Annotated in this window: 30 protein-coding genes (2 of these 30 running past the window's edge); 13 read left to right on the top strand and 17 right to left on the bottom strand. The window is 72.3% G+C overall.

Annotation, left to right across the window (positions count from 1 at the left end):
• The 6 genes from HHX37_RS36545 to HHX37_RS10835 form a co-directional block, all read right to left on the bottom strand.
• Positions 1-14687, bottom strand: the 5' portion of a protein-coding gene (locus HHX37_RS36545) for a type I polyketide synthase (protein ID WP_182885305.1). Its footprint begins 6556 nt before the window's first position; only the first 14687 of its 21243 coding nucleotides appear in the window; its start codon is at positions 14685-14687; its stop codon lies off the left edge, out of view.
• Between the two features lie 67 nt (positions 14688-14754).
• Positions 14755-19473 (bottom strand): type I polyketide synthase, encoded by a 4719-nt coding sequence (locus tag HHX37_RS10855; RefSeq protein WP_182885304.1) that lies wholly within the window; start codon positions 19471-19473, stop codon positions 14755-14757.
• A 1-nt stretch (position 19474) separates the two neighbouring features.
• Positions 19475-28051: a type I polyketide synthase gene (locus tag HHX37_RS10850; protein ID WP_182885303.1), complete on the bottom strand. Its 8577-nt coding sequence runs from the start codon at positions 28049-28051 to the stop codon at positions 19475-19477.
• Between the two features lie 18 nt (positions 28052-28069).
• Positions 28070-29482, bottom strand: a complete 1413-nt coding sequence (locus HHX37_RS10845) for an NAD(P)/FAD-dependent oxidoreductase (RefSeq protein ID WP_182885302.1) — start codon at positions 29480-29482, stop codon at positions 28070-28072.
• A 17-nt stretch (positions 29483-29499) separates the two neighbouring features.
• Positions 29500-29931, bottom strand: coding sequence for an SRPBCC family protein (locus tag HHX37_RS10840; RefSeq protein WP_182882208.1), 432 nt, complete (start codon positions 29929-29931; stop codon positions 29500-29502).
• A 950-nt stretch (positions 29932-30881) separates the two neighbouring features.
• Positions 30882-31358 (bottom strand): flavin reductase family protein, encoded by a 477-nt coding sequence (locus tag HHX37_RS10835; RefSeq protein WP_244302290.1) that lies wholly within the window; start codon positions 31356-31358, stop codon positions 30882-30884.
• Between the two features lie 288 nt (positions 31359-31646).
• Here HHX37_RS10835 and HHX37_RS10830 point away from each other — a divergent pair, with 288 nt between their 5' ends.
• The 3 genes from HHX37_RS10830 to HHX37_RS10820 all read left to right on the top strand — a co-directional run bounded on the left by HHX37_RS10830 (position 31647) and on the right by HHX37_RS10820 (position 37133).
• Positions 31647-32327 (top strand): 4'-phosphopantetheinyl transferase family protein, encoded by a 681-nt coding sequence (locus HHX37_RS10830; RefSeq protein WP_182877365.1) that lies wholly within the window; start codon positions 31647-31649, stop codon positions 32325-32327.
• Between the two features lie 633 nt (positions 32328-32960).
• A complete protein-coding gene (locus tag HHX37_RS10825; RefSeq protein ID WP_167521599.1) occupies positions 32961-33737 on the top strand; it encodes a FadR/GntR family transcriptional regulator in 777 nt (258 codons plus the stop codon).
• Positions 33738-34745: 1008 nt separating this feature from the next.
• Positions 34746-37133, top strand: a complete 2388-nt coding sequence (locus HHX37_RS10820) for a ricin-type beta-trefoil lectin domain protein (RefSeq protein WP_182885300.1) — start codon at positions 34746-34748, stop codon at positions 37131-37133.
• A gap of 144 nt (positions 37134-37277) precedes the next feature.
• Here the strand turns inward: HHX37_RS10820 and HHX37_RS10815 are convergent, their stop codons facing one another.
• From HHX37_RS10815 to HHX37_RS10800, 4 genes are all read right to left on the bottom strand, one after another.
• Positions 37278-38993 (bottom strand): amylo-alpha-1,6-glucosidase, encoded by a 1716-nt coding sequence (locus HHX37_RS10815; RefSeq protein ID WP_182885299.1) that lies wholly within the window; start codon positions 38991-38993, stop codon positions 37278-37280.
• A gap of 56 nt (positions 38994-39049) precedes the next feature.
• Positions 39050-39868, bottom strand: a complete 819-nt coding sequence (locus tag HHX37_RS10810; protein WP_182885298.1) for a carbohydrate ABC transporter permease — start codon at positions 39866-39868, stop codon at positions 39050-39052.
• Positions 39868-40821 (bottom strand): sugar ABC transporter permease, encoded by a 954-nt coding sequence (locus HHX37_RS10805; protein WP_310740329.1) that lies wholly within the window; start codon positions 40819-40821, stop codon positions 39868-39870. Before HHX37_RS10805 ends, HHX37_RS10810 begins: the two co-directional genes overlap by 1 nt.
• Positions 40822-40927: 106 nt before the next feature.
• Positions 40928-42217 carry a sugar ABC transporter substrate-binding protein gene (locus HHX37_RS10800; RefSeq protein WP_182885296.1) on the bottom strand — a complete coding sequence of 430 codons (1290 nt, stop codon included), beginning with the start codon at positions 42215-42217 and terminating at the stop codon, positions 40928-40930.
• Positions 42218-42413: 196 nt separating this feature from the next.
• Between HHX37_RS10800 and HHX37_RS10795 the strand changes: the two genes are divergently transcribed.
• From HHX37_RS10795 to HHX37_RS10785, 5 genes are all read left to right on the top strand, one after another.
• Positions 42414-43445 carry a LacI family DNA-binding transcriptional regulator gene (locus HHX37_RS10795; protein ID WP_182882200.1) on the top strand — a complete coding sequence of 344 codons (1032 nt, stop codon included), beginning with the start codon at positions 42414-42416 and terminating at the stop codon, positions 43443-43445.
• Positions 43446-43546: 101 nt separating this feature from the next.
• Positions 43547-43873: a transposase gene (locus HHX37_RS36540; RefSeq protein WP_220499456.1), complete on the top strand. Its 327-nt coding sequence runs from the start codon at positions 43547-43549 to the stop codon at positions 43871-43873.
• Entirely contained in the window at positions 43849-44205 is a 357-nt protein-coding gene (locus tag HHX37_RS38165; protein ID WP_396775373.1) for a transposase, read from the top strand. Before HHX37_RS36540 ends, HHX37_RS38165 begins: the two co-directional genes overlap by 25 nt.
• The gene (locus HHX37_RS35610; protein ID WP_220502759.1) at positions 44181-44318 is read left to right on the top strand and encodes a hypothetical protein; all 138 of its coding nucleotides are present in this window, start codon (positions 44181-44183) and stop codon (positions 44316-44318) included. The genes HHX37_RS38165 and HHX37_RS35610 overlap by 25 nt, the downstream gene beginning before the upstream one ends.
• A gap of 54 nt (positions 44319-44372) precedes the next feature.
• Entirely contained in the window at positions 44373-45863 is a 1491-nt protein-coding gene (locus HHX37_RS10785; protein WP_182885295.1) for an ArnT family glycosyltransferase, read from the top strand.
• 75 nt (positions 45864-45938) lie between these two features.
• Here the strand turns inward: HHX37_RS10785 and HHX37_RS10780 are convergent, their stop codons facing one another.
• Together HHX37_RS10780 and HHX37_RS37685 are read right to left on the bottom strand one after the other, a co-directional pair.
• Positions 45939-46334 carry a peptidase inhibitor family I36 protein gene (locus HHX37_RS10780; RefSeq protein WP_182877358.1) on the bottom strand — a complete coding sequence of 132 codons (396 nt, stop codon included), beginning with the start codon at positions 46332-46334 and terminating at the stop codon, positions 45939-45941.
• Positions 46335-46446: 112 nt separating this feature from the next.
• Entirely contained in the window at positions 46447-47523 is a 1077-nt protein-coding gene (locus tag HHX37_RS37685) for a Gfo/Idh/MocA family protein (RefSeq protein ID WP_182877357.1), read from the bottom strand.
• Positions 47524-47723: 200 nt separating this feature from the next.
• Here HHX37_RS37685 and HHX37_RS10770 point away from each other — a divergent pair, with 200 nt between their 5' ends.
• A complete protein-coding gene (locus HHX37_RS10770; RefSeq protein WP_182877356.1) occupies positions 47724-48746 on the top strand; it encodes a LacI family DNA-binding transcriptional regulator in 1023 nt (340 codons plus the stop codon).
• Between the two features lie 67 nt (positions 48747-48813).
• On the opposite strand, the gene HHX37_RS10765 is transcribed toward HHX37_RS10770, so the two are convergent.
• From HHX37_RS10765 to HHX37_RS10755, 3 genes are all read right to left on the bottom strand, one after another.
• Positions 48814-50034 (bottom strand): RNA polymerase sigma factor, encoded by a 1221-nt coding sequence (locus HHX37_RS10765; RefSeq protein WP_182882196.1) that lies wholly within the window; start codon positions 50032-50034, stop codon positions 48814-48816.
• Positions 50031-50360, bottom strand: coding sequence for a YciI family protein (locus HHX37_RS10760; RefSeq protein WP_117408243.1), 330 nt, complete (start codon positions 50358-50360; stop codon positions 50031-50033). The genes HHX37_RS10765 and HHX37_RS10760 overlap by 4 nt, the downstream gene beginning before the upstream one ends.
• Positions 50361-50579: 219 nt before the next feature.
• Positions 50580-51197: a TetR/AcrR family transcriptional regulator gene (locus HHX37_RS10755; protein WP_182885294.1), complete on the bottom strand. Its 618-nt coding sequence runs from the start codon at positions 51195-51197 to the stop codon at positions 50580-50582.
• A 134-nt stretch (positions 51198-51331) separates the two neighbouring features.
• Between HHX37_RS10755 and HHX37_RS10750 the strand changes: the two genes are divergently transcribed.
• The 3 genes from HHX37_RS10750 (at position 51332) to HHX37_RS10740 (ending at position 54969) form a co-directional block, all read left to right on the top strand.
• Positions 51332-51553, top strand: a complete 222-nt coding sequence (locus tag HHX37_RS10750; RefSeq protein ID WP_182885293.1) for a hypothetical protein — start codon at positions 51332-51334, stop codon at positions 51551-51553.
• 148 nt (positions 51554-51701) lie between these two features.
• Positions 51702-52205 (top strand): hypothetical protein, encoded by a 504-nt coding sequence (locus HHX37_RS10745; protein ID WP_182882192.1) that lies wholly within the window; start codon positions 51702-51704, stop codon positions 52203-52205.
• A 601-nt stretch (positions 52206-52806) separates the two neighbouring features.
• Complete coding sequence (locus HHX37_RS10740) at positions 52807-54969, top strand: vWA domain-containing protein (protein WP_259406385.1); 2163 nt, start codon at positions 52807-52809, stop codon at positions 54967-54969.
• A 175-nt stretch (positions 54970-55144) separates the two neighbouring features.
• On the opposite strand, the gene HHX37_RS10735 is transcribed toward HHX37_RS10740, so the two are convergent.
• Complete coding sequence (locus HHX37_RS10735) at positions 55145-56758, bottom strand: MFS transporter (RefSeq protein WP_182885291.1); 1614 nt, start codon at positions 56756-56758, stop codon at positions 55145-55147.
• 102 nt (positions 56759-56860) lie between these two features.
• Between HHX37_RS10735 and HHX37_RS10730 the strand changes: the two genes are divergently transcribed.
• Complete coding sequence (locus HHX37_RS10730; protein ID WP_182885290.1) at positions 56861-57457, top strand: XRE family transcriptional regulator; 597 nt, start codon at positions 56861-56863, stop codon at positions 57455-57457.
• Positions 57458-57506: 49 nt separating this feature from the next.
• On the opposite strand, the gene HHX37_RS10725 is transcribed toward HHX37_RS10730, so the two are convergent.
• Positions 57507-57671, bottom strand: partial view of an ABC-F family ATP-binding cassette domain-containing protein gene (locus HHX37_RS10725; protein ID WP_182885289.1) — the 3' portion only. It continues 1461 nt past the right edge of the window; 165 of the gene's 1626 nt are visible here — the last part of the coding sequence; the start codon falls outside the window, past its right edge; it ends in the stop codon at positions 57507-57509.

Raw genomic sequence — 57671 nt, 5'->3', positions numbered from 1 at the left:
GTTTCCGGTGTCGTCTCCGGCGCCGAGACCGGGACCCGGACCAGCCGGGGCGCGTACGCGGCGCCGTCGCGGATCGCCACCTGCGGCTCGCCGATGCCCATGACGGCACCGAGGTCCACGCCGGCGTCCACTCCGCTGTCCGCGCTGTCGTCCAGGTCGGCCAGGACGATCCGGTCGGGATGCTCCCGCTGCGCGGTCCGCACCAGCCCCCAGACGGCCGCGCCGGCGAGGTCGGTCACGTCGTCCGCGCCGGGCAGCGGGGCGACCGCCCCCCGGGTGACGACCAGCAGCCTGCTGTCGGCGAAGCGCTCGTCGGCCGTCCACTCCTGCAGTACGGCCAGCACCTGGTGGGTCGCGGCCCTGACCGCCCCGGCCTCGTCCGCGGAAGCCCCGTCCGGGTCGCCGAAGGGCTCCCGGAGCACGATGACGTCCGGCACCGTCGCCGCGGCCGGGTCCAGGGCCGCCCAGTCGGCGTACGTGAGGGAGACGGCCGGGGGCACCGGCACCTTCGTCCAGTCGACCCGGTACAGCGAGTCGTGCAGTTGCGCGGGCTGCAGCTGTTCCGGCGCGACCGGCCGCGACGTGAGCGACCGCACGGCGGCGACCGGTGCTCCCTCGGCGTCCGCGATCTCCAGGGAGAAGGCGTTCTGCCCCGCGGGCGTCAGCCGGACGCGCAGCGCCGTCGCGCCGACGGCGCTCAGCGACACGCCCGCCCAGGAGAACGGCAGCATCGTGGGGCCGTCGTCGGTGTCGTCCCCGCCGAAGTGCAGCGAGTGCAGTGCCGCGTCGAACAGTGCGGGGTGGAGTCCGAAGAGTGCGGCGTCCTGGTGTTCCTGGTCGGGGAGGGCGACTTCGGCGAACAGTTCCTCGCCGCGTCGCCAGGCCGCGCGTAGTCCCTGGAAGGCCGGGCCGTAGCCGTAGCCGCGTTCGTGCAGGATCTGGTAGGCGTCGGTGAGGTCCACCGTGCTGGCCTCGGCCGGAGGCCACTGGCTCAGGTCCGCACCGGCCGGGTTCGCATCTGCCGGGTTGGTGGCCGGGTTGGTGGACAGGGTGCCTTCGGCGTGCAGCGTCCAGGGCAGGTCGGCCGGGGCCTGCGCGCCTCGTGAGTAGATCGCCACCGTACGGCGGCCGTCCTCGTCGGCGGCGCCGACCACGACCTGCACCTGCACCGCGCCCTCACCGGACCCGGCGGCCCCGCCCGGGAGCACCAGCGGCGCGGCCAGCGTCAGCTCCTCCACCTGCGTGCACCCGGTGTGCTCGGCCGCGTGCAGCGCCAGCTCCACCAGACCGGTCCCCGGCAACAGCACACTGCCGAACACCTGGTGATCGGCCAGCCACGGATGACTCCGTACGGAGAGCTGACCGGTGAAGACCACGCCCCCGGACTCGGGCAGCGGGAGGACGGCGCCCAGCAGAGGGTGCTCGACGGCCTCCAGCCCGGCGGAGGACAGGTTGCCGATGTGATCGGCCACCCAGGACTCGGACAGGTAGTCGATCGGGTTGAGCCAGTAGCGCTCGCGCTGGAAGGCGTAGGTGGGCAGGTCGACCCGCGTGGCGCCGGTCTCGGCGTAGAAGGCCTGCCAGTCGACCGGGACGCCGGCGGTGTGCAGCTGACCGAGCGCGGCGACGACCGTGCCCGGTTCGGGACGCTCTGCCCGCATGGTGGCGGTGAAGACGGTGGTGTCGGCCTCGTCGAGGGTCTGCTGGGCCATCGCGGTGAGCACCGCGTCCGGGCCCAGCTCGACGAACCGGGTCACCCCCTGGGCGGCCAGGGTGGTCACCGCGTCGGCGAACCGCACCGCCCCACGCACCTGGTCCACCCAGTACCGCGCGGTGCCCAGCTCCTCGGCGGCGAGGCCGCCGGTGACGGTGGACACGATCGGGATCGACGCCGGAGCGTAGGTCAGCGACTCCGCCACCGTCTGGAAGTCGGCGAGCATCGGCTCCATCAGATGGGAGTGGAAGGCGTGGGAGACCCGCAACCGGCGCGTCTTCCGCCCCTGCTCCGCCAACCGAGCCGCCAGGGCCAGAACGGGGGCTTCCTGCCCGGAGACCACCACGGCGCGGGGGCCGTTGACCGCCGCGATGTCCACCCCGTCAGTGAGCAGCGGCAGCACCTCGTCCTCGGTGGCCTGGATGGCGACCATCGCCCCGCCCGACGGGAGAGCCTGCATCAGCCGGCCCCGCGCCGCCACCAACCGGCACGCGTCGGCGAGCGACAGCATCCCGGCGACGTGCGCGGCGGCCAGCTCACCGACCGAGTGACCGGCCAGGTAGTCCGGCCGCACCCCCCACGAGGAGACCAGGCGAAACAGCGCCACCTCCACCGCGAACAACCCCGCCTGCGCATACGCCGTCTGGTCCACCAGATCGGCGTCGGCGCCCCAGATCACCTCACGCAACGGCCGATCCAGATGCGCATCCAGCTCAGCGACGACCGCGTCGAAGGCCTGGGCGAACACCGGGAACGCCGCGTGCAGTTCGCGGCCCATGCCCAGGCGCTGGGCGCCCTGACCGGTGAACAGCACACCGACCTTCCCACCGGAACGGGCGACACCCTGCACCACCCCGGGTGCGGTGCGGCCCTCCGCCAGCGCCGCCAGCCCCGCCAGCAGCCCGGCCCGATCCCCGCCAGTGATGACCGCCCGACGCTCGAACGACGCCCGCGTCGTCGCCAGCGAGTAGCCGACATCCGCGACACCGAGGGAGGGACGGTCCTGCACGAAGGACAGCACCCGCGCCGCCTGCCCGGCCAGCGCATCCGCCGTCTTGCCCGACACCACCCACGCCACCGGAGCCGCACTCCCGGCCGGGACCAGGGCGGCACCCTGCCCCGCGACGGAGACCGCGTCCTGCCCGGACACCGGCTCAGCGGCGCCGTCGGCGAGCACCACACCCTCGCCGGCCACAGCGGCGGCGCCGGCAGGCTGACCGCTCTCGGCCAGGACCGGCGCGGCACCGTCGGCGGCAGCCGCAATCTCGGCCGTGGCCGTGGAGACGGCTCCGATGAGCAGAGCCGGGGAGGGGGCCTCGGCGAGGAGGACGTCGGCGGCGAGGTCGGCGGGGGCCTGCTCGATGATGACGTGGGCGTTGGTGCCGCTGATGCCGAACGACGACACACCCGCGCGGCGGGGGCGGTCCACCTCCGGCCACGGCATCGCCTCGGTCAGCAACTGGACCTGACCGGCGGACCACTCGATGTGTGGGGACGGCTCGTCGACGTGCAGGGTCTTGGGCAGCACCCCGTGCCGGATCGCCTGCACCATCTTGATGATGCCGCCGACACCGGCCGCCGCCTGCGCGTGACCGATGTTCGACTTCAGCGACCCCAGCCACAGCGGCCGCTCCTCCGGCCGATCCTGACCATAGGTCGCCAGCACCGCCTGCGCCTCGATCGGGTCACCCAGCGTCGTCCCGGTGCCGTGACCCTCCACCGCGTCCACGTCCTGCACCGACAACCTGGCGTTCGCGAGGGCCTGGCGGATCACCCGCTCCTGCGACGGACCGTTCGGCGCCGTCAGACCGTTCGACGCGCCGTCCTGGTTCACCGCCGTACCCCGCACCACCGCGAGCACCCGGTGGCCGAGCCGACGGGCATCCGACAGCCGCTCCACCAGCAGCACACCGCAGCCCTCGGCCCACGCCGTACCGTTCGCGCCGGCCGCGAACGACCGGCACCGGCCGTCCGGTGACAGCCCGCGCTGGCGGGAGAACTCGATGATCGCCTCCGGCGTGGCCATCACCGCCACACCACCCACCAGCGCCAGCGAGCACTCCCCCGACCGCAGCGCCTGCCCGGCCAGGTGCAACGCCACCAGGGAGGAGGAGCAGGCGGTGTCGACCGTGACCGACGGGCCCTCGAACCCGAACACGTACGACACCCGGCCCGAAGCGATCGACCCGGTGTTCGCGTTGGCGGCGTAGTCGTGGTACATCATCCCGGCGAACACCCCGGTCGCCGACCCCCGCAGCGAGCCCGGATCGATCCCCGCCCGCTCCATCGCCTCCCAGGACGTCTCCAGCAGCAACCGCTGCTGCGGATCCATCACCAGAGCCTCGTTCGGCGAGATCCCGAAGAACCCGGCGTCGAACTCCGCCGCCTCGTGCAGGAACCCACCCGACTTCACATAACTGGTGTTCGGCCGCTCCCCACTCGGATCGAACAACCCCTCGACATCCCAGCCACGATCAGCCGGCCAATCCGAAATCGCGTCCACACCATCGGACACCAGCCGCCACAAATCCTCCGGCGAGGACACCCCACCGGGGTAGCGGCACGCCATGCCCACGATCGCCAGCGGCTCGTCGACCGAACCGGCCGTGGCCGCCACCGCCGTACGCCTGGTGTCCGCACCGGCGACCTCGGCCGCGATGTACTCGGCGACGGCGAGCGCGTTGGGGTAGTCGAAGACCAGCGACGCCGGCAGGCGCAGCCCGACCTGGGCGTTCAGCGCGTTGCGGAACTCCACCGCGGACAGCGAGTCGAAGCCCAGCTCACCGAACGCCCGATCGGGCTCGATCGCCTCCGCCCCGGCGTGCCCCAGCACGGTGGCCGCCTGCGTACGCACGATCTCCAGCAGCGCAGCCACGCGGTCCCCTTCGGACAGCGGCGCCAGTCGCTCGGCCAGTTGCGCCGCCGCCGCGGGAACTCCGGCCGCACTTCTGCGGGCCGGTCGCCGGACCAGGCCGCCCAGCAGGGCCGGCGCCTCCGGGCCGGCCGCGGCGAGCGCGGTGAGGTTCAGCCGGATCGGCACCACCGCGGAGGAGTCCGAGGCGCAGGCCGCGTCGAACAGTTCCAGCCCCTGCTCGGCCGACAGCGGTTCCACACCGGTACGGCTCAGCCGCTGCCGCTCGACTGCGGTCAGTTCACCACCCATGCCGCCCTGGGCGTCCCAGAGGCCCCAGGCCAGGGACTGGGCGGTGAGGCCGTTCGCCCGGCGGTGCGCGGCGAGGGCGTCCAGGAAGGCGTTGGCCGCGGCGTAGCTGCCCTGACCCGGCGTCCCGAACACTCCCGACGCCGAGGAGAACAGCACGAACGCCGCCAGCTCACGATCACGCGTCAGCTCGTGCAGGTTCAGCGCCGCGTCCACCTTCGGACGCAGCACCCGATCCACCCGCTCCGGCGTCAACGACCCGATCACACCGTCGTCCAGCACACCCGCCATGTGCACCACGGCCGAGACGTCCACCCCGCCCAGCAGAGCCGCCAACGCGTCCCGATCGGCCACGTCACACGCGACCACCGACACCTCGGCGCCGAGGTCCGCAAGCTCTTCGATCAGGTCGGCGGCGCTCTCGGCCGAGGCGCTCCTGCTGGTGAGCAGCAGGTGACGCACTCCATGCGCCACGACCAGGTGCCGCGCCACCAACCGGCCCAGCATCCCGGTGCCACCCGTGACCAGCACCGTCCCCTCCGCCGGGAACGATGTCACCGGCTCGACCTCGGCGGTTGCGGCGGGCACGCGGACGAGCCGGGCCGCGTACATCACCCCGTCGCGCACCACGACCTGCGGCTCGCCCGACGCCACCACGACCGGCACGTCCACCGAGCCGTCGGTGTCCAGCAGCAGGATCCGGCCCAGGTTCTCCGACTGCGCGGACCGCACCAGGCCCCAGACAGCCGCACCGGCCAGGTCGGTCACGTCCTCACCGGGCAGCCCCACGGCACCCGACGTGACCACCGCCAGCACCGCATCCGCCGGCCGCTCCTCCCCCGGCCACGACTGCAACGCCGACAGCACCGCATGCGTCGCCCCACGCACCGCATCCGCCGACACACCCGGCTCACCGCGGACCACGACCACCTCGGCCGGGTCGGTGGTGGCCGGTGACGCGCCGCCGATCGGCGCCCACGAGAGCCGGAACAGCGGGGCGGCCTGCCGCGAAGCGGCCGCGTCGAGCCCGCCGGCCGGGATCGTCCGTACGGTCAGCGACTCGACCGACGCGACCGGGGCACCGGTGTGGTCGGCGACGGCGATGCTCACCGCGTCCGAGCCGACCGTGGTGACCCGGACGCGCACCGCCTGCGCGCCGGTCGCGTGCAGGGCGACCCCCGCCCACGAGAAGGGCAGCGCCGCCTCCTCGCCGATCACGCTGGTCAGCCCGATGGCGTGCAGGCACGCGTCGAGCAGGGCCGGGTGGATCCCGAACCGATCGGCCTCCTCCTGCACAGACTCGGGCAGCGCCACCTCGGCGAAGACGTCGTCACCGCGGCGCCAGGCGGTCTTCAGTCCCTGAAAGGCAGGGCCGTACGTGATTCCGGCCTCGGCCAGGTCGGCGTACAGGCTGCTGAGATCGACCGGAACGGCACCGGCGGGAGGCCATTCGTGAGCCGCCGCCACCGGCTCGGTCACGCCGGGGGCCAGCAGGCCGGTGGCGTGGCAGACCCACGGCGCGTCGACGTCCTCGCTCCGCGAATGGACGCTGACCGACCGGCGGCCCGTTTCGTCGGCGGCGCCGACGGAGACGCGCACCGCGACGCCGCTTTCTGGCAGCACCAGCGGAGCCTGCAGGGTCAGTTCCTCAAGCACCTCGCAGCCGACCTGGTCACCGGCGCGGATCGCCATCTCGACGAAGCCGGTGCCGGGGAACACCACGTTGCCGAGAACCCGGTGGTCGGCCAGCCAGTCCTGCGTACGTGAGGACAGCCGCCCGGTCAGCACCACGCCGTCCGACTCCGGCGATGTCACGACAGCGCCCAGCAGCGGGTGATCCGCCGAGTCCAGGCCCGCCGACGCGATGTCGGCCGCCCCCGCGAAGGCCCCGGCCCAGGCCTGCCTCCAGTAGTCGAGGGTGTCGAGCCAGTAGGACTCGCGCTGGAAGGCGTAGGTGGGCAGGTCGACGCGGTTGGCGCCGGTCTCGGCGTAGAAGGCCTGCCAGTCGACCGGGACGCCGGCGGTGTGCAACTGGCCGAGCGCGGCGACGACCGTGCCGGGCTCGGGACGCTCGTTCCGCATGGTGGCGGTGAAGACGGCGGTGTCGGCCTCGTCGAGGGTCTGCTGGGCCATCGCGGTCAGCACCGCGTCCGGACCGAGCTCCACGAACCGGGTCACCCCCTGGCCGGCCAGGGTGGTCACCGCGTCGGCGAACCGCACCGCACCCCGCACCTGGTCCACCCAGTACTCGGCGGTGCCGAACCCGTCGTCGGCGAGGCCGCCGGTGACGGTGGACACGATCGGGATCGACGCCGGAGCGTAGGTCAGCGACTCCGCCACGGTGTGGAAGTCGGCGAGCATCGGCTCCATCAGGTGGGAGTGGAAGGCGTGGGAGACCCGCAACCGGCGCGTCTTCCGCCCCTGCTCCGCCAACCGCGCGGCCAGGGCGAGGACCGGGGCTTCCTGCCCGGAGATCACCACCGCGCGGGGGCCGTTGACCGCCGCGATGTCCACCCCCTCGGTCAGCAGCGGCAGCACCTCCTCCTCGGTGGCCTGGACCGCGACCATCGCCCCACCCGACGGCAGGGCCTGCATCAACCGGCCCCGCGCCGCGACCAGGCGGGACGCGTCGGCGAGTGACAGCATCCCGGCGACGTGCGCGGCGGCCAGTTCACCGACCGAGTGCCCGGCCAGGTAGTCCGGCCGCACCCCCCACGAGGAGACTAGGCGGAACAGCGCCACCTCGACGGCGAACAACCCTGCCTGCGCATAAGCGGTCTGGTCCACCAGATCGGCGTCGGTACCCCAGATCACCTCACGCAGCGGCCGATCCAGGTGCGCATCCAGCTCGTCCACGACGGCGTCGAAGGCTTGGGCGAAGGCGGGGAAGGCCGCGTGGAGTTCGCGGCCCATGCCCAGGCGCTGGGCGCCCTGACCGGTGAACAGCACACCGACCTTTCCGGTGGAGCGGGCGACGCCCTGCACCACCCCGGGTGCGGTGCGGCCCTCCGCCAGCGCGGCGAGCCCCGCCAGCAGGGTGTCCCGGTCCCCTCCCGTGATGACCGCCCGCCGCTCGAACGACGCCCGCGTCGTCGCCAGCGACAACCCGACATCCGCCACGCCGAGGGAGGGACGGTCCTGCACGAAGGACAGCACCCGCGCCGCCTGACCGGCCAGCGCATCCGGCGTCTTGCCCGACACCACCCACGCCACCGGAGCCCCGGTCTGGACCTCACCCTCAGCGACGACGGAGGCCACGCCCTCACCGGACACCGACTCACCGGCAGCACCGGCGAGCGCCAGGCCTTCACCCGCCGCTGCGGCGGCCTCGGGCTGCCCGCTCTCGGCCAGGACCTGGGCGCTGCCGGCGAGCAGGGCCGGGGAGGGAGCCTCAGCGAGGAGGACGTCGGCGGCGAGGTCGGCGGGGGCCTGCTCGATGATGACGTGGGCGTTGGTGCCACTGATCCCGAACGACGACACACCCGCACGACGCGGACGGTGCACCTCCGGCCACGGCATCGCCTCGGTCAGCAACTGGACCTGCCCGGCCGACCACTCGATGTGCGGGGACGGCTCGTCCACGTGCAGGGTCTTGGGCAGCACCCCGTGCCGGATCGCCTGCACCATCTTGATGACCCCGCCGACACCGGCCGCCGCCTGCGCGTGACCGATGTTCGACTTCAGCGACCCCAGCCACAGCGGCCGCTCCTCCGGGCGATCCTGACCATAAGTCGCCAGCACCGCCTGCGCCTCGATCGGGTCACCCAGCGTCGTACCGGTGCCGTGACCCTCGACCACGTCCACGTCCTGCACCGACAACCTGGCGTTGGCCAGGGCCTGGCGGATCACCCGCTCCTGCGACGGACCGTTCGGCGCCGTCAGACCATTCGACGCGCCGTCCTGGTTCACCGCCGTACCCCGGACGACGGCCAGCACCCGGTGGCCGAGCCGCCGCGCGTCCGACAGCCGCTCCACCAGCAGCACACCGCAGCCCTCGGCCCACGCCGTACCGTTCGCGCCCGCGCCGTACGCGCGGCAGCGGCCATCGGGGGACAATCCGCGCTGGCGGGAGAACTCGATGAAGGCCTCCGGCGTGGCCATCACCGCCACACCACCGACCAGCGCCAGCGAGCACTCCCCCGACCGCAGCGCCTGCCCGGCCAGATGCAACGCCACCAGCGAGGAAGAGCAGGCGGTGTCGACCGTGACCGACGGGCCCTCGAACCCGAACACGTACGACACCCGGCCCGAGGCGATCGATCCGGTGCTGCTGTTCGCGGCGTAGTCGTGGTACATCATCCCGGCGAACACCCCGGTCGCCGAGCCCCGCAGCGAGCCCGGGTCGATGCCGGCCCGCTCGATCGCCTCCCAGGAGGTCTCCAGCAGCAACCGCTGCTGCGGGTCCATCACCAGAGCCTCGTTCGGAGAGATCCCGAAGAAGGCCGCGTCGAACTCCGCCGCCTCGTGCAGGAACCCACCCCGCTTCACATAACTGGTGCCGGGCCGGGCGCCGTCGGGGTCGAAGAACTCCTCGACGTCCCAGCCACGGTTCACCGGGAACTCGGAGATCGCGTCCACCCCGCCCGCGACCAGCCGCCACAGGTCCTCCGGCGAGGACACCCCGCCCGGATAGCGGCACGCCATGCCCACGATCGCCAGCGGCTCGTCCGTCGCGTCCGTGGCGGACCGTACGGCGGTGATCTTCCGGCCCGTTCCGGTGAGTTCGGCGGCGAGGTGACGGGCGAGCGCGGTCGGGGACGGATAGTCGAAGACCAGCGAGGCGGGCAGCCGCAGGCCGGTCTCGGCGTTCAGCGCGTTGCGGAACTCCACCGCGGACAGCGAGTCGAAGCCGAACTCGCCGAACGCCCGGTCCGGCTCGATCGCGTCGGTCGAGGCGAAGCCCAGCACCTGCGCCACGTGTCCGAGCACGAGCCGCAGCAGCATGGGCTGCCGCTCTTCCTCGGGCAGTTCGGCCAGCCGCCGCGCGAGCGCGCCGTCGGCGGATCCGGCCCCGGCGCTGCGCCGGCGGACCGCGGGGACGACGCCGCGCAGCAGCTGGGGCAGGTTCTCGGCCTGGGCACGCAGGCCGGGGAGGTTCAGGGTCAGCGGCGCCAGCACCGGCTCGGCCGTCGTGAGGGCGGCGTCGAAGGCGGCCAGCCCGGTGTCGGCGTTCAGCGGGACGAAGCCGCCCTGGGAGAAGCGCGACTGCTCCAGGGTGCCGGCCATGCCGGCCGCCCACGGGCCCCAGGCCAGGGACTGGGCGGTGAGGCCGTTCGCCCGGCGGTGCGCGCCGAGGGCGTCCAGGAAGGCGTTGGCCGCGGCGTAGCTGCCCTGACCCGGCGTCCCGAAGACCCCCGACGCCGAGGAGAACAGCACGAACGCCGCCAGCTCACGATCACGCGTCAGCTCGTGCAGGTTCAGCGCCGCGTCCACCTTCGGACGCAGCACCCGATCCACCCGCTCCGGCGTCAGCGACCCGATCACACCGTCGTCCAGCACACCCGCCATGTGCACCACGGCCGAGACGTCCACCCCGGCCAGCAGAGCCGCCAACGCGTCCCGATCGGCCACGTCACACGCGACCACCGACACCTCGGCGCCGAGCCCGGCGATCTCGTCGCGCAGCTCCGCGGCGCCGGGCGCCTCCGGGCCGCGGCGGCTGACCAGCACCAGGCGGCGCACGCCGTGCCGGGCGACCAGGTGCCGGACCACGAGTTCGCCCAGCGCGCCGGTGCCGCCGGTGACCAGGACGGCTCCGTCACCGAACCCGGCGGGCCCGGCCTCCGGAGCGCCGGTCGGCACCCGGACCAGGCGGGCCGCGTACATCACCCCGTCACGCACCACGACCTGCGGCTCGCCCGACGCCACCACGACCGGCACGTCCACCGAGCCGTCGGTGTCCACCAGAACCACCCGGCCGGACAATTCCGACTGCGCCGAACGCACCAGCCCCCACACCGCGGCACCGGCCAGGTCGGTCACGTCCTCACCGGGCAGCCCCACGGCACCCGACGTGACCACCGCCAGCACCGCGTCGGCCGGCCGCTCCTCCTCCGGCCACGACTGCAACGCCGACAGAACCGCATGCGTCGCCCCACGCACCGCATCCGCCGACACACCCGGCTCACCGCGGACCACGACCACCTCGGCGGGCGACGGCTGGGCCGTGCTCACCGGGAGGGGCGACCACTCCACCCGGTACAGGTTCTCCGGCAGGGCCGGCGACGACGCCTGCTCGGCGGAGATCGGGCGCAGCGTCAGCGAGTCGGCGGACAGCACCGGCCGTCCGCTCGTGTCGGCGATGTCCAGCGTCACCGTCCCGGCTCCGGCCGGGGTCAGCCGTACGCGGACGGCGGGAGCGCCGGCGGCGTGCAGGGTGACCCGTGACCACGCGAACGGCACCACGGCCTGCTGCTCGAACAGCCCGGCGAAGGCCGCGGTGTGCAGGCAGGCGTCCAGCAGGGCTGGGTGGATGCCGAAGTCGGCGGCGGCGGACGCCGCCTGCTCGGGCAGCGCGACCTCGGCGAACACCTCGTCGCCCGAGCGCCAGACGGCTCGCAGGCCCTGGAAGACCGGGCCGTAGCCGAGGCCGGCTTCGGCGAGGTCGCCGTACAGGTCGCCGAGTTCGACCGGGACGGCCCCGGGCGGCGGCCACTCGGCCGTCGCGTCCTCGGCGGGGGCCGCCCCGGCGGTCAGCACGCCTTCGGCGTGCAGGGTCCACGGCAGGTCCGTGCCCGGTTCGTCGAGACGGGAGTAGATCGCCACTGTACGCGCGGGGGACGCGGCGTCCTGTGGGCCGAGCACCACCTGGATCCGGACGCCGCGATGGACGGAGTCCGCCTCCGGCAGCGCCAGCGGCGCGTGCAGGGTCAGCTCGTCGAGCACGGCGCAGCCGACCTGGTCACCGGCGCGGATCGCCAGTTCGACGAACGCCGTCCCGGGCACCAGGACCCGGCCCATGACGCGGTGGTCGGCGAGCCACGGCTGCGCGCGGGTGGACAGGCGGCCGGTGAGGACGATCTCCCCGGAGTCGGGCATCTGGACGACCGCGCCCAGCAGCGGATGCCCCGGGGCGTCCAGGCCGGCGGCGGCCACGTCGGCGGTGGGAGCGGCCTCCACCCAGTATCTGCGCCGCTGGAACGCGTACGTCGGGAGGTCCGCCCGCACGGCGCCGCTTCCGGCGAAGACGGCCTGCCAGTCCACGGGAAGCCCGCTCGTGTGCAGCCCGGCGAGGGCGGCGATCATGGCGGCGGGCTCCTGCCGGTCCTTGCGGAGGGTCGGGAGGAGCGCGCCGGTTCCGACGGTCTGCCGGGCCATCGCGGTGAGCACCGCGTCCGGGCCCAGCTCGACAAACCGGGTGACTCCCTGCCCGGCGAGGGTGCTGACGGCGTCGGCGAACCGCACCGCGCCCCGTACCTGGTCCACCCAGTACCGCGCGGTGCCGAAGCCGGAGTCGGCGAAGGCGCCGGTGACGGTGGACACGATCGGGATGGACGGCCGCCCGTACGTCAGCGACTCCGCCACCGTCTGGAAGTCGGCGAGCATCGGCTCCATCAGGTGGGAGTGGAAGGCGTGGGAGACCCGCAACCGGCGCGTCTTCCGCCCCTGCTCCGCCAACTGCGCCGCCAAGGCCAGAACGGGTGCTTCCTGCCCGGAGACGACCACCGCGCGCGGCCCGTTGACCGCCGCGATGTCCACCCCCTCGGTGAGCAGGGGGGTCACCTCGTCCTCGGTCGCCTCGACCGCGACCATCGCCCCACCCAACGGCAGCGCCTGCATCAACCGGCCCCGCGCCGCGACCAGCCGGCACGCGTCGGCGAGCGACAGCATCCCCGCGACGTGCGCGGCGGCCAGCTCACCCACCGAGTGACCGGCCAGGTAGTCCGGCCGCACCCCCCACGACTCCAGGAGGCGGAACAGCGCCACCTCGACGGCGAACAACCCCGCCTGCGCATACGCCGTCTGGTCCACCAGATCGGCGTCCTCGCCCCAGATCACCTCACGCAGAGGCCGATCCAGATGCGCGTCCAGCTCGTCCACGACCGCGTCGAAGGCCTGCGCGAACACCGGGAACGCCGCGTGCAGTTCGCGGCCCATGCCCAGGCGCTGGGCACCCTGACCGGTGAACAGGAAGGCGGTGTCGCTCTCGGCCGCCGTGCCCCGCACGATGGCCGCCGACGGCTCGCCCGCGCTGAGCTCGGCCAGGCCACGCAGGACGGACTCCCGGTCGGTCGCGAGCAGCACCGCCCGGTGCGCGAGCGCGGCCCGGCTCGTCGCCAGGGAGTAGCCGAGGTCGACGACGGACGTGTCCGGCGACCCGTCGAGGTGCTCCAGCAGCCGGGCCGCCTGGGCGCGCAGCGAGTCGGCGTCGCGTGCCGAGACCGGCAGCGGCACGGGCGTCGCGGCCGGCCACACCGGCGCGCTCGCGGGAGTGCTCTGCGTCACCGGCTCGGCGGGGGGCGCCTCCTCCAGCACGACGTGGGCGTTGGTGCCGCTCACGCCGAACGACGAGACGCCCGCCCGGCGAGGCCGGTCACCCGACGGCCACGGCCGCCGCTCGGTCAGCAGCCGGACGTTCCCCGCCGTCCAGTCCACGTGCGAGGACGGCTCGGTGACGTGCAGGGTGCGCGGCAGCACCCCGTGCCGCATGGCCATGACCATCTTGATCACGCCGCTGACCCCGGCGGCGGCCTGCGCGTGGCCGATGTTGGACTTCACGGAGCCCAGCCACAGCGGCTGGTCGGCCGGCCGGTTCTTGCCGTAGGTGGCGAGCAGGGCCTGCGCCTCGATCGGGTCGCCGAGGGTGGTGCCGGTGCCGTGTCCCTCCACCGCGTCGATGTCCGCCGTGGTCAGTTCGGCGCCGGCGAGCGCGTCGCGGATCACCCGCTGCTGCGCCGGGCCGTTCGGCGCGGTGAGGCCGTTGCTGGCGCCGTCGGAGCCGACCGCGGAGCCGCGGATCACGGCCAGCACGTGGTGCCCGTTGCGCTGCGCGTCCGACAGGCGCTCCAGCAGCAGCAGACCGGCGCCCTCGGCCCAGCCGGTGCCGTCGGCGCTGTCGGAGAACGCCTTGCACCGGCCGTCCCGGGCGAGGCCGCTCTGCTTGCTCATCCCGATGAACGGGCCCGGCGTGGACATGACCATCACGCCACCGGCCAGCGCGAGCGCGCACTCCCGGTTGCGCAGCGCCTGCGCCGCCAGGTGCAGCGCCACCAGGGACGACGAGCACGCGGTGTCGACCGTGAGGGTCGGCCCCTCCAGACCAAGGGTGTAGGCCACCCGCCCGGAGATCACCGCGGACGCGGTGGCCGTGCCCAGGTAGGCCTCGGCCACCTCGGGGGCCGCGTCCAGCAGGCCCGCGTAGTCCTGCATGCCGGAACCGACGAACACGCCGACCCGCTCACCGCGTACGGAGTGGGGGTCGAGGCCGGCGCGTTCGAGCGTCTCCCAGGCGACCTCCAGCACCAGGCGCTGCTGCGGGTCCATGGCCAGCGCCTCGCGAGGCGCGATGCCGAAGAAACCGGCGTCGAATCCCGCCACGTCGGCGACGAAGCCGCCCTCCCGTACGTAGCTGCGCTCGGTGTCGAGGTCCCAGCCGCGGTCGACCGGGAACGGGCCGATGGCGTCGACCTCGTCGGCGACGAGCCGCCACAGCTCCTCGGGTGAGGTGACGCCGCCCGGGTAACGGCAGCCCATGGCGACGATCGCGATGGGTTCGGTGGCATCGGCCTCCACCTGGCGCAGCCGCGAGCGGGTCTGGTGCAGGTCCGCCGTGACCTTGCGCAAATATTCAAGGAGCTTCTCGTCGTTGCCCATCAGCGAGTCCCCAGTTAGTCCTCAGTCGGTGCCACGTTGGTGCTGGTCGGTGCCGGTCGGTGCTCGGTCAGTGCTCGGTCATCAGTTCGGAGTCGATGAAGGCGAACAGGTCGTCCGCGGACGCCGTGGCCAGCCGCTCGGCCGTGGTCGCCCCCTCCGGCGCGGACGTCAGGCCGTCGAGCAGGGCCTGTAGCTGCGAGGCCACCCGTGCGCGTTCCTCGGGCGGCAGCGCGCCCGCCTGCGCGCCGATCCGGTTGAGGTCGGCGAGCACGACGTCCGCGGACGGCTCCTCCGGCGCGCACAGCGTGGCGCGGAGGTGCTCCGCGAGTGCCTTCGGCGAGGGGTGGTCGAACACCAGGGTGCTCGGCAGGTTCTCCCCCGTCGCGGTGTTCAGCCTGGTGCGCAGCTCGACCGCCGCGACCGAGTCGAAGCCCATGTCCTCGAACGACCGGCCAGGCTCGACCTCGGTCGCGTCGCCGTAGCCCAGCACCGCCGCCACCTGCGTACGCACCAGGTCGAGCAGCGTGCGCTGCTGTTCGGCCGGGCCCATCTCGCGGAGGCCGGACAGCGCCGGAGACGGCCCGGCCGGCTGGGAGGCGAGGCCGGAGCCGGCCCCGGAACCGGCGCCTGCGTCCGCGCCGGCCGGCGGCAGCGCGTTCAGCAGGGGCCGTGGCCGGGCCAGGGTGTAGGCGGGGATGAAGCGCGGCCAGTCGAAGTCGGCGATCACGACCTCGGTGTCGTCGTGGTCGAGCGCCTGGCCGAGGGCCTTGACGGCCCGCTCGGGCCGCATCGCCGGGGTGCCGATCCGGCGCAGCACCGCGCCGAGCTCGGCGTCGACCATGCCGCTCTCCCAGGGGCCCCAGGCGATGGAGGTGGCCGTCAGGCCGCGGGCCCGCCGGTCGCGCGCGAGCGCGTCCAGGTAGGCGTTGGCGCTGGCGTAGGCCGTCTGCCCGCCGCTGCCCCAGATCGCCGCGCCCGACGAGAACAGCACGAACGCGTCCAGCGGCCGGTCGGCGAGCAGCTCGTCGAGGTGCCGCGCGCCCGCCACCTTGGCCTCGCCGACCTCGGCGAACTCGTCGACGTCGAGGTCGGCCGGCGACGCGATCCGCTGCAGGACCCCGGCGGCGTGCACGACCGCGGTGAGCGGCGGCTCGGCGGGCAGGTTCTCCAGCAGGTCGCGTACGGCGTCCCGCTGGGCGACGTCGCAGGCGACGACGCTCACCCGGGTTCCCCGGGCGGTCAGCTCCTCGGCGAGCTCCGCCGCTCCGGGGGTGGCCGCGCCCCTGCGGCCGGCCAGCACGATGTGCTCGGCGCCGCGGCCCGCGAGCCAGCGCGCCACGTGCGCGCCCAGCCCGCCGGTGCCGCCGGTGATGAGGATGGTGCCGCGCGGCCGCCACGACCGCGCGGGGGCGGTCCCGCCGAGGCCGGCCGGCACCATGCGCCGGCCGAGAATCCGTCCGGACCTGACCGCGACCTGGTCCTCCCCGGTGGTCCCGGACAGGACGGCGGCGAGCCCGTCGAGGGCCGCCTCGTCGATCGTCTCGGGCAGGTCGACCAGGCCGCCCCAGCGCTCGGGGTGGTCGAGGGCGACACCGACGCCGAGGCCCCAGATCGTCGCCTGGTCCGGGCTCGGCGGCGCGTCCGAGGGGCCCGTGCCGACCCCCCGCCGGGTGACGCACCACAGCGGCGCGGTCACTCCGGCGTCGCCGAGCGCCTGCACGAGGGTGAGGGTCGCGGCGGTGCCGGCGGGCAGCGCGTCGTGCCGGGGATGCGGGCGTTCGTCGAAGGCCAGCAGGGACAGCACCCCCGCGAGGGGCGTCCCGCCCGCGAGGGCCCGGCGCACGGCGTCGGCCGTCGCGGCGCGATCGGCGCCGGTCTCCAGCACCTCGACGGTCGCGCCCCGGCCGGCGACTCCGGCCGTCAGCGTCGCGACCGCCTCGCGAGCACCGTCCCCGATCTCTCCGCCGGGCACGGCGACCAGCCACGCGCCGGTCAGCACGGGAGCTCCTGCCGGCGCCTCGTGCCAGTCGATCTTGTAGCGCCACGCGTCCAGGTCGGCGTCCGGCAGGGCCGGGGTCTCCCGCCAGTACTGCTTGCGCTGGAAGGCGTACGTGGGGAGCTCGGTCCGGGTGCCGCCGGTGCCCTCGTAGAACGCCCGCCAGTCGATCGCACGGCCGCGCACGTGCAGGGTGCCCAGCGCCGAGACGACGTCGTGCGCCTCGCCGGCGCTGCGGGAGGACCCGCGCAGCAGCGGCACGTACGCGCGGTCCTCGCCGGGCGCGCCGTCGGCGGCCAGCGCGGTGAGCACGGCGGCGGGACCGAGTTCGAGGAAGGTGGTGACGCCGCCGTCCGCCAGCCACCGCACGGCCTCGTGGAAGCGCACGGTCTGCCGCGCGTTGCGGAGCCAGTAGTCGGCGTTGGCCAGCTCCGCGGCGCCGACCGGCCCGCCGGTGACCGTCGAGACGAGCGGAACCCGCGGCGGGTGGTAGGTCAGTCCCTGCGCCACGGTGCGCAGTTCGGCGAGCATCGGCTCCATCAGCGGCGAGTGGAAGGCGTGGGACACCCGCAGCCGCCGGATCTTGCGGCCCTTGGCCTCGAACCGCGCGGCGAGCTCGCTCACCGCGGCGTCGACGCCGGAGATCACCACGGCGGACGGCCCGTTGATCGCGGCCAGGCCGACCCGGTCGTCGAGCAGCGGCGCGATCTCCTCCTCGCTCGCCTGCACGCTGATCATCGCCCCGCCGTCGGGCAGCGCCTGCATCAACCGCCCGCGCGCCGCCACGAGCTCGGCCGCGTCCGCGACCGACAGCACGCCCGCCGCGTGCGCGGCGGCCAGCTCGCCGACGGAGTGACCGGCCAGGTAGTCGGGCCGCAGTCCCCACGCCTCCAGCAGCCGGAACAGCGCCACCTCGATCGCGAACAGCCCGGCCTGGGTGTAGAGGGTCTGGTCGATCGCCCCGGTGTCGTCGCTCCAGAGCACCTCCCGCAACGGCCGCGCCAGGTGGACGTCCAGTTCGGCGGCGACCTCGTCGAACGCCTCGGCGAACGCGGGGAACGCGGCATGCAGCTCCTGGCCCATCCCCGGCCGCTGCGCCCCCTGGCCGGTGAACAGGAACGCCGTCCCGCCCCGGGGCTGCGCCACGCCGCGCAGCACGTCGGGGCCGTCGGTGCCGTACACCAGGGCGGTCAGGCCGCGCCGCAGGTCCTCGCGGTCGGCCGCGACCAGCACGGCACGGTGCGGCAGCGCCGCCCGCGCGGTCGCCGAGGTGAACCCGATGTCGGGCAGTGACAGCTCCGGCCTGGAGTCCAGGTGGGTCAGCAGCCGCACGGCCTGCGCGGGCAGCGCCGCAGCGGTGTGCGCGGAGAGCAACACCGGCAGGACCGGCACCGTCGAGGCCGGCGGGCGCGAGAAGACCTGCGGGTCCTCCTCGGCCGTCGGCGGCTCCTCGATGATCACGTGCGCGTTGGTGCCGCTGAGCCCGAAGGAGGAGATCCCCGCGCGGCGCGGGCGTCCGGAGGCGGACCAGGGAACCGGCTCGGTGAGCAGCCGGACGGCGCCGGCCGACCAGTCCACGTTGGGCGAGGGCTCGTCGACGTGCAGCGTCTTGGGCAGGACGCCGTGACGCAGCGCCATGACCATCTTGATGATCCCGGCCACCCCAGCCGCCGCCTGGGTGTGGGCGATGTTCGACTTCAGCGACCCCAGCCACAGCGGCCGGCCCGCCGGGCGGTTCCGGCCGTACGTCGCGATGATCGCCTGCGCCTCGATCGGGTCGCCGAGCGTCGTCCCGGTGCCGTGGCCCTCGACCACGTCCACGTCCTGGGCGGACAGCTGGGCGCTGGCCAGCGCCTGCTGGATGAGCCGTTGCTGGGACGGCCCGTTCGGGGCGGTCAGGCCGTTGCTCGCGCCGTCGGAGTTGACCGCGCTGCCGCGTACGACCGCGAGGATCGGGTGGCCGTTGCGCTCCGCGTCCACGAGCCGCTCGACCAGCAGCAGGCCGACGCCCTCGCCCCAGGCCGTGCCGTCCGCCGCCGCCGCGAAGGACTTGCACCGGCCGTCGGCCGCGAGCCCCCGCTCCTGGCTGAACCCGACGAACGAGTCCGGCCCGGCCATGACCGTCGCGCCGCCGACGACGGCCAGCGTGCACTCACCGGCCCGCAGCGCCTGGATCGCCCAGTGCAGCGCGACGAGGGAGGACGAGCAGGCCGTGTCGACGGTGACCGCCGGGCCCTCCAGGCCGAAGCTGTAGGCGATCCGGCCGGACGCCACGCTGGCCAGCCCGCCGGCGCCGCCGCCCGGCGCGTAGTCGTGGTAGACGATGCCGGTGAAGACACCGGTACGGCTGCCGCGCAGTGACGCGGCGTCGATCCCGGCGCGTTCGAACAGCTCCCAGGTGGTCTCCAGCAGCAGCCGCTGCTGCGGGTCGGTCTCCCGCGCCTCCCTCGGGCTGATCTTGAAGAAGTCGGCGTCGAACTGGCCCGCGTCGTGCAGGAAGCCGCCCATGGTGGTGTAGGTCTTGCCGGGCGCGCCGGGTTCCGGGTCGTAGAGCCCGGACACGTCCCAGCCGCGGTTGACGGGGAACGACGAGACCGCGTCGCCCCCGCTGGCGACCAGCTCCCACAGGTCCTCCGGGGAGGAGACGCCGCCCGGGTAGCGGCAGCTCATCGCGACGATCGCGATCGGCTCCCCCTGCCGCGCCTCCATGTCGCGCAGCAGCCGCTTGGTCCGGCTCAGATCGGCGGTCGCCCGCTTCAGGTAGTCCCTGAGTTTGTCGACGTCAATCATGTCAATCTCCACTGGAAGGGACTGTCGGCGAATCGACGCCGAGTTCGCTGTCGATGGCCGCGAACAGTTCCTCGTCGCTGGCGTAGCTGAAGTCGTTGTCCGTCGCGGCGATGCCGCCCATCACCCGGGAGTCCTGCCAGCGGCGCAGCAGCGCCTCCAGGCGGGCGGTGATCCTGCCGGACTCGTCGCCCATCACGTCGCAGTTCTCCAGGGCCGTCTCCAGCGCGTCCAGCTCCGCGAACACCGGCGAGGCCGAGCCTCCCGCGCCGATCTCGCCGTCCAGGTAGGCGGCGATCGCCTGACACGTCGGATAGTCGAAGACCAGGGTGGACGGCAGCGAGAGCCCGGTCATCGCGCTGAGCCGCTTGCGCAGCTCGATCGCGGCCAGCGAGTCGAAGCCGAGCTCCGACAGGGCGCGGTCGGCGTCGACCGGCTCCTGCGAGGAGTGGCCGAGCACCACGGCGACCTGTTCCTGAACCAGGTCGAGCGCCGCCTGCGCCCGCGCGACCCCCGACAGGCCGCCGAGCCGCTGCCGCAGCGCCGCGGCGGCGTCCTCGTCGATCGGGGGCAGGTCGACCGCCATCCTCCCGACGGTCGGCCGGTCCGCGTCGATCCAGTAACGCTGGCGCTGGAAGGCGTAGGTGGGCAGGTCGACCCGGGTGGCGCCGGTCTCGGCGTAGAAGGCGTGCCAGTCGACCGGGACGCCGGCGGTGTGCAGCTGACCGAGCGCGGCGACGACCGTGCCCGGTTCGGGCCGTCCGGCCCGCATGGTGGCGGTGAAGACGGCGGCGTCGGCCTCGTCGAGGGTCTGCTGGGCCATCGCGGTCAGCACCGCGTCCGGACCGAGCTCCACGAACCGGGTCACCCCCTGGCCGGCCAGGGTGGTCACGGCGTCGGCGAACCGCACCGCGCCGCGCACCTGGTCCACCCAGTACCGCGCGGTGCCGAACCCGTCGTCGGCGAGACCGCCGGTGACGGTGGACACGATCGGGATCGACGCCGGAGCGTAGGTCAGGGACTCCGCCACCGTCTGGAAGTCGGCGAGCATCGGCTCCATCAGGTGGGAGTGGAAGGCGTGGGAGACCCGCAACCGGCGCGTCTTCCGCCCCTGCTCCGCCAGCTTCGCCGCCAGGGCCAGGACCGGGGCTTCCTGTCCGGAGATCACCACCGCGCGGGGGCCGTTGACCGCCGCGATGTCCACCCCGTCGGTGAGCAGGGGGGTCACCTCGTCCTCGGTGGCCTGGACCGCGACCATCGCCCCGCCCGACGGCAGGGCCTGCATCAACCGGCCCCGCGCCGCCACCAACCGGCACGCGTCGGCGAGCGACAGCATCCCGGCGACGTGCGCGGCGGCCAGCTCCCCGACCGAGTGCCCGGCCAGGTAGTCCGGCCGCACCCCCCACGAGGAGACCAGGCGGAACAGCGCCACCTCGATCGCGAACAACCCCGCCTGCGCATAAGCGGTCTGATCCACCAGATCGGCGTCGCCGCCCCAGATCACCTCACGCAACGGCCGATCCAGATGCCCATCCAGCTCAGCGACGACCGCGTCGAAGGCCTGCGCGAACACCGGGAACGCCGCGTGCAGTTCGCGGCCCATGCCGAGCCGCTGGGCGCCCTGACCGGTGAACAGCACACCCACCTTCCCACCGGAACGGGCGACACCCTGCACCACCCCGGGTGCGGTGCGGCCCTCCGCCAGTGCCGCCAGCCCCGCCAGCAGCCCGGCCCGATCCCCACCCGTGATGACCGCCCGACGTTCGAACGACGCCCGCGTCGTCGCCAGCGACAACCCGACATCCGCGACACCGAGGGAGGGGTGGTCCTGCACGAAGGACAGCACCCGCGCCGCCTGACCGGCCAGCGCATCCGCCGTCTTGCCCGACACCACCCACGCCACCGGAGCCGCGCTCTCGCTCTCGACCAGGACCTGCGCGGTGCCGTCGGCCACCTCAGGCGAGGCGGGGAGGACGCTGCCGGCGAGCAGGGCCGGGGAGGGAGCCTCGGCAAGGAGGACATCCGCAGGGGCGAGGTCGGCGGGGGCCTGCTCGATGATGACGTGGGCGTTGGTGCCGCTGATCCCGAACGAGGACACACCCGCACGGCGGGGGCGGTCCACCTCCGGCCACGGCATCGCCTCGGTCAGCAACTGGACCTGACCGGCGGACCACTCGATGTGCGGGGAGGGCTCGTCCACGTGCAGGGTCTTGGGCAGCACCCCGTGCCGGATCGCCTGCACCATCTTGATGATGCCGCCGACACCGGCCGCCGCCTGGGCGTGGCCGATGTTCGACTTCAGCGACCCCAGCCACAGCGGCCGCTCCTCCGGACGGTCCTGACCATAGGTCGCCAAAACCGCCTGCGCCTCGATCGGGTCACCCAGCGTCGTCCCGGTGCCGTGACCCTCGACCGCATCGACGTCCTGCACCGACAACCTGGCGTTGGCCAGGGCCTGGCGGATCACCCGCTCCTGCGACGGACCGTTCGGCGCGGTCAGACCGTTCGACGCACCGTCCTGGTTCACCGCCGAGCCCCGCACCACCGCGAGCACCCGGTGCCCGAGCCGACGGGCGTCCGACAACCGCTCCACCAGCAGCACGCCGACGCCTTCACCGAGTGAGGTGCCGTCCGCGCCCGCGCCGTACGCGCGGCAGCGGCCGTCCGGCGACAGGCCCTGCTGCTCGCTGAAGTCGACCAGCATCTCCGGCGTGGCCATCAGCGTCACCCCGCCGGCCAGGGCGAGGGAGCACTCCCCCGACCGCACCGACTGGACCGCCAGGTGCAGCGCCACCAGCGAGGACGAGCACGCGGTGTCGATCGTGACCGACGGGCCCTCGAACCCGAACACGTACGACACCCGGCCCGAGGCGATCGACCCGGTGCTGCTGTTCGCGGCGTAGTCGTGGTACATCATCCCGGCGAACACCCCGGTCGCCGAGCCCCGCAGCGTATCCGGGTCGATGCCGGCCCGCTCGATCGCCTCCCAGGAGGTCTCCAACAGCAACCGCTGCTGCGGGTCCATCGTCAGCGCCTCGTTCGGCGAGATTCCGAAGAACCCGGCGTCGAACTCGGCTCCCTCGTACAGGAAGCCGCCGCCCCGCGCGTACACCTTGCCCGGCGCGCCGCGCTCGGGGTCGTACAGCGCGTCGACGTCCCAGCCGCGGTCGGCGGGGAACTCGGAGATCGCGTCCACGCCGTCGGCGACCAGCCGCCACAGGTCCTCGGGCGAGGCCACCCCGCCCGGGTACCGGCAGGCCATGCCGATGATCGCGATCGGCTCGTCCGCTCCCGGCGTGGCCGCCGACGCGGGCACCGGGACGGGGGCGGACGTGGCCGCCGGGGCGAGCAGCTCGGCCAGGCGGTTCGCCGCGGCGCGGCTCGTCGGATAGTCGAAGATCATCGTGGCGGGGAGCCGGAGGCCGGTGGCCGCGTTGAGCCGGTTGCGCATCTCCAGCGCCGTCAGCGAGTCGAAGCCCAGCTCCTTGAAGGCCCGGTCCGGCTCGATCGCGTCGGCCGACGAGTGCCGGAGCACGTCCGCGACGCAGGTCCGCACCAGGTCGAGCAGCGTACGGGTGACCTCGTCGGGCCCGAGACCGGCCAGCCGGTCGGCGAGCGAGCCGTCGGCCGTTCCCGAGTCGCGCGCGGCCCGGCGCGGCGGCCGCCGTACCAGGTCGCCGAGCACGGTGGGGAGCGCGTCGGCGGACGCCTGGGCGCGGAGCCCGGCCGGGTCCAGGCGGACCAGGGCGAGGTGGGCGTCCCCGGCGGCGAGCGCGGCGTCGAAAAGGATCAGGCCCTGCTCGGGAGTGAGCGGCGGAAGCCCGTCGCGGCGCAGTCTCCGCGCGTGCTGGTCGTCGAGCGCGTCGGCCATGCCGACGCCGGTCCACGGGCCCCAGGCCATCGAGGTCGCGGGCAGGCCCGAGGCCCGCCGGTGGGCGGCGAGCGCGTCGAGGAACGCGTTCGCCGTGGCGTAGTTGGCCTGTCCGGCGGCGCCGATGGTGCCGGCGACCGAGGAGAACAGGGCGAAGACGGCCAGGTCGAGGTGCTCGGTCAGCTCGTGCAGGTGCCAGGCGGCGTCCGCCTTGGGCCGCAGCACGGCTTCGAAGTCGTCCGGCGTGAGGGTGGCGAGCACCCCGTCGGCGAGCACGCCCGCGGTGTGCACGACGCCGGTGAGCGGGTGCCCGGCCGGGATCGCGTCGATGACGGCGGCGAGCGCGGCCTTGTCGGCGACGTCGCAGGCCGCGATGGTGACGTCCGCTCCCAGGCCGGTCAGCTCCTCGAGAAGCTCCGCGGCACCGGGCGCGGCGACGCCCCGGCGGCTGGTCAGCACCAGGCGGCGCACGCCGTACGCGGTGACCAGGTGCCGCGCGACGCGCCCGCCCAGGCCACCGGTGCCACCCGTGATCAGCACCGTGCCGTCCGGGTCGAGCACCCGACCGCCGGACGCGGCACCGCCGGGCACCGCAGCGTCGAGCGCCGCGCCGTCCTGCACAGCGCCGGCCGGGGCAAGCGAGGCACCGGGGACGACCGCCAGGCGTGGCACGAGGAGTTCGCCGCCGCGCAGCGCGAGCTCGGGCTCGCCCGTGGCGGCGGCGCGGGCCAGCGTCTCCGGGGTGACATCGGATTCGTCGGCGTCGACCAGCACGAACGCGCCGGGGTTCTCCGCCTGGGCCGCCCGGACCAGGCCCCACACGGGCGCCTGGGTCAGCTCGACCGGGCCGCCGTCCACGGCGACGGCCCCCCGGGTGACCAGCACCAGCGGGCCGGTCGCGGCCCGCTCGTCGGCGAGCCGGTCGCGCAGCGCGCCGAGCACCTGCTGGACGATCTCCCGCACCTCGCCCGGCACGGCATCGCCGGCCGGGACGGGGCAGTGATAGACGGCGACCTCGGTGCTTTCCGCCGGGCCCTCCGCGGGCGCGGAGACCGGCCGCCAGACGATCCGGTACGGCGAGAGCGCCTTCGTCTCCGCCGCCGGGGCCAGTTGCTCGGCGGAGACCGGCCGGCTGACCAGCCCCGCCACGGTCAGCACCGGACGGCCCGCGGCGTCGGCGGCCTCCAGCCGCACCGCGTCCGGCCCCTCCGGAGTGAGCCGCACCCGCAGTTCGGTGGCGCCGACCGCGTGCAGCGTGACGTCGGTCCAGGCGAACGGCAGGACGGTGTCGCCCGACCCGGTCACCAGGGCCGTGTGGAGAGCGGCGTCCAGGGCGGCCGGGTGCACCGCGAACCGCTCGGCGTCGCCGTGGGCCTCCTCGGGGAGCCTCACCTCGGCGAACAGCTCGTCGCCTCGCCGCCAGGCCGCCCGCAGGCCCTGGAACACCGGGCCGTAGGCGTACCCGCGCTCAAGGAGCCGGTCGTACGCGCCGTCGAGCGCGATCGCGGTCGCGTCGCGCGGCGGCCAGGTCGCCAGACCGGCGTCGGACGGTGTCGCGGCGCGGTCCCGCAGCGCGCCGGACGCGTGACACGTCCACGGCCCGTCGGGGTCGTCGTCCCGGCGCGAGTGCACGGCGACCGGGCGGGCGCCGGACTCGTCGGCGGGCCCGACGACGACCTGCACCAGCACGTTCTCGTCGTCCGCCAGGATCAGCGGCGCCTGGATGGTCAGCTCTTCGAGCACCGGGCAGCCGGCCTGCTGACCCGCGATCAGCGCCAGGTCGACGAAGCCGGTGCCGGGCATGAGCACCGTGCCGAGCGCGTCGTGGTCGGCCAGCCAGGGGTGGGTCCGCAGCGAGACGCGGCCGGTGAACAGGTGCCCGTCGCCGTCGGCGAGGGTGACGGCGGCGCGCAGCAGCGGGTGCTCGATCGGCTCCTGGCCCAGCGCGGTCACCTCGACGGCCGACTCGGGGTTCTGCCAGTAGCGCTCGCGCTGGAAGGCGTACGTCGGCAGGTCGACCACGCGCGCGGCGGGCCGTCCGGCGGTCCAGTCGACCTTCGCCCCGCAGACGTGCGCGTTCGCGAGGGAGGTCAGGAACCGGGTGAGGTCGCCCTGGTCGCGGAGCAGCGACCCGACCACCGCGGCGTCGGCCTCCTCGGCCTCGAAGGTCGCCTCCACGCCGTGCCGCAGCACGGGGTGCGGGCTGCACTCGACCCAGAGGTCGAATCCGTCCCGCAACAGCGCCCGGGTGGCCTCGTCGAACCGTACGGTCTCGCGGAGGTTGGTGTACCAGTACTCCGCGCCGAAGGCGGTGGTGTCGGCGAGGTCGCCGGTCACCGTGGAGTAGAACGCGACGGACGCGGGCCGGGGGGTCACCGGGGCGAGGATCTCGATGAGGCTCTCGCGGATGGCCTCGACGTACTGGGAGTGGGACGCGTAGTCGACCGGGATGTTCTTGGCCCGAAGGCCCTCGCCGGTCAGTTCGGCGAACAGTTCGGCCAGCGCCTCGGGGTCTCCGCAGACCACCACGGAGCCGGGGCCGTTGACCGCGGCCAGGCACAGCCGGCCGCCCCAGCGCTCGATGCGGGCGGTGGCAGCCTCCGCGCCGAGCGGGACGGACATCATGCCGCCCTGTCCGGCGAGTTGCTCGCCGATCAGCCGGCTGCGCAGGGCGACCACCCGCGCGCCGTCCTCCAGGGACAGCGCGCCCGCCACGACGGCCGCGGCGATCTCGCCCTGCGAGTGGCCGACGACGGCCTCCGGGACCACCCCGTTGGCCCGCCACAGCTCGGCCAGCGACACCATGACGGCCCACAGCACGGGCTGCACGACGTCCACCCGGTCGAAGCCCGGCGCCCCGGGCTCGCGCCGCAGCACGGCGAACAGGTCCCAGTCGACGAACGGCTCCAGCGCCCGCGCGCAGGCCGCCATCCGGTCGGCGAACGCGGGCGCCTGGTCGATCAGGTCCGCCGCCATCCCCGCCCACTGCGACCCCTGACCCGGGAAGACGAAGACGGGACGGCGCGTCACCGGGGCGACACTGGTGACGACCTTGGCGTCGTTCTGGCCGGTGGCGAGCGCCGCCAGCCCCGCGACCAGTTCGTCCCGGTCGCCGCCGAGGACGACGGCCCGGTGCTCGAAGCGGGCGCGGGCCGTCGCGAGCGAGTACGCGACGTCGGCCGCCTCCAGCTCCGGGCGGACGTCCAGGTGGGACCGGAGCTGCCCGGCCTGGGCGCGCAGCGCCTCCGGGCTCTTGGCCGACAGGATCCACGACGTCACCGGGGACGCGCCGGCCTCCGCCGGGGAGTCCGACGGGGTCTCGCCCGTGGCCTCTCCCGGGGTCTCGCTATGGGAAGCGGCCGGGGAGTCGGCCGCCTGTTCGATGATCACATGGGCGTTGGTGCCGCTGACGCCGAACGACGACACCGCGGCACGCCGCGGCCGGTCGACCTCGGGCCAGGGCGTCGCCTCGGTCAGCAGCCGGACGTTGCCCGCCGACCAGTCCACGTTGGGCGTCGGCGCGTCTACGTGCAGGGTCCTGGGCAGCAGCCCGTGCCGGATCGCCTGCACCATCTTGATGACCCCGCCCACACCGGCCGCCGACTGGGTGTGCCCCAGGTTCGACTTGAGGGAGCCCAGCCACAGCGGCCGGTCGTCCGGGCGGTTCTGGCCGTACGTCGCGATGATCGCCTGGGCCTCGATGGGGTCGCCGAGCTTGGTGCCGGTGCCGTGCCCCTCGACCACGTCCACGTCCGCCGGCGACAGCCCGGCGTGCTCCAGCGCGCGGCGGATGAGCCGCTGCTGCGACGGCCCGTTGGGCGCGGTCAGCCCGCTGCTCGCGCCGTCCTGGTTCGTCGCCGTCGCGCGCAGCACGGCCAGCACGGGGTGGCCGTTCGCACGCGCGTCCGACAGCCGCTCCAGCAGCAGCACGCCGCAGCCCTCGCCCCAGCCGGTCCCGTCCGCGGCCGCCGCGTACGACCGGCACCGGCCGTCCGGGGAGAGCGCCCGCTGCTTGCTGAACTCGACAAAGGCGTCCGGGCTCGCCATCAGGCACACGCCGGAGGCGAGGGCCAGCGTGCTCTCCCCCGCGCGCAGGGACTGCGCGGCGAGGTGCACCGCCACGAGGGACGAGGAGCAGGCCGTGTCCACCGTCACACAGGGGCCCTCGAAGCCGAAGATGTAGGACACCCGGCCCGAGGCGACGGAACCGGTGCCCTGCGCGTCGGCGTAGTCGTGGTACATCATCCCGGTGAACACGCCCGTGGCGCTGCCCTTCAGCGTGCCCGGGTCGATGCCGGCGCGTTCGAACGCCTCCCAGGTGGTCTCCAGCAGCAGTCGCTGCTGGGGGTCCATCGCCAGGGCCTCACGGGGCGAGATGCCGAAGAAGGCCGCGTCGAAGTCCCCCGCGTCGTACAGGAACGCACCCTCACGGGTGTACGCCTTGCCGGGTTTGCCGGGTTCCGGGTCGTACAGGTCCTCCGGCCAGCCGCGGTCGGCGGGGAACGCCGACGTCGCGTCGACCTCGTCGACGACCAGGTTCCACAGGTCCTCCGGCGAGGACACCCCGTGCGGGTAGCGGCACGCCATCCCGACGATCGCGATGGGTTCGCCGGAGGACCGGTGTTCCAGCTCGGCGAGCCGTCTCTTGGCCTCCCGCAGGTCGGCGGTGGTCCGCCTGAGGTATTCGAGCAGCCTCTCCTCGTTGCCCATTTCTTCTCCGCGAGGTCCCTATGCCGTGGTCTGGGAGACGGCCGAATCAGCGGGCGCGGCGTCGAGGACGCCGGAGAAGCCGGGATACTGCGCGATCGCCTCGTCGGCGGTCAGCGGCGGCAGCTTCGGTCCACGCATCATCGCCACCAGCAGCGGCAACGTCATCATCTTCTTGGGGGTGATCACCAAGGACGCCGCGCTGTAGGTCGCACGGGCCATGGCGGGGTGCTCGGTGACCACGCGGCCCCAGCGGGCGGCCATCTTGAGCTGCGATGGGCCGCCGCGGAGGGTCAGGTTGGTGCGCACGTTGGGGAACCACCGGTCCTGGCCGATCGCGACCTCCCACCAGGGCTCGCCGGCCTTCGCGATACGCTGCTGCGCCCGCCGGGCCAGGCCGTCGGTGAACCCCGTACGCTCCACTTCCTCCCGCAGCGCGAGCGCGCCGAAGGCCGAGATCGACATCCCGGTGGCGTAGTTGGGGTTGAGTGTCATCGCCGCGTCGCCGAGCACGACGAAGCCCTCCGGGACGATCCGCTCGAAGTGCCTGCGCCGGTTGGCCAGGCCGCGGTAGGCCCGGATCTCGCCGAGCGGCGTCGCGCCCGCGAGCAGGTCCGCGATGATCGGGCTCCGCATGCCGCGGGCGAACTCGAGCCAGCCCTCCTCGTCGGTGGGCGGGTGCGCGCCCCTGGTGCCGATCAGCGCGACGATCCAGCGGCCGTCCTCGTTGGGGAGCAGCGCGGCGCCGCGGCCCGGCTCTCCGGTGCTGTTGTCGGCCTGGATCAGGATGCCCGGGAAGTCGTCACCGGCGGACGGCGGCGCCAGGAACGACCGTCCCGCGTACGCGAAGCCGGCGTCCAGCGTGTCCTCGGCGACCTCGGGCAGGCCCAGGTCGGTGAGCCAGCGGGGCGAGTCGGAACGGCGGCCGGCCGCGTCGACGACGAGGTCCGCCTCGATCGTCTCCGCCGGCCCGCCGTCACGCTCGACGCGTACGCCGGTGACCCGGGAGGCGTCACCGGTCAGCCCGACGACCTTGGCCGACTGGATGAGGGTGATCCGGTGATAGCTGAGCGCCTGGCGGCGTATGACGTGGTCGAGCAGCGGGCGGCTGCAGGTGACGACGAAGGGGTCGCCGTCGAAGCGCCGGCTCCAGCCCTGCGGGGACAGCATCGCCATCCGCTCGCCGATCCGCAGGTGATGCGCCCCGTGCGCGTAGAGCAGGTCGGTCGTCTTGGGCAGCAGCGTGTCCAGCGCCATCGCCCCGCCGCCGAACAGCATGTGGTTGTGGTGGCCCTGGGGAAGCCCGCGCCGCTGGGCGGGCGAGGTGGGAAACGTGTCGCTCTCGATGATGGTGACCCGGTCGACGTGGCGGGCGATCGCAGTCGCCGCCAGCATCCCGGCCATCCCACCGCCGATGATCGCCGCGTGGGTCATCGTCGCACTCCCCGGTTTCAGACGCTCGCCGCTCGGCGCTGGGCCTCCTGCTCCAGCGCCGCGAAGGTGTGGTGCATGTCGCGTGCCATGCCCTTGGCCCAGAACAGCTTGAAGACCGGCGTGAACCAGCCGGTCAGCTGGACCCGGCGGGTCACCTTGACCTGACCGGCGCCGATCTGCTCATAGGTGTTGGTGATCGCCATGGCCCCGCCGGGCATCGGCGACTCGGTCGAGTACTCCTTGCCGGGGATCACCGCGACGACCTTGAACGGGCCTCCGGGGGCGCCGCGCGGCTTGGTCCAGCCCTCCGCGCCCGGCACGAAGTCGCCCTCGAAGCGCGACACGTCGACGTGCGGGTCCCAGCTCGCCCACGAGGCCGGGTCCGACACGGTCTCCCAGACTGAGGCGATGTCGCCGGTGATGGTGGCTGACTCCGTAAGGCTCAGCATGAGGTACCTCTTCACTCATCAGGGTTCTTCGGGTGAGCTGGCCGTCGACCACGGCGGCGAACGCTCATTTGCTGATTCATTGAATCGGGATGCAACCCCGAACCGCCAGAGGATTCGCCCCCTATCATTGGCTTAGCAGGGATAGGGGTCTATTGCCCTTTTCAAGGGGAAACGCCCTGAGTGGCAACAGGGTGAAATCGCCCGCAAATGGGGCTAATAGTGGGCGCGTACGCGATATTCATCGCCGGCCGCTTGTCGCCTCGCGCCTGACGCCGGGCGAAGGCGGCCGGGCAGCTCCGTGAGCCGCCGGCTCACACGCGGGGCGACCGGCCGGAGCGCCACCCCCGGGACGCCACCCCCGGGGCACCCCAACCGGGGCGCTCTTCTCCGCGGGGCCGTCGCGCCGCGGTCCGTACGCCGCGGTCCGTACGCCGCAGTCTGTACGTCGCGGTCCGTACGTCGCGGTCCGTGCGCCGCGGTCCGTGCGCCGCGGTCTGTACGCCGCGGTCTGTACGCCGCGGTCCGTGCGCCGCGGTGCTCGCGCGCGGCGCATGCGCGACTCGCGCGGGGTCCCGTCGCGGGCGTGATCCTCATCCGCGCGGCTCTCGTCCGCATGCCGCTCCACGCGGCCCTCGCATGCGGGACCGTCGTGTGTGCGGCCGGTTCTCGCGTTCGGCCGGCGCGAGCGTGGTGGCGGTGCGCGCGGCCGTCGTTCAGGACGCCGGGATGCCGGCCGCCCCGGCGGCCGTGGCCGGGCGGGTCACGGCGCGGGTCATGGTACGGGTCACGGCGCGCGGGTCACGCCACGGTGGCGCCGAGCCCGGTGACGTACCTGATGCCGAGCCGCATCACGTGCCTGGTGACGTCCTAGGTGAGGCGCCTGGTGACGTCCCGGGTGAGGTGCCTGGTGACGGATTCGGCGCCGGGTGTGGGGACGGAAGGCCGGTGACTCACACCGGCTCGCGAACCACGCCGGCCTCCCTGGCCGGCAGGGCGAAGTCACGCTGGTACCACAGCAGCGGCGTGCCGCCGACGTTCAGTCGCGTCGCGACCATCGACCCGACCAGCAGGTCGTGGTCCCCCACCGCGAGGGTGCCGCTCGACACGCAGCGGAAGGCCGCCTTCGCGTCCAGCAGGCAGGGCAGGTCGGAGTCGGGCCAGAAGCCCAGCTCGCCGCCCGCGAAGCGGTCGACGCCGTGGGTGGCGAAGGTCCTCGCGAGGTCGCGGTGCTGCTCGCCGAGGACGTTCACCACGAACTCCCGGCAGGAGGTGATGGCCTCGTGGCAACTCGATCGGCGGTCCACACCGACCAGCAGCAGCGGCGGCTCAAGGGACCCGGAAGTGACGGAACTGGCAGTGAAACCCCAGCGACGCCCATTCTCGTCCACTGTCGTGACGATTGTGAGCGGTGCCACGAGTTCCGCCATCGCCTGGCGAAAGGCGCCTGCGTCTATAAGTGATTCCACTTGCATTGTCACGATTTGAGTTTCACATCATGCCATCGCCGCGCACATCCCCTGCCGACCCCTAACACCGACCGTTATTCGGTCTCCGACGGCCCGCGGGGAGCCCACGGCGGCAACGATGGCGACGATCAGGCGGACGGACAACCCCTACCGGGATCACCCCTGCCGGACCCTGCAGATGCGCCCGCTCTGCCCCGAGATCGGCCTCCGACACTTTCTCCCGCGGCGCCGGCCCGCTTAACTGGCACCATGAACGAACCTGCGGCGATCAGGAGCATCCTGCCGCCCGGAGTGGTGGCGGTCGACACCTTTCACGACGCCCACGACGGGATGCTCTTCGCGGCGGAGGAGAAGGCCGTGAGCCGATCCGTGGACAAGCGCCGCAACGAATTCACCACCGCGCGCATCTGCGCGCGCCGGGCGATGAAACTGCTCGGCGTCCCCGAGCAGCCCATCCTGCGGGGTGATCAGGGCGAGCCCAAGTGGCCGGCGGGCCTGGTCGGCAGCATCACGCACTGCGCCGGCTACCGGGGGGCCGTCCTCGCGCCTCGCGGCGAGGTCGTCACCCTCGGCATCGACGCCGAACCCGACGACGCCCTGACGAACGGCGTGCTCGAGGCGATCTCCCTGCCCGAGGAACGCCTGGCCCTGCAGAAACTGGCCCGCAAGCATCCCGGAGTCGCGTGGGACAGGCTGCTGTTCTCGGCCAAGGAAGCGGTCTACAAGGCGTGGTTCCCGCTGACGAAGCGCTGGCTCGACTTCGAGGACGCGATGGTGACCATCGACCCCGACAACGGCCGCTTCACCGCCGCGCTGAAGGTGAAGGGACCGTACGTCTCGGGGGCGCAGCTCACCGGCTTCTCCGGGCGCTGGGTCGCCACCAACGGCCTGCTGCTGGCCGCCATCGTCGTGCCCGCCCAGTCCCGCTGAGCCGGGCCCACTGAGCCGAGCCCACTGAGCCAGGCCCACTGAGCCGAGCCCACTGAGCCGAGCCCACTGAGCCGGGCCCGTTGAGCCGCGGTCTGCTCCGGTTTCCGGCCGCCCATGCGGCCTCGGCACGCGCGGCGGGGTGACCTCGCGCCGGTCCCCCGCCGGTCAGCGGGCCTGTCGCGACACACGGGAAGCCTGTCGCGACACACGGGAAGACGGCGTGCGGACACCGCGGTCATGTGCGCCGGTCATGTGCGCCCGGTCGGGGCGGCCCTCTTCGGCCCGCCGCCATCACGGCGAACAGCACGGCGACCACCGCGGCAGACATCACGGTAGGTATGGCGGGGCGGGCCTGTCCGCCGGCGGAGTTGACCGGGCGCGCGCCCGCGCGCCCGGTCGTGTGATCGGCCGCCGACGCGGTGCGGGCCGTCCGGTTTCGGGAGGAGAACCGGCCCATCCCGCCGTGCCGCAGTGCTCGGATGAATGTCTCACTCCTGCGGCGTCGCCGGCACCACTTCTGTGCTCGCCGATTCCCGCTTCGCCGCACTCAACGCGCGCGCCCGCCAACCCTCCGCGTGTCCCGCCCGAGGAAATGAGTCATGCTTCTACCAGCCATCACAAGGAGGGAGCGCCGTGACCGACACCCCGCGCGAGGGCGGATACCGGCCGGGCTACGAGGTGGCCGCGGAGCAGGTGCTGGAGTTGATCGCCCGGCTTGGCCTGCGTCCGGGTGACCGCATGCCGACGGAGAACGACCTGGCCGGACAGCTGGGCACCAGCCGTACCGTCGTGCGCGAGGCGGTGAAGATCCTGTCGGCGCTCGGCCGGGTGCGCGCCCAGAAGGGCCGGGGCCTGTACGTCGCCGACGACGAGGGCATGCTCGGGGCCGGGCGGCTGGCGTCGTTCTTCCTCCCCACCGACCTCGACCACGTCTACATGCTGTTCGAGTTCCGGCGCGCCCAGGAGATGGAGACCAGCCGGCTCGCCGCCCGCCGCGCCACCCCCGCCGAGCTCAGAGCCGTCGAGGAGGCCGCCGCCGTGTGCCGCCACGGCTTCGAGACCGGACGCGAGGACCTGTTCAACGAGGGCGACGACGCCTTCCACACCGCCATCGCCACGGCCTCGCACAACATGTTCCTCCAGATCGCCGTACGCGAGGCGCGGCGGCTGCAGGTCCAGTCCAACATGATCGGGCTGCGCGGCTCGGTCGGCGGGCACACCGCCAAGGCCGTCGAGGAGCACGACGCCATCTACCAGGCCATCTGCGCCGGAGATCCGGCGGCCGCGGCCCACGCCGCCGCCACGCACATCGACAACACCCTGGACGACTACCGCAGAGAGATCCAGCATCGCCTCTTCTCCCCGGCCGACCGGCCCGGCCCGGCGGTCAGCACGGGCAGGTCTGGGTGAGCGGGGCGGATACGGGCGACGCGGTTCAGGGCAGACCGGTCGGCACGGGGTTGCTCCATAGGCGCTCCGGTGCGTCGCACGACTGAGTCGCGGAGTCCGACTCTTCGTCCTGGCAACTCGTCGTGACGGTGGTGGTGTGAGGCAGAGCAAATACCACGTGTCCGGAGCCCGTCAAGTAGACGGCACGGGCGGTCCCGCCGCCCGCGCGACACCACCTGCCCTTATGGAGCGAAGATCGCCTCGCCCGGAGAGCGCCGCGTGAAAGTTTCACCGGCGAGGGGTTCACGGTCGGCCCGCCGCGACGATCTTCCACTGCCGGCCGGCGCTGCCGGCGTACAGGCCGGTGCTCGCGTTGCGGATCCACACATCGGCGCCGCCCCGTCGCCCACACCCCAGGCGTACCGCAGCAGGGTCACCCGTTTCAGCACCGCCCGCGCCGCCTGGGCGGGCAGTCGCCCCATCCGGTCGATCCCGCCGAACCGGCTGGTGGAGGCCTCGGCCGCGGTCCCGACGGCGGTCACCACGCCCCCGGCCAGTACCAGTGTCCGCCAGAGGTCTGGACATCCGACCACTGCTTTCGTGCGAATGTAGTGGCCGAAGGGATCCGGCACCGGGAGGGCCGTCAAGAGCCCGCACTCGGGCCTTTCCGGTGCTTCTCCCGGCCTCCGGACACCGCCCATGCGCTCCCCCTGGGGCTGGTCAGGCCTCCGCCGGAGCCGATCAGTATGAAACATTCATCCGCGACGAACCGGGACGCGGCCGGGCGAGCAGCGGGTCAAGGGTCCGATGACGAGTGTGAAACTTGGGGCTTGACGGACCGTTATGTTCCGCTGATAACTGGTACCCAGACCTCCGAGGCCGGCCCTCTCCGGGCCCCGCCTCGCGGTCCGACCATCACGCCGGGCCCGGGAGCCTCCCGGACCTCCCCGCGGTGGCCGCAAGCGTCGACTGCCCCATGGCAGTCATTGTTAACGCTAACATTGCGAGCCAATGAGGAAGGACCACCTAATGAGCCGGCGAAAAGAGAATCCGGTGCGCGGCGTCATGAGCGTCGTCGTCGCGCTCCTGGCGGTCGCGATGTCCCTGGTGGCCGTCGCCCCGGCACACGCGGCCGTCGGGATCACGATCAACGGCGGTTCCGGCGGCCGCACGTTCGACGGCGTCGGCGCGATCAGCGGTGGCGGGGGCAACAGCCGCCTGCTCGTCGACTACCCCGAGCCGCAGCGCAGCCAGATCCTCGACTACCTGTTCAAACCCGGGTACGGCGCCTCGATGCAGATCCTCAAGGTCGAGATCGGCGGTGACACCAACTCCACCGACGGCGCCGAGCCGAGCCACCGGCACACCTCCGGCGACATCGACTGCAACCGCGGCTACGAGTGGTGGCTGATGGAGCAGGCCAAGGCCCGCAACCCCAACATCAAGCTGGTGGGCCTCGCCTGGGGCGCCCCCGGCTGGCTCGGCAACGGCAACTTCTGGTCGCAGGACACGATCAACTACCTGGTCGACTGGCTGGGCTGCGCGAAGAACAGTCACGGGCTGACCATCGACTACCTGGGCGGCTGGAACGAGAAGGGCCGCGACACGAACTGGTACATCAACCTCAACTCGGCCCTGGACTCCCGCGGCTACAGCAACGTGAAGATCATCGCCGATGACAACTTCGGCTGGGGCATGGCCGACGACGCGGTGAACAACAGCGCCTTCCGCAACGCGGTCGACGTGTACGGATCGCACTACGTCTGCGGCTACCGCGGCGCCCAGCAGAACTGTCCCAGTTCCACCAACGCGATCAACTCCGGCAAGGCGCTGTGGGCCAGCGAGAACGGCTCCGACGACTACAATGACGGGGCCAAGGCGCTGGCCCGCGGCATCAACCGCGACTACATCGACGGCAAGATGACCGCGTACATCAACTGGCCGGTGATCGCCGCGATCACCCCGAACCTGCCCTTCGCCACGATGGGCGTGGCGGTGGCGCCGCAGCCCTGGTCCGGTTACTACGCCGTCGGCAAGAACGCCTGGGCGATGGCGCAGACCACCCAGTTCACCGCCCCCGGCTGGAAGTATCTCGACTCCTCCAGCGGCTACATCGGCGGCAATCGCAACAACGGCAGCTACGTGTCGCTGAAGTCGACGAACAACACCGACTACAGCACGATCATCGAGACGATGGACGCCGCCTCCGCCCAGACGCTGAACTTCAGCGTCACCGGCGGCCTGTCCACCGGCCAGGTGCACGTGTGGGCGACCAACCTCAACTCCGGCAACTCCGCCGACTACTTCGTCCACACCGGCGACCTCACCCCGTCCGGCGGCAACTACTCCCTGACCGTCCAGCCGGGGTACGTGTACTCGATCACCACCACGACCGGACAGGGCAAGGGCACCGCGACCAGCCCGGCCCGGGGGTCGATGGCCCTGCCGTACTCCGACACCTTCGACTCCTACGCCGTGGGCCGGGAGGCGAAGTACCTCATGGACATGCAGGGCTCGTTCGAGGTCGTGGGCTGCGGCGGCGGACGGTCCGGCCGGTGCGTGCGCCAGATGGCCCCGCGCCAGCCGATCCTGTGGACCGGCGGCTCCCACCCGTACGCCCTGCTCGGTGACCTGGGCTGGAGCAACTACACCGTCTCCACCGAGGTGATGCTGGAGCAGAGCGGCTACGTCGAGGTCATCGGCCGGGCCGGCGCCCAGCACTCCTTCGGTCCCGAAGGGCTCAACGCCTACTACCTGCGGGTGACCGACGGCGGCGCCTGGCAGATCATCCGCAACAACGTCGACAACGCGATGACGACGGTCCGCAGTGGGAACGTCGCCGGGCTCGGCACCGGCCGCTGGCACACCCTGGCCCTGACCTTCTCCGGCAGCACGATCACCGCGAGCATCGACGGGACGCAGGTGGGCTCGGTCACCGACGGCACCTGGGGCGCGGGCCAGATCGGCGTGGGCACCAGCACGACCGAGACCGCGCAGTTCGACAACCTCACGATCACGCCGGGCCAGGGCGGCACCGGCAACGGCAACCTGCTGCGCGGCCTGGCGAGCGGCCGGTGCGTGGACGTGCCGAACCAGTCGCAGACCAACGGCACCCAGGTGGCGCTGTGGGACTGCAACGGCGGCACGAACCAGCAGTGGACCTACACCTCCGGCAAGCAGCTCCAGGTGTACGGCAGCAAGTGCCTCGAAGCCGGCACCACCAACGGCGCCGCGGTCGTCATCAACGGCTGCTCCGGCGGAGCCTCCCAGCAGTGGAACCTCAACGCCGACGGCACCGTCACCGGCGTCCAGTCCGGGCTGTGCCTGGACGCCAACGGCGCCGGGACCGCCAACGGCACGAAGGTCATCGTGTGGTCCTGCAACGGCGGAAGCAACCAGCAGTGGAGTCGTAACTGACCCTGCCCGGTCGCTCGCCCCGGCGGTCCGCCGCCGGGGCCCGGCCGGTCCCCGCTCCCCCGCCCGGCCGTGCTCCGGGCGGGGGCCCGGCGTCTCCTGGACCGCGCCTCCGCAGGTCGAAGCGTTTCGACGAGAGACGTGCCGTCAGGGCGTGTCCGGCGTCGCCCTCTCCCGGCGCTCGCAGGCGGCGGCGAGGATGAGATAGGCGCTGGCCGTCCAGGTGTAGGCGCGGTCGCGGAGACCGGCGCCGCTGCGGGCGTCGAAGTTCTCCGCGAACCCCGACTTCTCGCACAGCATCCGGAAACGCGCGCTGATCTCGTCGGCCTGCTCCGCGTACCCGGCGCGGCGCAGACCGTCCTCGATCAGCACGGTCGAGGGCGCCCAGATCGGGCCGCGCCAGTAGCCGTCGTCCTGGTAGTGCGGGGAGGCGGGCGGCTCGGTGGCGAGCCCGAACTCGGTCAGGTGGGTCTCGATACCGGCGGCGAGCGCCGCGCGGACGGGTTCCGGCAGCTCGTCGCCGAGCACGATCGGCATCAGGTCGAGCAGGCTGGAGCTGGACCAGGTGCGTCCCGACAGGGCGCCCCTGGCGACGAACCGCTCGCCGTCCCACAGCTCCGCGAGCAGCGCCTCGCGCATCCGGTCGGCCTCCCGGCTCCAGGCCGCCGCCTCGTCCGTACGGCCGAGCCGGTCCGCGAGCCGGGCCAGCTCGCGCATCTGCAGGACCAGGAAGGCGGCCAGGTCGGCGGTCTCGACGACGCGCTCGGGGTCGAAGGTGGTGGCGTTGTCCCAGCCGCTGTCGTTGCCGTGCTGGTAGTGCGCGAGCGGGCGGCCCGGCGCGCGCCGCTTCGTCAGCCAGAAGCCGGTCCACCGCTCCAGCAGCCGGTACGTCTCCAGCGGCTCCGCCCGCTCCGGCAGGCGGCGCAGCGCCCAGCCGTGGATGGGCGGCTTGACGAAGTTGTAGAGGATTTCGGAGTGGGTGACGGAGTCGGGCAGCGCGCCCGTGGCGTCCTGGTGGTCGAAGGGCACCCGGAACTGGTCCCACGCCAGCTCCGGCAGGCCGTCGGCGAGGGCGATGGCGTTGAAGCAGTGGTCCCAGCTCCACACCTTGTCCATCCAGTGCTTGGACATCAGCACGGCGGAGCGCGTGACGAACCCGGCCGGGCGCACCGTCGCCGACCACAGGACGTACGCCGCGAGTTCGGCGGCGGGCGTGCGGTCGCTCCGCCAGGGCGCCACCGCCTCGGCGAACGCGTCGAAGTCGGCCCGGGCCGCCGCGACCACCTCGTCGAAGTCGCTCACGGCGGCGTAGGGGGCGCGGGCGGTCTCGTACTCCTCGACGGCGATCTCCCACGGCTCATCGTCGCCGGGTAGCACGACGCCGCGCTCGGCCGTGCCGAGCGCCTGCGCGCCCGCCGGCTCGGCCCGCCCGGCCAGCAGGGTGATCCGGTAACGGCGCCCGGTCTGGTAGACGGTGAAGACCCACGAGCCGTCGCAGGGATCCTGGTAGAAGTACGGACCGCTGAACGGGGTCAGGACCGGGTCGGCCGCCTGCAGGTGCAGCCCGAGACCGTGCCCGCGCAGCCGTACGGTGTCGGGGTTCTCGTACGCGAGGTCGATCCGGCCGGTGTCGCAGGCCCAGGTGAGCAGGTGCGGCGCGGCGGTGACCACGGTCTCGGCGCGGTCGCCCGCCACGGCCGGCACCAGCCGCAGGATCGGGTGCATGCCGGTCTGGTGCGACACGAGATGGACGTCCCGCGCGTAGTTCTTCTCCCCGATCACCGGTGAGAAGCCGAACCAGGATCCGCGGAAGCTGAACGGGATCTCCTGCGGGGAGAACACCGGGCCTGCGGCGACGGTCATGAAGACGATGTCCCTTCTGTCCTGAGGAGAGCCGGCTGCCGGCGAAGAGGGCCGGTTCAGTGCTTCACCGCGCCGGCGGTGACTCCGGCGGCGACGTAGCGCTGGGCGACGACGAGGAGCACGGTGGCGGGGATCGAGGCGATCACGGCGGTGGCCATGATGGCGTTCCACTGCTGGTTGTTGTTGCCGATGTAGTGGTAGATGCCGAGCGTGATGGGCTGGTGGTCGCCGCCCTGGTCGAGGGTGCTGGCGAAGACGAAGTCCGACCAGGCCCACAGGAACGCGAACAGCGAGACCGTGATGACGGCGTTCCGGCTGACCGGGAGCACGACCGACCAGAACGTGCGGGTCGCTCCCGCGCCGTCCACCCGGGCGGCCTGCAGCAGCTCCTCCGGGATCCCGGACATGAACGTCGTCAGCACCAGCACCGCGAACGGCACCGCCAGCGTGGAGTCGGCCACGATCAGCCCGGGGAGCGTGTTGAGCAGGCCGGTGCTGAGGAAGATGGCGTAGAAGCCCATCGCCATGATGATCCCGGGGATCATCTGCGCGATCAGCAGCGCGAACGTCAGCGCCCCGCCGCCACGCGGGCGGAGCTTGGCCAGCGAGTACGCCGCGGGCGCCGCGACCAGCAGGGTCAGCGCCACCGTGCCGAGCCCCACGACCAGGCTGGTCGCGAGGTACGGCAGCTGCCGGTCGAGCACCTCGCGGTAGCCCTCCAGGGTGCCGTCGACGGGGAACCAGTTCGGCGGCGACTTGCGCATGTCCCGGTCGCGGGTGAAGGAGACGTTGATCATCCAGTAGACCGGGAACAGCATCAGGCCGGTGAGCGCCAGCCCGAGCGCGGTCTTCGCCGGGCTGCGGGAGCCCCTCATCAGAAGGCCTGCCTTCGCTGGAGACGGATGTAGACCAGCCCGAACACCAGGGCCATGACGATCAGCAGGTTGCCGACCGCGGCGCCGGGCCCGAACGCCGGGAGCAGGTTGCCGAACCCCAGCCGGTACGACCAGGTCGCGAACGTGGTGGACGACCCGCTCGGCCCGCCCCTGGTCATGATCCAGATGATGTCGAACACCTTGAGCGTGTAGACCAGCCCGAGCAGCAGCGTGATCGCCGAGACCGGCCGCAGCAGCGGGAACGTCACCCGCCAGAACCGCTGCGCGCCCGTCGCGCCGTCCAGTTCGGCCGCCTCGTAGATCACCGGGTCGATGGCCTGCAGGCCGGAGTACAGCACGACCAGGTTGAACGGGATGCCGATCCAGATGTTGGCGATGACGACCGACCACAGCGACCAGTCCGGCGAGGTCAGCCAGTGGACCGGAGCCGCGCCGAACGCGCCGAGGACGGCGTTGACGACGCCGGAGTCGCTGTTGAGCATCCACGACCAGGTGGAGGACGACACGATCAGCGGCAGCAGCCACGGCACCAGGAACAGCGCCCGCAGCGTCGCGGACAACCGGAAGTTCCGGTGGAAGAACATCGCGAGGGCGAGCCCGATGGTGAACTGGAAGGCCAGCGACACCACGGTGAACACCACCGTGTGCCAGAGCGCCGGCCCGAACGTCGGGTCCGCCACGACCTTCGCGTAGTTGGCCGTCCCGGTGAAGGGCGCGTCGCCCCGTACGAACGACCGCACGGTGTAGTCGCGCAGGCTCAGGTCGAGGTTGCGGTAGAGCGGGTAGGCGTAGAAGACCGCCAGGTAGACGACGACCGGAGCGAGGAAGGCCCACGCCGCCCACTGCCGGGACGGGGGCCGCGCCATCGCCCGGCGGCCGCGCCCCCCGGCCGGTGCGCGCGCGGCGGCGGGCGGCGCGGGCGCCTGTGTCACGTGATTCATGCTGTCCTTCGTCCGACGGGAGGCCGCGAGAGGATCTCGGAAAGGGGCCCCGGGGCGCCGATCCCCGGGGCCTGTCCATCACCCCCGCGGCCCGCGGCTACTGCGTGGCGCTCGCCGCGGCGGTCTGGGCGTCGGCCATCGCCTGCTGCGGGCTCTTCGAACCGCTCAGCGCGGCCTGCACCGCGTTCCACATCGGCTCGGAGATCTTCGGATACTTGGTGCCGAGGTCGTCGCTGGTGCGGCCCTTGGCCGCCTTGACCGCGTCCACCCACACCTTCAGGCCCGCGTTCTGCTCCACCTGCTTGGCCTGCACCTCATCGGTGGGCGCGATGTACGACAGGGTCGTCGTCGTGCTCAAGGAGTTGTCCGTGCTGGTCAGGCAGGCCACCAGCTTCTGGGAGACGGCGTAGCGGGCGGTGTCCTGCTGCACCGGGATGCTCACGAACTCACCGCCGGTCGGGGCGGGCGCGGTGCCGCCGTCCTTCGAGGGAACGGGGATGATGCCGTACTCGAACCCGGCCTTCTCGGCGTTGGCGAGCTGCCAGGTGCCGTTCTCGGCGAAGGCGAAGTCGCCGCCGGCGAACTCCTGCCAGCTCGTGGTCTGGGTGTTGTTGATCACCGAGTTGGGGGCGTACCCCTTCTTCAGCCAGTCGGTCCACAGCGCGACCGCCGAGACGCCCTCGGGTGAGTCGAGCTTGGTGAGCTGCGCGCCTGAGCCCCAGAACCAGGGCAGGAACTGGAAGCTGCCCTCCTCGGTGCCGATCGCGGAGAACGTGATCCCCTTCTTGCCCGCGGCCTTGACCTTCTCCAGGGCGGCGGTCAGCGACGCCCAGTCCTTGACCGACCCGATGTCCACGCCGGCCTTCTTCAGCACTCCCTTGTTGTAGTAGAGCGCGAGGGTGTTGGCCCCGATGGGGACGCCGTAGGTCTTGCCCCCGCTCTGCCCGGCCGCCAGCAGGTTCGGCGCGATCGTTGAGGTGTCGAGCTTGTTCTCCTCGGTGCTGGTGAGGACCCCGGCCTCGGCCAGCGTGGAGACCACCGGGTTGTCGACGATGAGCACGTCCGGCGCGTTGCCCTGCTGCGCGGCGAGCAGCGTCTTGTTCGTCAGGTCGGTGGTGTCGTACGCGGTGCGCTCGACCGTGACGCCCGCCTGGGTGCCGCATGTCTCCAGCAGCTTGACCCAGTCGGAGCTCTTGTCGTGCTGCGGGTAGGGGTCCCAGATCGTGTACGTCCCGCCGCCGGCGGCCTGGCTGCCGGACGCCTGGGCGCCCGCACCGGTCGAGTCGCCGGGCTCGTCGGACGAGGAGCATCCGGCGAGCCCGGAGGCGACCGCAAGGGCCGCAATAGCCAGACCGGCCACGTGCCGGCCCGGTGCCGCTGATCTCATGATCGTAACCTCCGCTGACGCGCGTTACGCGGCTGTTTCGTTGGATATCGAATCGGTTCGCATGAACATAGGCCTACATATCGCCGACGTCAATGGATACCGCCGAATCCACCCGCCGAGTGGCAGGCTCATCGGTTCGACCTAGGATGGACGCGGTCGGTCGGATCAGCGGTTGGTGGGATCAAAGGGGGCGCCGGTGAACATCGGGGAGATCGCCAGAAGGTCGGGCGTGGCGCGCAGCACCGTCTCCTACGCCCTGAGCGGCAAACGCCCGGTGGCCGAGGAGACCCGCCGCCGCATCCAGGCGGTCATCGACGAGCTGGGCTACCAGCCCAACGCCACCGCCAAGGCGCTCAAGGAGGGCAGGACCCGGACCATCGGCCTGGTCGTCCCCCCGGCCAGCCGGCGTCTGACAGACCTGCAGCTCGGGTTCGTCGCCAGCGTCGTCGACGCCGCCGCCCGCGCCGACCTCGACGTCCTGCTGTCGCCGTCCGGCGGGGAGCACGACCGTTCGTTCGAACGGGTGGTCAGCGGCAGGCGGGTGGACGGCGTCATCCTGATGGAGATACGGCTGGAGGACGACCGGGTCGCCCGCCTGCGGCGGAGCAGGCTGCCGTTCGTCGGCATCGGCCACACGAGCCGCCCCGACGAGATGTCCTGGGTGGACGTCGACTACGAGACCCTGATCTCCGGATGCGTGCACCACCTGGCCGACCTCGGCCACCGCCGGATCGCCCTGGTGAACCGGTCCGCCGAGCTGGTGGCCGCCGGATACGGCCCCGCCCATCGGGCCCAGGCCGGTTTCACCCGCGCCGCGGCCGAACGCGGGGTGGAAGGCGTGGAGGTGTGCTGCGCCGACGACGCCCGATCCGGGCAGTCCTGCGTCGAGCGGCTACTCGCCGGGGACCCCGGTCTCACCGCCATCGCGACCATCAACGAGGCCGCCATGCCCGGGATGTACCGCGCGATCGAGCGGGCGGGCCTGGCGGTGCCCGGCGACTTCTCCGTCACCGGCGTCTCGGCGCGCCTGTGGGCCGAGAGCCTGCACCCGCCGCTCACCGCCGCCGACATGCCCGCCGACGAGCTCGGCGCGCACGCCGTCGAGATGCTCATCCAGCGCATCGCCGAGCCCGCCACCCCCCACCGTCATCTCCTCGTCGCCCCGCCCATCTCCCTGCGCGGCACGACCGGCCCCGTACGTCTCCGGGAGCCGCGCGACCAGGTCTAGCGCCTGTATCGAAGTCCGCGGTGGGGTGTGGGCCGGTTTGAGGTGTGTCGTCGGGGAGTCGGAGAGGTCGTAGATCGACAACGTGATTCAGTAAGCGGCAGTTGATCGACGGGATCCGCTGGCGGGTACGGACCGGCGCGCCCTGGCGGGATGTGCCCGCCTGCTACGGATCCTGGTCAACGGTGTATGCGCTGTTTCGGCGCTATCAGCGAGACGGCATCTGGCAGCAGATCCTGACCACGTTGCAGGCGCTGGCGGACGCGGCCGGGCGCATCACCTGGGACGTCAGCGTCGATTCCACGATCGCCCGGGCGCATCAGCACGCCGCCGGGGCGCGGAAAAGGGGGATCTTCAAGCTGAGCCGCCCGGCGGCAGGGGCGGCACCGAGCCGGCCGATCACGGGCTGGGGCGTTCTCGTGGCGGGCTGACCACCAAGCTGCATCTGGCCTGCGAGCAGGGGCAGAAGCTGCTGTCGATCGTGCTGACCGCAGGGCAGCGCGGTGACAGTCCGCAGTTCACCGCGGTTCTCGGCGGTATCCGGGTGCCGCGCCTGGGCGTGGGGCGGCCCCGCACCCGCCCCGACCGTGTCCTGGCCGACAAGGCCTACACCTCCGCAACCGCGTCTACCTGCGGCAGCGCGGGATCAAGGCCACCATCCCCAGCAAGGCCGACCAGGACGCCAACCGCCGTGCCAAAGGCTCCAAGGGCGGGCGGCCTCCCGCCTTCGACCCCGAGATGTACAAGCGGCGCCACGCGGTGAAGTGCGGCATCAACCGCCTCAAACGCCACCGCGCTGTCGCCACCAGGTACGACAAACTCGCCGTCCGCTACGAAGCCACGATCATCATCGCCGCGATCAACGAATGGCTCTGACCGACTTCGATACAGGCTCTAGCGCCGTGGCGGTAGCGCGATCACACTGTGACGATGCCGGACATCACCCAGCGCACCCGGTCCTTCGTCGCCCCCTGGCCGGTGGTCCTGATGACTGGTCTGGTAGTCGCTCTACTGCTGGCGTTCTCGGGCGCCTACGGCTTCCTGGGCGACGAGATGTACTTCGTCGTGGCGGGCCGGCATCCCGCCTTCGGCTACGTCGACCAGCCGCCGCTGACCCCGTTGCTATCCGCCGCCTCGGTGGGCCTGCTGGGCGTCTCGCCGACCGCGGTCCGGGTGCTGCCGGCCGTGGAGGCGGCGCTCGTCGTCGTCCTCGTGGCGCTCATCTCACGCGACCTCGGCGGGTCTCGGCGGGCGCAGTTCCTGGCGGCCGTCACGGCCGCCGTTTCCGGCTATCTCGCCGCTGGCCACATGGACACCACGACAAGTCTCGACCTGCTTGCCTGGGCGCTCATCCTGTGGCTGGCGGTCCGGCTTCTCGCCGGTGCCGACCGGCGCCTGTGGCTGGCGGTAGGCCTGACCGCCGGGATAGGGCTGCAGAACAAGGACACCCTGCTGTTCCTGGCCGCGGGGCTGGCGCTGGGCCTTCTCGCCGCCCGGCGCTGGGACGTCGTCCGTTCACCGTGGCCGTGGGCGGCCATCGGGATCGCTCTTCTGTTCTGGGCGCCGAACCTCGTCTGGCAGGCGATGAACGGCTGGCCCCAGCTCACCATGGCCTCGCGCATCGCCGGGTACGCTGCGGACAACCGCGCCCAGATCGTGCCGCTGCTCTGGCTCTTCACCGGTCCGATCCTGTTCACCGTGAGCCTCGCCGGAGCGGTCTGGCTCCTGCGTTCGAGGAACGCGGTCCCGTGGCGGGCGATCGGCATCGCGGGCCCCATCGCGCTCGTCCTCGTCGTCGCGACCGGAGGCAAGCCCTACTACGCGATCGGCACCGCGGCCGCGTACATGGCCGCGGGCTCGATCGTCGTCGACCGCTGGCTCGTACGCGGCCACGCCAGCATCAAGGGAACAATCTTCACCGCCGCCGCCTTGGTCTCGGGTCTGCTCCTCGCGTACCTGACCCTGCCGGTCCTGCCCCTTGCCACCTATGCCGCTAGCACCCTTCCGGCCACGGTGCATGACACCGCGAACCAGATCGGCTGGCCGGCGTTCGTCTCCACGGTTAAGGGCGCGGTGGCAGCCCTACCCGCCGACGAGCGCGCCCGTGCGGTGATCCTGACCAACGACTACAGCGAGGCGAGCGCACTCGACCTGCTCGGATCGGAACTGCCCCCCATCTACTCCGGTCACAACTCGTACTGGTCATGGGGTCCGCCACCGGCTCAACGCACCGTCGTCGTCCACGTCGGCGACTGGCGGCCCGCCGACTGGAGCAGGTTCTTCGTCGGCTGCCGGGACGTGGCCCGGATCGACAACGGACTGGGCGTTCCGAACGGGGAGCAGGGCAAGGCCGTCTCAGTCTGCACCGGCCTGAAGTCGTCGTGGACCGCGATGTGGCCCGGACTCCGAACCATCAGCTGACGAATCGCCCGGCCTTTCGTCCGAGAACAATCCTGCCCCGGCATCTCCCGGTCGCGAGAGGCTTTGATACAGGCTCTAGGAGAAGGTCGGATACCCGTTGCAGTTGTAGCTGTTCAGCAGCTGGACCGACGAGATCTTGTCGTTGAACTTCCACTGCGGCGCGCCGAGGACGTCCACCTTCTCCCACGGGCGGATGCAGTAGCGGCGGTCCCTGAAGTCCCTGTCGTCGTAGACGACCCAGGCGAGCCAGGTGTTGTTCACGATCGAGCTCGCGCGGTCGGAGAACCCGATACTGCCGTTCGAGTACGTGAAGACGCGGTGCTCTCCCTCGTACCACGAGTCGTCGTAGAGGTAGAGCCCCGCCATCTCGCCCGGCTTGAGTTCGGCGTGTGCGGCGGGGGCGGCGGTGATCGTGCCGGCGACGGCGGCGGCCGCCGCCAGGCAGGTGATCGTCCTGGTCAGTCTCGACATGGTCTTCTCCCAGACAGTCGTCGTTTCCGTGTCTGGGAAGAGCCTGCCGGTCGCCGATTGGCCGCCACTTGGACAGCGCTTGGCGCCCGCTGGGCGGGCGCTCGTCACGTGGTCACAGGGCCCACTCCATCGGCGCGGGCGGGGTGAAGTCCGAGGTCAGCTCGACCGGCTTGCCCGTCTCGTACGACTCCCTGGCGGCGCAGAGGATCTCCACCACGTGGGCGGCCTGACGGCCGGTGGCCCGGTGGGGGCGGTCCTCCCGGATCGCCGCGGCGAGGTCGCGCACCGCCCTCCCCCACTCCACCCCCTTCCACGGCTCCCTCAGCGGGGGCACCGGCTCGGGGTCGCGGCCCGGCGCACGGACCTCCACGGACGGGTCGAAGTCGTGCCAGCTCTCCAGCAGCAGCGAGCCGTCGTCCCCGTGGAACTCCACCCCCTGCTGCCGGGTGGAGCCGTTGGGCACGTAGAAGGAGCAGGTCAGGCGGAGCAGGACGCCGCCGTCGAACTCCACGTTGGCCACCACGTAGTCGGGCGTGCTGATCGTGAACTCGCTGCCGTCCAGGCGCGTGCGGCGGGGCCAGACGACGGAGGAGAACGCGGTGACCCGCCGGGCCGGTCCGAGTGCCGTCGTCACGATCGTGAGCGGGTAGACCCCGACGTCGAACAGCGGCCCCACGGCGTAGAAGCCGTCGGGCTCGGGGTGCCACGCCTCGATCCTGCCCCAGTTGACCTCGGCGAAGACGAGCCGCACCGGTCCGACGCGGCCCTCCCTGAGCAGCTTGAGCGTGGTCTGCTGGGCCTCGCCGAGGAAGGTCGCCGGGGCGCAGCCCAGCCGCAGGCCGCGGCTCTCCGCGATCTCCACGAGCCCGGCCGCCTCCTCATGGGTCAGCGCCAGCGGCTTCTCGCTGTGCACGTGCTTGCCGGCCTCCAGGCTGCGGCGGATCACCTCGTAGTGCGCCCGGTGGACGGTCAGGTTCACGACGATGTCCACGTCGTCGTCGGCGAGCACCTCGTCGAGCGTGCCGTACACCCGGCCGCCGTGCGGGGCCGCCAGCGCCTCGGCCCGCTCCGGCAGCACGTCCTGGGCGCCGACCAGGCGCATCTCCGGATAACGGGCCAGGTCGGCGGCGTACCGGGCCGCGATGTTGCCGCAGCCGACGATCGCCACGCCGGTGCTGTCGGAAGCCACGATCGCTCTCCTCTGATTTCAGTGAAACCACGACATCCCGCATGAAGCTACGCCGCCCTCACACGGGGGTCAATGAGCGATTAAGACCGATATATGACCCCTTGACGGGTGATGCGACCACGGCCTAACGTCGCGAGAAGGACGAAATTTCACTGAAATTTCAGGACATACACTGAGATCGGCCCCCTCGTGGAGGGCGTATGCGGCGGACGACGCGACGGTCCACCCTCAAGGAGGTGGCCGAGCGAGCCGGCGTCTCGATCGGCACGGCCTCCGCGGTCTTCGCCGGCAAGACGTGGGTCTCGCCCTCCACCGGTTCGGTGGTCCGCCAGGCCGCCGAGGAACTCGGCTACCGCCCGCGGGCCCGCCGACCGGCCGAAACCGGCATGATCGGGTTCGTGTCGTGGGTGAGCGAGCTGTTCTCCCCCGGCAACCTCTACTACGCCCCCGTCGTGTACGGCGCGCAGCAGGCGTGCGCGGAGCTCGACCTCTCGATGACGTACGAGGTGATCCAGCCGCAGGGGGACCGGCTGCCGCTGTGCGTCGAGCGCGGCCAGGTCGCCGGGCTGCTCGTGCTGAACGTCGGCGCGAGCCGCGACCACCTGGCGAGGATCCTCGACGCGGGCGTGAGCTGCGTCCTGCTGGAGCACGCCGTCATCGACCTGCCGGTGGACTACGTGCGCCACGACGACGAGACCGGCGGATACCTCGCCACCCGCCACCTCATCGGGCTCGGTCACACCAGCCCGCCACCGGCGATCATCACGGCGGGAGCGCACATCGTGCCCGCCGCCCGGCGGCTGGCGGGCTATCGCCGGGCCTGCGCCGAGCACGGCCTGGCCCCCGACCCGGCGTACGTGCGGCCCGGAGACTTCACCGCGCGGACCGGGTACGAGCAGATGACGGCGCTGCTCGACCTGCCCACGCCGCCCACCGCCGTGTTCTGCGCCAACGACCTGTCGGCGTTCGGTGCGCTCGACGCGCTGCGGGAGCGGGGCCTGCGGGTGCCCGCCGACGTCAGCGTGATCGGATACGACGACGTGGCGATGGCCGCGCACGCCTCCCCGCCCCTCACCACGATCGCCTCCGACAAGGAACTGCTCGGCGCCCAGGCCGTCTGGCACCTCGTCCAGCGCATCCGCCGCCCCGAGACGACGAGCCGCGACACTATGCTCGGCGTCCGCCTCGTCGAACGCCGGTCCACCGCTCCCCCGCACAGATGACCCGCCGCCGTCTTCGGGTCGAGTTCCCGGGCCGGTGCGGCTGAGGCGGTGGCCGGGGTGACGCGGTTCACGGGCCGGCCAGCTGGTCGCGGCGGCGGACGAGGTACGCCGCCTCGGCCGTGTTGGCCGCGAGCGCGATGGCCCGGTCGTACGCCGCCCGGGACTCGGCGCTGCGGCCCAGCCGGCGCAGCAGATCGGCGCGGGTGGCGTGGAAGGCGTGGTAACCCTCCAGCGGCGATGCGTCCACCTGCGCCAGCGCCACCTGCGGGCCGTCGATCTCGGCGACCGCGATCGCCCGGTTGAGCCGCACGATCGGCGAGGGGTCGAGGCGGACCAGGTGGTCGTAGAGCGCGACGACCTGCGACCAGTCGGTGTCGCGGACGTCGCGGGCGTCGGTGTGGACGGCGTTGATCGCGGCGAGGATCTGGTAGCGCCCAGGCGCCTCCCCCGAGGCGAGGCGCGCGCGGACCAGGGCGTGGCCCTCGGCGATCAGCTCACGGTCCCAGGCGCCGCGGTCCTGCTCGCCTAGGGCGACCAGCTCGCCGCTCGCCGACACCCGCGCGGCCCGGCGGGCCTCCGTCAGCAGCATCAGCGCCAGCAGCCCGGCGGCCTCGCCGTCCGCCGGCAGCAGCGCGCGCACCAGCCGGGTCAGCCGGATCGCCTCGGCGGTCAGATCGCCGCGGACCGGCTCCCTCCGGGGGTCCGAGGCCAGGTAACCCTCGTTGAAGATCAGGTAGAGGACGGTGAGGACCCCGGTGACCCGGGCCGGGAGGTCCTCCCGGAACGGCACGCCGTACGGGATCCTCGCCGCCTTGATCTTCGCCTTCGCGCGCGTGATCCGCTGTCCCATGGCGGTCTCCTCGACCAGGAACGCGCGGGCGATCTCGGGCACGGTGAGCCCGCCGACCATCCGCAGGGTCAGCGCGATCCGCGCCTCCATGGCGAGAGCGGGATGGCAGCAGGTGAACACCAGGCGGAGCCGGTCGTCGTCGACGACGCCGAGCGGCTCGGGCGTGCCGGACAACATCAGCGCCTCCCTGTGCTTCTCCTCGCGCCTGACCTCACGCCGGAGCCGGTCGACGGCCTTGCGGTGGGCGGTGGTGGTCAGCCACGCGCCGGGATTCGGCGGGACGCCCTCCGCGGGCCAGCGCTCGACGGCGGTCGCGAACGCCTCTGCGGCCATCTCCTCCGCGACGTCGAGGTCGCCGAGACGCCTGGCCAGGGTCGCGACCACCCGGGCCCACTCCTCGCGGTGGACCTGGGCGATCACCTCGTCGACGCCGGTCATTCGCCCAGGATCGGCCGCAGCTCGACCCTCCGGTTGCAGCTCTTCGACCCCGCGGCGGCGAGCCGCAGCGCCACGTCGAGGTGCGGCGCCTCGATGATCCAGAAGCCGATGATGTGCTCCTTCGACTCCAGGTAGGGCCCGTCGGTGAACACCGGCTCAGCGTCCCGGCCGTCGACGACGGTGGCCGCGCCGGGCGACGCGAGTCCCGCGGCGAACACCCAGTGGCCGTCGGCCTGGAGCCGCTCGTTGAAGACGTCGATCGCGGCCTGCTCCTCCTCGGTGGCGACGGCCGACTCGTTGAGCACGGACATCAGGTACTGCGCCATCGGGATCATCTCCTGTCGTCGTGTGGCGGCCCCCTCGGGCCGCCTGTCACCCCTGCTACGAACGCGGCCGTCCGGATCCGACACCCTCCGCTGAATTTCCTCGAAGAATTCTCGTACGGACCCGTCCCTGTGGGGGTGCGCCGGCCCGGGGCCTGTCCGCGGCCCGGAGGTCAGCGCGCGCCGGCGAGGCCGTCGAGCAAAGCCGGGCCTCGTTCCGATTCACGCCGAATTCTGAGTCTCCGCCGCGAAGACGCGTGCGAGCTGATGGTCGATCAGGGCCACGGCTTCTTCGGGACTGCGCTGTCCGAGCAGGACGGTCGTCTGGATTCCGTCGGCGCCCGCCACCAGAAACGCGGCCTCGGCCGCGGCGTCGATGTCACGAGGCACCTGGCCCAGCTCCTGCCCCTGTGCGATCAGGCCGGCGAGAAGGTCCTCCAGCGCGCGCGGCGCGTCCCGGGCGACCTCGGCCAGCGCGGGGTCGGTCAGGAAGCGGACGAAGTAGGCGGCGTACACCACATGCCGGTTGCGCCGTTCCCTGTCGAGCGGGAGCAGTTCGAGCAGCACTCCTCGCACGATCGCCTGCGTCCCGGGCGCTTCGCCGAGCTTCGCGAGGCGTTCCCTGGCTCGTTGCTCGGCGTCCTCGTTGAGGATCTCCAATGTGCCGAGCAGCAACTGCTCGCGGGTGCCGAAGTAGTACTGCAGCAGCCGGGCGGAGACCTCGGCCTCGGCCGCGACCTGCCTCAAGGTGACGTCTTCCAAGCCACCGCGGGCGGCCAGGCGCCACACGGCCTCGGCGATCTGGCGGCGGCGCTGGTCATGGTCCACCTGTCGTGGCATGCCGTCCGTCCTTCGAACCTGTTTTTGTGGTGCGATCGTACCAACATGGGTTATGGTGCGATCGCACCACAAACCGTTGGGGTGCGCCGGGGCCTTCGCCAGGACCCCTGTGAACCGAGAGGAGACAAGCGCGCATGAAACACGTCACCGTGCTGGTCATCGGCATGTTGCTGCTGGTCCTGGGAGCACAAGGCGCCATCCGGCTGCTGGCGGACCATGGAGACGCCGGACTGCTCACATGGCTGCCCGGTGGATTCGCCGTACGTCTCGCTTGTTACGCGGTGGCCGTCGTCGCCGGAGCGGCGCTGGCCGGCTGGGGCAGCAGGAAGGCCAGGCAGGGCGGACACGGGCGGTGACCCGCACCACCCGAGCCGGGCGACCGGCATGCGATCGGGACCTTGAGGCCGCTCGGTTGTAAAGGCTTCTACCAGGGAGAAGGAAACCATCCCACCGTTGTCAACCACACTTGGCGATCATATAGTCACTCATTGTAATGTCCGGTCCATGGCAACACTTGATCACGAGACCCTCTTGGGGATCGTCCGCAACCGCCCCTTGCTCGCGGTCGAGCTTCTCCGGGCCGCCGCGTTCGTGGGTGAGGACGAGCCGGCCGACGGGGAGGCGATCGTCCTTCGCTTCCCATGGACACGCCTCGCCGGCACCGAGGAGCCCGCTCTCGCCGCCCGCTATCGCGAGATCATCGCCGCGGCCCGCCGAACCCGCGCGAACCTCGGAGAATCCATGTTCGGGGAGCTGATCGCGTTCGTGAACGCCCGCATCGAGGAAGGCATGCATCAGACGGACCTGGCCGCGGAGACGGGCGTGCGTGACTGGAGGGCCGAGCAGGACCTGCAAGCGAAGCGGGAGCGCGTGGCGTTCCTGGAGTCCGTCCTCCTCGACGATCTCTACCTGGCGGTCGAGGAGCACACCCAGGCGGAGCACCTGCTGAAGCTGGAGGCCTCCGCGTACAGCTGGCACGACGACTACCAGGACGACTGGCGCGCCTGAGCTACACGGGGTTCCGGCGCTCCTGATCGCAGGACCGGCGCGGAGGCGAAGCGATGCCCCGACCCCGCCGACCAAGTAGCGATCGGAATCGCGGACGCTGCCGCCGCCCGCTCGTCCGCGAAGTGCGATTCCCCTTCGCCGATTTTCGGTCTACCCTGCGAGCCGCGATCCAGAAGACCGCCGCCAACGATAACGACAGGCCGAATACCACATGCGACGCCCGAACAAAGGGACGTATGGCCGTTGGCGGCCGCCTGCCGGCTCTTCGGCGATGCCCGTAACCACGATTCAGGCGCTTCAGAGAGCCGGAAGCATGGACCCTCCCATCGGCGCGGAGTGGCCTACTGTGGCCAGCCGGGAACTTTCCGTAAGTGGCCTATTTACAACTATTAACCGACCGGTCACCATATGACCGTGGCCACACTCCCTCGCTGATCAGCGACTGGCACCCGAAAAGTTCAATCAATGCGGATTGGTATCCGCGCGCGCCGACATATGAGGAGAGGACGTTCCGGGCGGCGCAATCACAGAGATTTGCACGGCCAGTGATCCCGAATTCGTTGCGGCATAACGCCGCACCAGAAGGAATGACACCGTGAGAATGACGCGAGGAGTCCGGGCCGCCGTGTGCGCGGTGGTAGCCGGTGCGATGCTGGTGGCCGGGGCAGGGACGGCGTCCGCCGCGCCCGGGGTCACCCCGGCGAACGTGACGCTGAGTTTGAGTCCGGGCGAATCAACAACGATCGCCAAGACTGTGTCCACTCCGGCGATCCCGCCCAAGCCGGATATCACGTTCCTGATCGACACGACAGGGAGCATGGGCGGGGTCATCTCGAACGTGCGGACCAATGCGAACACCATCTTGTCCAACGTCGCTTCGGCGCAGCCGGACGCACAGTTCGCGGTTGTCGAGTACAGGGACGTGGTGGCGGACGCGACGTCGTTCCGGGTGGCGCAGAATCTCACCGCGGACCAGGCCGACGTCACCAGCGGTATCAACTCGCTGGTCGCGTCGGGAGGCGGCGACCTCCCCGAGGACGGCATCAACGGGCTGTTCCAGGTCGCGTCCGGGGCGGTCGGCTTCCGGCCCAACAGCACCCGGATCGTGTTGCTGATCGGGGACGCCCCCAGCCATGACCCCAGCAACGGCCATACGCTGGCCAACGCGATCAGCGCCCTGCAGGCAGCCGACATCACCGTGCTCGCGTTCGACCTGGCCGGGCTGAACTCGACCGGGCAGGCGACCGCGATCACCGATGCCACGGGTGGACAGCTGTTCTCCGGTCTGAACGCCTCGCAGGTCAGCGACACCATCCTGGCGGCCCTGCACAACCTTCCTGTCACGGTCACCCACCAGTTGCGCGACTGCGACCCGAACCTGTCGGTCACCCTGACTCCGGCCAGCCGGACGGTGACCAGCGGCGACGACGCGACCTTCACCGAGGTCGTCACCGTCGGCGCCGGAGCCGTGCCGGGAAGCACCATCTCCTGCAAGGTGGACTTCCTGCTCAACGGCGTCCTGTCACCGGGCTTCACCGAAACGATCAGCGAACACGTCCCGAAGGCGACCCCGTCGATCGCCACGACGCCATCGGGCGAGGCGCCCGCGGGCGGGAACGTCTCTGACACCGCGACGCTGACCGGCGGGTACCACCCGACGGGCACCGTCACGTTCCAGTTGTTCGGGCCCGGCGACACCACCTGCGCGACGCCCATCGCGACCCGTACCGGGACGGTGTCGGGCAGCGGTACGGCCGCGTCCGGGAACGTCGCCGCGGGCGGGGTGGGCACCTACCGCTGGGTGGCCTCCTACAGCGGCGACGACGCCAACAACCCGGCCACCTCACCGTGCGGCGACGAACAGGTCGTGGTCGTCAAGGCCACCCCGGGCATCGCCACCACCCCGTCGGGGTCCGTGCCGGCCGGCGGCGTCGTGTCCGACACCGCCACCGTCTCCGGCGGGTTCCACCCCACCGGCACCGTCACATTCAAGCTGTACGGCCCCGGCGACACCGCCTGCGCGACGCCCATCGCCACCCGCACCGGCACGCTGTCCGGCAGCGGCACCGCCGCATCCGGCAGCGTGACCATCGGCGCGGCCGGCACCTACCGGTGGACGGCCACCTACAGCGGCGACGCCGACAACAACTCCGTCACCTCACCGTGCAGCGACGAACAGGTCACCGTCACGCCGCAGCGGCTGACCGGACGGGCCTACGGCCTGACCGCCTCCGCCTCCCTGGCCGGCATCCAACTGGTCAACATCGCCCCCGTTCCCGACACCGGCCACATCTCCACCACCTCGACCAGCACCACCTCGGTGCCCTGCACGGCCACCCTCAGCGGACTGATCAGTGCGCACGCCCTGTGCGCCAAGGTCGCGACCACCGAGTTCCCCGGCAGATCCGTGGCGACCGCCTCCATCGACGACACCACCATCGGAATCACCGGCATCCCGGTGATCACCGTCAAGGCCGTCAACTCCAGCTCCACCACCACCTGCGCCGGATCCGCCGGGACCACCACGATCGCCTTCCTCAAGGTCGGCAGCACGGTGGTCATCGCAGAACCCACCACTGTCCAGCCCAACACCGCGGTGGACGTCGGCGTCGTCAAGCTCGTCCTCAACGAGCAGACCCCGTTCTCCACCCCCGACAAGGGCCTGACCGTCAACGCGGTCCACGTCACCGTCGACGCCCTCGGCCTGGCCAGGACCAACGTCGTCCTCGCCTCCTCCGAGAGCGACATCGGCAACTGCCCGTGACATAGCGCACCTGAACCGATCGATCCCGAGGCCGGGCGGACACCGCGGATCCGCCCGGTCTCGGCCGCGCTTCAGGCGAACCTGAGTCTCAAATCGGTCAAACCGCACAACTCGGTCTTCTCCGACGGCGTGACCGTTGCCCTGACCGGGTGCGGGTTGCTACTCGCGATGCCGATCACCGGGCGGCCGACTGCGGTTCGGTGACGGGCCCGGTGGTCCCGGTGTCTCCGGCCGTCGTGGAGGCGGGGTTCTTCGGGCCGCGCAGGGTGACGTAGACGAACAGAGCACCCATGACGGCGACGCCTGCCCACATGGCCTGCTGCCAGCCGTCGACGAAGGACTGCTGGGCGGCGTGGAGCAGGTCCCGCGCGTACGAGCCGGCGCCGCCGGCCACCTCGACGGCGTTGGCGATGCCTTCCCGGGCCGTCCTCGCGGCCTCCGGCGGGATCCCGTCCAGCCTGTCGTCGATGGCGCCACGGTAGCCGGCGGACAGCAGCGCGCCGAGCAGAGCGACGCCGAGGGCGGTCCCGAATTCGCGGGTGACGTCGTTGAGTGCGGAGGCGACGCCCTGCTTCTCGCGCGGCAGGGAGCCGGTGATGGCCTCGGTGGAGGGCGTCATCGACAAGCCCATCCCGATGCCCATGGCGAGCATGCCGGGCAGGATGGTCAGGTAGCCCCCGTCGGCGGAGACGAAGACGGCCATGAGAGCGAGTCCGGCGCCGCCCAGCGCGACGCCCGCGGCCATGGTCGGACGGGAGCCGATGCGTACGGCCAGCTTGGGGGCGAGACCGGAGCTCGCCATCATCGTCACGGCCATGGGCATCAGAGCCAGCGTGGACAGCAGCCCCGACCAGCCGAGGACGGCCTGGAGGAACGGGAAGAGGACCACGGCTATGCCCGCCTGGACACCGAAGACCACCAGCAGTGTGATCGAGCCACCGGCCAGACCACGCTCACGGAACAGGCGCACGTCCAGCAGCGAGGCGTCCCGGCGGCGTAGTTCCCAGGCCACGAAGCCGACGGCGGCGACGAGACCGGCGGCGAGGCCGACCAGAGTCGCGGGCGCGGTCCAACCACGCTCGGGACCCTCCTGCAGGGCGAAGATGAGCCCGGCGACCGCGACCATGGACACCAGTGCGCCGATGGAGTCGAAGCTGTGGGCGGACCTCTCACGGGAGTTGGGGACCGACTTCAGCGTCATGGCCAGGGCCACGACGACCAGGACCACGGGCAGGGCGAACAGCCAGCGCCAGTCGGCGACGTCGACCAGGAGCGCGGAGAGGAACATGCCCAGGACGCCGCCACCTCCGGCGACGCCGGTCCACACACCGATCGCCGTGCCGCGTTCCTCCTCGGGGAAGGTGGAGGTGATGACGGCGAGAGTGATGGGCATGACCATCGCGGCGCCGATTCCGCTCGCCGCGCGGGCGGCGAGCATCACCTCGGCCGTCGGAGCCAGGCCCGCCGCGACGCCCGCGATGCCGAAGACACTCAGACCGGCGACCAGCATGGGCTTGCGGCCCAGCCGGTCACCGATCGCGCCGAGCGGCAGCAGCAGCGCGGCCAGGGCCAGAGTGTAGATGTTGATGATCCACAAGATGGTGTTCTGCGAGGCGCCGAACTCGACGGCCAGGTGCGTCTGGGCGACGTTGAGTCCGGATACCGACGCGATGACGGCCATCAGCGCGATGGAGACGGCGATCAGAACGGCGCGCAGCCGACGCGCATCCAGTGCGGCTCCGCCGTCTCCGTCAGCGGCCGCCACCTGTGCGGGCTGGTTCGTACTCATGTGGTCCTCTCTCACTTCCTGATGCGTGGCCCCGGGTAGCTTGGGGGACCCGCTGCGCAGGACACTAGGCCGCCATTGCTGAGTAGGCATAGGATGTTGCGCATGGAGCAAGAAAGTGGGGACCTGGACAGCCTCGTACGCAAACGCCTCCGCGCCCTGCGGGTGGCGCAGGGCTGGTCCCTGGAAGAACTGGCCACCCGGGCCCATCTCAGCCAGTCCTCACTGAGCCGCATCGAGAACGGTCAGCGTCGCCTCGCCCTGGACCAGCTCGTCACCCTCGCCCGCGCCCTGGACACCACCCTCGACCAGCTCGTCGAGACCGCCGCCGACGACGTCGTCATCAGCCCGATGATCGACGGCGCCCACGGCCTGATGCGCTGGCCGGTGAAGGGCGACCCCGGCATCAGCGTCGTGCGCCAGCGCATGACCGAGCCACCGCCCGACAACCCCTCCCGCATGCGCGCCCACCCCGGCCGGGAATGGCTGGTCGTACTCTCCGGCACCGCGGTCCTCATGCTGGGCCACCGGCGCCTGCGTGTGGAGACCAACCAGGCCGCCGAGTTCCCCACGATGATTCCGCACGCCATCGGCGCCGAAGGCGGCCCGTGTGAGATCATCGGGATCTTCGACCGCGACGCCCGCCGCGGCCACCAGCGCGACAACGGCGGTGATCGCGACACCCCCGGCAGCTGCGACTGAACTCGCCGCAGCCACCTCGGCTGTGCCAGAACCGCCCCCCCCCGGAGGGTCAGGCGGGGGCCGGGCCGCGGGTTTCGCGGAGGTGGCCGCCGGAGAGCTCCAGCCACCGCTCGATCCCGATCTCGGCGAGGAACCGCTCGTCGTGGCTGACCACCACGAACGCCCCCTCGTAGGCGGTGAGCGCGCTCTCCAGCTGTGCCACGCTCACCAGGTC

This window comes from Microbispora sp. H10885 (assembly GCF_014161415.1).
Taxonomy (GTDB): Bacteria; Actinomycetota; Actinomycetes; order Streptosporangiales; family Streptosporangiaceae; genus Microbispora; species Microbispora triticiradicis.
This window is presented reverse-complemented; position numbering and strand designations above follow the sequence as displayed.

What these genes read in the sequence shown, in the direction of transcription:
- HHX37_RS10830 (WP_182877365.1), top strand. Translation starts at nt 31,647, where the DNA reads ATGAACGAACCTGCGGCGATCAGGAGCATCCTGCCGCCCGGAGTGGTG.
- HHX37_RS10750 (WP_182885293.1), top strand. Translation starts at nt 51,332, where the DNA reads ATGAAACACGTCACCGTGCTGGTCATCGGCATGTTGCTGCTGGTCCTG.
- HHX37_RS10840 (WP_182882208.1), bottom strand. Translation starts at nt 29,931, where the DNA reads ATGCTGAGCCTTACGGAGTCAGCCACCATCACCGGCGACATCGCCTCA.
- HHX37_RS10740 (WP_259406385.1), top strand. Translation starts at nt 52,807, where the DNA reads ATGACGCGAGGAGTCCGGGCCGCCGTGTGCGCGGTGGTAGCCGGTGCG.
- HHX37_RS10835 (WP_244302290.1), bottom strand. Translation starts at nt 31,358, where the DNA reads ATGGCGGAACTCGTGGCACCGCTCACAATCGTCACGACAGTGGACGAG.
- HHX37_RS10780 (WP_182877358.1), bottom strand. Translation starts at nt 46,334, where the DNA reads ATGTCGAGACTGACCAGGACGATCACCTGCCTGGCGGCGGCCGCCGCC.
- HHX37_RS10765 (WP_182882196.1), bottom strand. Translation starts at nt 50,034, where the DNA reads ATGACCGGCGTCGACGAGGTGATCGCCCAGGTCCACCGCGAGGAGTGG.
- HHX37_RS10850 (WP_182885303.1), bottom strand. Translation starts at nt 28,051, where the DNA reads ATGGGCAACGAGGAGAGGCTGCTCGAATACCTCAGGCGGACCACCGCC.
- HHX37_RS10845 (WP_182885302.1), bottom strand. Translation starts at nt 29,482, where the DNA reads ATGACCCACGCGGCGATCATCGGCGGTGGGATGGCCGGGATGCTGGCG.
- HHX37_RS10820 (WP_182885300.1), top strand. Translation starts at nt 34,746, where the DNA reads ATGAGCCGGCGAAAAGAGAATCCGGTGCGCGGCGTCATGAGCGTCGTC.
- HHX37_RS10745 (WP_182882192.1), top strand. Translation starts at nt 51,702, where the DNA reads ATGGCAACACTTGATCACGAGACCCTCTTGGGGATCGTCCGCAACCGC.
- HHX37_RS10770 (WP_182877356.1), top strand. Translation starts at nt 47,724, where the DNA reads ATGCGGCGGACGACGCGACGGTCCACCCTCAAGGAGGTGGCCGAGCGA.
- HHX37_RS10785 (WP_182885295.1), top strand. Translation starts at nt 44,373, where the DNA reads ATGCCGGACATCACCCAGCGCACCCGGTCCTTCGTCGCCCCCTGGCCG.
- HHX37_RS35610 (WP_220502759.1), top strand. Translation starts at nt 44,181, where the DNA reads ATGTACAAGCGGCGCCACGCGGTGAAGTGCGGCATCAACCGCCTCAAA.
- HHX37_RS10810 (WP_182885298.1), bottom strand. Translation starts at nt 39,868, where the DNA reads ATGAGGGGCTCCCGCAGCCCGGCGAAGACCGCGCTCGGGCTGGCGCTC.
- HHX37_RS10800 (WP_182885296.1), bottom strand. Translation starts at nt 42,217, where the DNA reads ATGAGATCAGCGGCACCGGGCCGGCACGTGGCCGGTCTGGCTATTGCG.
- HHX37_RS10735 (WP_182885291.1), bottom strand. Translation starts at nt 56,758, where the DNA reads ATGAGTACGAACCAGCCCGCACAGGTGGCGGCCGCTGACGGAGACGGC.
- HHX37_RS10730 (WP_182885290.1), top strand. Translation starts at nt 56,861, where the DNA reads ATGGAGCAAGAAAGTGGGGACCTGGACAGCCTCGTACGCAAACGCCTC.
- HHX37_RS10815 (WP_182885299.1), bottom strand. Translation starts at nt 38,993, where the DNA reads ATGACCGTCGCCGCAGGCCCGGTGTTCTCCCCGCAGGAGATCCCGTTC.
- HHX37_RS10760 (WP_117408243.1), bottom strand. Translation starts at nt 50,360, where the DNA reads ATGGCGCAGTACCTGATGTCCGTGCTCAACGAGTCGGCCGTCGCCACC.
- HHX37_RS10855 (WP_182885304.1), bottom strand. Translation starts at nt 19,473, where the DNA reads ATGATTGACGTCGACAAACTCAGGGACTACCTGAAGCGGGCGACCGCC.
- HHX37_RS10755 (WP_182885294.1), bottom strand. Translation starts at nt 51,197, where the DNA reads ATGCCACGACAGGTGGACCATGACCAGCGCCGCCGCCAGATCGCCGAG.